Genomic DNA, 56,665 nt, shown 5'->3' on the forward strand with positions numbered 1-56,665 from the left:
GTGGGGGGGTTGTGGGGGGGGGGGGGGGGGGGGGGGTGGGGGGGGGGGGGGGGGGGGGGGGGGGGGTTTGGGGGGGGGGGGGGGGGGGGGGGGGGGGGGGGGGCGCCGCCCCCCCCGCCACCGGGGAGGACGGGGATCAGACGGGCGGGGCGACGAACACACCGCGGTCGGGGTCGTTGAACGACTCCTTGGCGACGATCTCGTTCATCGCGTTGGCGGTGCCCCACTGGTCGGTGACCTCGGGCTGCGAGAAGTCGTAGACGTGCGGGTGCCAGGTGTCCTCGTCGAGGTTCTCCAGTTCCGTCGTGTACTCGACGGTGTTGCCGTGCGGGTCGAGGAAGTAGGTGAAGGTGTTGTCACCCGCCAGGTGCCGGCCCGGGCCCCAGACCTTCCTGAAGCCCGCCCGCATGACCCGGCCGGAGCCGCGCATGTACTCGTCGATGCCGCGCATCTCGAAGGAGACATGGTGCAGAGCCGTGTGCGGTCCCTGCGCGATGGCCATGGAGTGGTGCTGGTTGCTGATCCGCATGAAGTGCATGACCTCGCCCATGTGCGGGGAGGAGAGCGTGTCGGAGAGGGCGAAGCCGAGATGGCGCTCGTACCACTCACGGGTGCGGTTGAGATCCGGCGAGTTGAGGACGACGTGGGAGAGCTTGACCGGGATGGCCTCCTTCTCCTCGATCTTCCTGTGCTGCCGGACTTCGACATCCGCGGAGACCTCGATGGTGCGCCCGTCGACGTCGAAGAAGCGGAAGCCGTACCCGCCGCCCGGGGTGTCCACCTTCCCGGGCCGGCTGATGAGGTCCACGCCGCCGGCCAGCAGCCGCTCGGCGAGCGTGTCCACGTCGGCCGGGTTCGCGGCGCCGTACGAGACGAGGTCGAGCCGCTTCTCCTCGGCGCGGCGCAGCCGTACGACGTACTGCTCGGGAGAACCCTCGGCGGCGAGGAACGAGATTCCGGAGTCCTCGGCGACCTTCGTCAGGCCCCACACCCCGGCGTAGAAGTCGAGCTGCTTGTCGTAGTCGGGTACGGCCAGGTCCACGTGGCGCAGATGAGTGAGCAGGCGCATGAGGTCAGTCCTTCCGGAGGAGGGCGGCGGCATTGCCGCCCCGGACGGCGTGGAGATCGGAATCGGTGAGCCGTGCGGCGCGCAGTGCGCCGAGCGGGTCCTCGCTGCCCATGTCGAACGGGAAGTCCGAGCCGAGCAGCACCCGGTCGGCCCCGGCGACGCGGACCAGCTCCCGCAGTACGTGCGGGTCATGGACGAGCGAATCGAAGTACAGCCGCCTGAGATAGCTGCTCGGCAGGTGGGCGCAGCCGGCTCCCGCGTCGGAGCGTGCGGACCAGGCGTGGTCGGAGCGGCCGATATGGGTGGGCAGATAGCCGCCGCCGTGTGCCGCGATCACCTTCAGCCCGGGGTGCCGGTCGAGCACACCCGAGAAGATGAGGTGGGAGAGCGCGACCGCGTTCTCCGTGGGCTGGCCGACGGTGTTGGACAGGTACCACCGGTCCAGGCGCTCGTCGAGCGTGCAGCCGAAGGGGTGCAGGAACAGCACCGCGCCGGTCTCCTCCGCCCGGGTCCACAGCGGCTCGTATGCCGGATCGGACAGCTCGCGCCCCGGCGCGTGACTGGAGATCTCCACTCCGAGCAGCCCCTGGCCCAGGGCGTCGTCGAGGGCTTCGACGGTCCGGTCCGGATGCTGGAGCGGTACGAGTCCCAGCCCGCGCAGTCGGTCCGGAGCCGCCGCGCAGTGTGCGGCGGTGGCCTCGTTGGCGAGCCGCCAGATTTTCTCCGCGGTCTGCTCGTCCGCCCAGTAGTGGTAGTGCGACGGGGAGGGGCTGACCAACTGCACGTCGACGCCCTGCCGGTCCATCGCCGCCAGTCGCACGGCGACGTCGGTCATCGCGGGGACGCGCTCGCGGACCATGGGCCCGTTCACGGCGAGGGCCTCGGCGCCGTTGCGCCGGGCATCCAGCGCCCTGGCCGCCTCGTGGCCGGGCAGACCGGACACGGCGGCCTCGATCTGCGGCAGCAGCACGTGGGCGTGCACGTCGATGGTGGGCGGGGCCTGGGCGGTCACGGCAGCTCCCGGAGCATCGTCATGGTGCGGCCCATCAGGCCGGGCACGTCCGCGTCCCGTACCCCGTCCAGCTGCCACTGGCCGATCTGCACGGACGCCTCGACCACCGGGCGGACCCGGGCGATCCGTCGCTCGTAGTACGCCTGGAGCAGCTCGTCGTCCCAGGTGTCCGAGCCGGTCAGCAGTTGCGCGAGGACCCATGCGTCCTCCAGCGACAGCGCGGCGCCCTGGGCGAGCGTGGGCGGGCAGCAGTGCGCCGCGTCGCCGATGAGCACGACCCGGCCGCGATGCCAGGACCCCTCCACCAGCATCCGGTCGAACCAGGTGTAGTTGACCTCGGCCGGGTCGGTGATGTGCCGGGTGATCTCCGGCCAGAAGCCGCCGTAGGCGGAGGCCAGCCGGCGCATCTCGTCCGCGTACGACTCCGGCGGGATCGAGGCGCGGTCGCGGTTGGCCTCGACCACATAGGCGTACAGGGTGCTGTCGCCGGTGGGGCAGTAGCCGGCGATGTACGCCGGTCCGCCGTAGGCGAGGTCGGTGCGGGTCACGCCTGCCGGGCGGGGGGCGGCGATCCGCCAGATGGCCATGCCGGTCGGCTCGGGCTTCGCCGTGATGCCGAGCGCGGCGCGGGTGGTGGAGCCCAGCCCGTCCGCGGCGATCACCAGGTCGTACCGGTCCTCCGAACCATCGCTGAAGCGCACGCGGACCCCGTCGGCGTCCTGGGCCAAGGTTTCGGCTGTGACGCCGAGACGGACGGACGCGCCGCTGGTGCGGACGGCGTCGATCAGGACGCGCTGGAGCTGGGACCGCTGCATGCCGACGGTGGCGGGGAGGTCGTCGCCGCCGCTGCGGATGTCGTCCTGGACGTGCAGCACCGTTCCGTCGGGCGCGGTGATGCCGACCGATCCGAAGCCGTAGCCGGATGCCTCGACCTGCTCCCACACGCCCAGCTCGCGCAGCACCCGCAGGGCGTTGCCCTGGAGGGTGATGCCCGATCCGGCGGTGGCGTTCCAGTCTTCCCTGGCCTCGATCAGATGCACCTCGACACCGGCGCGGCGCAGCAGGAGTGTGACGGCGTTTCCGGCCGCGCCGCCTCCGATCACGAGGACCGTGCGGTCCTCGTTGCGGGCTTCAATCATGGGGAACTCCCTTGTTCCTGAGGCTACTTGACGGCGATCGGATTGACGGGCGAGCCGACGGCGCCGGTGATGGGGAGTGGGGCGGCGGTGAGCCAGAACGCGTACACGCCGTCGGCCGCGCAGTCCTCCGCGAGCGCGTCCAGGTCCCACATCTCACCGATCAGCAGGCCGATGTTGGGGATGGCGACCTGGTGCAGCGGCTGGAAGGCGTCCTCGAACTCATTGGGCCGGACCTCGAAGCCCCAGGTGTCGGTGGCGACGGCGGCGATCTCGGTGCCGTGCAGCCAGCTCGCGGTGGTGAACGACAGTCCGGGGGCCGGACCGCCTGCGTAGTCGCCCCAGCCCTCGCGGCGGACCCGGCTGAGCTGCCCGGTGCGGACCAGGACGATGTCACCCCGGCCGACACTCACGCCCTGGGCCTCGGCGGTCGCCGTCAGGTGGTCCGCGGTGATCGCGAAACCGTCGGGCAGCTCGCCTCCGTCCCCGACCACACGTCCCACGTCCAGCAGGACGCCGCGCCCGGCGATGTACGGGGCCATGTGCTCGATGCCGGTGACCAGGTCTCCCTCGGAGGTGACGACCTGGTCCGCCGGCCTGCCGTTCCACGCCTTGCCGTGGTCGAAGATGTGGCCGAGCCCGTCCCACTGCGTGGAGCACTGCAACGGCATCGCGATGACGTCGTCGGCACCCCCGAGGCCGTGCGGGAAGCCCTGGAGCCCGAGGGCCGCGTCGGTTCCGGTGTCGAGCATGGTGTGCACCGGGTTGGTGCGCCGCCGCCAGCCCTTCTGCGGCCCGTCCATGTCGAACCGCTGGGAGAGCGAGAAGCTGACGCCCCGCCGCACGAGTGCCGCGCCCTCGCGGCGCTTGGCCTCGTCCAGGAAGTTGAGGGTGCCCAGTACGTCGTCCTCGCCCCAACGGCCCCAGTTGGAACACGCCTTCGCGGCCCGGGCGATCGACCCCTCGGGGTCGTGGCGGTCGAAGGTCACGAGGCGCCCTCCGCGACACAGCGCGTGCGCTGGGCGCCGAGACCGGTGACGGAACCGTCCATGACGTCGCCGTCGCGCAGCAGCCTGCCCCAGTGCATGCCGTTGCCGGCCGGGGAGCCGGTCAGGACCAGATCGCCGGGCAGCAGCCGGGCGCTCTGCGAGGCGTACGACACCACGCGTGCCACGTCGAAGATCATGTCCTCGGTGGACTCGTCCTGCATGGTCTCGCCGTTCAGCTTCAGTACGAGGCGCAGGTCACCGGGGTCCGCGACCGACGCGGCGGGCACGATCCAGGGGCCGAGCGGGGTGAAGCCGGGCGCGTTCTTGCTGCGCAGCCAGTCCGTACCGATCTGCGGCATGTCGCGGCGGAAGACCGTGGCGCGGTCGGTCAGGTCGTTGGCGATCGTGTACCCGGCAACGTGGTCCAACGCCTCCTCCACGGACACCTGGTGGGCGGCCTTGCCGATGACCGCCGCGACCTCCAGCTCCCAGTCGGGCTTGCTTGCCCATGCGGGGAGCACGACATCGTCGTACGGGCCCGTGATCGCGCTCGGCAGACCGATGAAGACGTACGGGAGGTCCTCGGCCGCCCGGCGGTCCATGATCTCCGCGGCCTCGGCGCGCCGCTCCTGTTCGGACCGGCCGTCGGCCGGGTCGCCGTGTGCGACGTGCAGGTCGATGACATGCTGACGGTAGTTGGCGCCGGACTGGAACACCTGGCGCGGCTCGACCGGGGCGTGCACCCGGAAGCCGGCCAACGGCCTGAACTCCGAGCCGTCGTCGGCCGACGCGGCCAGTGCGGCCAGCCGGGGTGCGGCCGAGTCCCAGATGTCCAGCAGGCCTCGGACGGTCAGACGGGGGTCGCCGAAGGCCGCGCGCAGGTCGAGTACCCGGGCGTCCGCCGTGACGAGCGCGGGGATGTGCGCTCCGTCCGGTTCCGACAGCGTGGCGAGGGCGAACGGTCCGGCGAACAGCGCGGACGCGGATTCAGGTTTCACGAACATGTCCTCCTGATTGCGATGGGACCAATCTGTCCCAGCAGGCCGTGATCAGGGAAATCGATTCTGTGGATGACCGCCATCCGTCCCGTTTATCCTTGCCCGTCGGCGTCCCGCTGTGCGCGACAGCCGCTGCCGGCCGGATGCGGCTTCTCCGGGAGCACAACTTCCCCCGGAACGGGGGTAATTCCGGGCTTCGGGCTGGGGGTGGCGCCGAAGTTTCGTACGCTGCGGAAGTCGGAAAGGCCACGGAGGGGGACTTCCATGTCGTTGCGCAAGGGTGCCAACACGCCGGTGGAGAGTGCCCGTGTGCGGGTGGAGCTCGGGTGGCGCACAGGCCCCGGCGCCCCTGATGTGGACGTGTCGGCTCTCCTGCTGACGGCGGTCGGCAAGGTGCGCTCCGACGACGACTTCGTGTTCTACAACCAGCCCGTTCACCCCAGCGGGGCCGTCCGCCATGAAGGACGGCGCCAGGACGGGGGCGTCGCGGTCGAGACGATCGACGTGGCGCTGGCGGCGGTGGAGCAGGAGATCGGGACGGTCGTGGTCGCGGCGTCCACGGACGGCAGGTTCGGCCAGGTGGCCGGGCTGTTCGTGCGCGTGCTTGATGCGGTGAGCGGTGCCGAGACGGCACGGTTCGAGGCCACGGACGCCACGACGGAGACCGCGTTCGTGCTCGGGGAGCTGTACCGGCGCAACGGTGCCTGGAAGTTCCGGGCGGTGGGCCAGGGGTACGACTCCGGCCTGGCGGGGCTCGCGACTGATTTCGGGATCAGCGTCGACGAGCCCGCACCGCCCGCGCCGGTGTCCCCGCAGCGGCCTCCCGCGCCCGCCCCGGTGTCCCTTCCGCGGCCTGCCGCACCCGCACCACTTGCCCCGCCGCTGGCGCCGTCCGTGCCGGCCCAGCCCGTGCGTCTGTCGAAGATCACCCTGACGAAGACGGCGCCTTCGGTGTCGTTGACCAAGCAGGGGGCGACCTCGGGCGGGATGCGGGTCAATCTCTCGTGGAGCGCCCGCCGGCCACCGCGCGGCTGGATGAGGAAGGGTGAGGACGCCGTCCGGCTGGAGGATGTCGACCTCGACCTCTCCTGCCTGTGGGAGCTCCGGAACGGGGCGACGGGGATCGTCCACCCCATCAACAACCAGTTCGGCTCGTTCGATCAGCCGCCCTACGTCCAACTCGACCAGGACGACCGGACGGGCACGAGCGAGACCGGCGAGAACCTGATGATCAACCTTGATCATGCCGCCGAGATCAAGCGTCTGCTGGTGTTCGTGGTCATCTACGCCGGGGCGTCGAGCTTCGCGGGGCTGCACGGCGTCGCCACGCTGTATCCGCCCGTCGGGCCGCCGATCGAGATGCTCCTCGACGAATGCACCGTTCCGTCCCAGGTGGCGGCGATCGCGCTGATCGAGAACGTGGGCGGGGAACTGATCGTCCGCCGGGAGGCGAAGTACCTGTTGCCGCCGCCCGGCATCTTCAAGCAGCAGGCCGCGGATCTCGAGTACGGCTGGGGGCTGACGTGGCAGGTGGCCAGTAAGGACTGACCGCACCGTCGGACGACTCCTCCGGGCTGTTGCGACAGCCGGGCGTAGACAGTGTCTACCACTCTGGTGGACACTGTCTGCATGGAATCCGAAGGCTCACTGCGGGAACGGCTGATCGACGTCGGCGTGGACATCGTCATGACCGACGGACCTGACTCCCTCGGGCTGCGCGAGATCGCCCGCCGCGCGGGGGTCTCCCACGGGGCGCCGCGCCGCTACTTCCCCACGCACCACGCCCTGCTCTCCGCGATCGCCCGCCGGGGCTTCGCGGACCTCGCCTCCCGGTTCGAGGCGGCAGCGGAAGAGGACGCTTCGCCGCGGGACCGGCTGCGGGCTCTCGCGCGGACATACCTCCGTTACGCGCTCGAGCACCGCGGCATGTTCGAGCTGATGTTCCGCCACGACCTGCTGGACGGCAAGGCGCAACCGTCGGACCTGCCCCCGCTGCGCGAGTCGACCCTCCCGCTGTTCGCGCACATGGTGGAACTGGTGTCGCGTCACACGGCGGAGCGCACCGCCGCCGGGCCCGCCACGCCTGCGGCCGTCATCGCCGCGGCCCTGTGGACCAACCTGCACGGGGTCGCCCAGCTGTGGGCCTGGGGCAGTCTGCCACTCGCCCTGGGCGCCGCCGGCCAGGGAGGCCCCGAAGGCGCCGACCCGCTCGACCGGCTCCTCGGCGCGGTGCTCGACGCCCATCTCGGCCCGGTGAACGGGTGACGGGGGCAGGACGACCACGCACCGCCCTCCTGGCCGCCGTGGCCGGAGCGATGATCGTCGCACTGGACGGCACCGTGCTGCTCGTGGCGCAGCCCGACCTGCAGCGTGATCTCGGCGCGACCGTGACGCAGGTTCAGTGGACCAGCACCGGCTACCTGCTTGCCGTGGCCTCGTTCCTCGTCATTGCCGGGCGCCTGGGGGACAGGTACGGTCACCAGCGCCTCCTGTTCGTCGGTGTGCTCGGCTTCGGGGCGGCGTCGGCGGGCATCGCCCTCGCGCCGGGGGTTGGCTGGGTGATTGCCCTGCGTATCGCCCAGGGCGTGTTCGGCGCGCTCCTGCAACCGGCCACGCTCGCACTGCTGAGGCTCGTGTATCCGCCCGGCCGGCTCGGCGCGGCGATCGCCCTGCGGACCAGCGCGATCGGGGTGGCTGCGGGGGCCGGGCCGCTGCTCGGGGGCTTCCTCGTCACCCATCTGGGCTGGCGTGCCGTGTTCCTGGTCAACGTCCCCGTCGCGCTCGCCATCGCCGGTCTCACCCTGGCGGTGCGGGTGCCGGCGACGCCACGTGTCCGCAGCGGGAGGACCGACCTCGTCACCGCGGCCCTGTTCGCGGCGACGCTCGCCACGCTGGTCCACGCGCTGGCCGGCGTTCCGGAGCACGGATGGGCCGCGCCCCGGACGCTCCTCGGGCTTGTTCTCGTCGTGTGCCTCGCGGTGGGGCTCGTCCTGCGCGAGCGCCGGAGCACGGAGCCCTTCGTGCCACCTGCCGTGGCGCGGTCGGTGCCGGTGGCCGCCTCGATGGCGATCCTGCTGGTCACCTCGGGCGGAATGTTCGGCGCGCTCTTCGTGGCCACGTTCGTTCTGCAGAACGCCCTCGGACTCGATCCGCTCACCAGCGGCCTGCGTGTACTCCCGATGACCGTGCTGATGGTCCTCGGGGCGCCTGTCGCCCACACACTGCTCCGCCGGTACGGCGCCCGCCGCACGGCGATCGCAGGCCAAGTCCTCGTCGTCCTGGCCGTCCTGGGCCTGTCCGGGCTCGGTCCTGCCGAGCCCTGGCCGGTATGGAGCGCGACGTTCGCCGTGCTCGGTGCCGGTTTCGCCGTCGTGATGGTCACCGCCACCGGGACCGTCGTCGGCGACACGCCGCCCGGATACGCGGGAGTCGTCGGTGGGCTCAAGCAGACCGCCATGAACGTGGGCCCGACGCTCGGCATCGCCGTAGCCGCCGGATTGATGCCGCTGGAGCCGTCCGCCGGCCTGCTCCGGGGCGTGTCCGGCCCGGGCACGGGCACCGCCCTGCTGGTCCTGGCCGCGCTCGCCGCGCTCGGCCTGCTGCCGGCATCGCTGCTCCCGTCGCGACGGGACCGCGACACGGGAGGAGAGAGACGACTGATCCCGTCCCCGGCGCATCCCGAGGGTGCGGCGGGGTCTGCCGGGCAGGCAACGAGCCGCCCGCGCGGCCGCGGTTGACGACGGCGTCGGAGCGGTCGGCGGGCGCCGGGGAAACGAGGCCGGGGCCGGTCCGCCCCGCGCCCGGGAAAAACACGTGGACTCGGCGGGTCCGCTGCCGGGACACTGAAACCCCTCGCCCGACCCCTCCTCGTCTCACTCCGGCGCACCGCCACGTGCCGTGTGCCGCAGGACCGCCCCGGCGAGGGCACTCCACACGAAACCGAAACTCCGCGCGGCCGTCGAGGCGAGCGCCTCCTCCCGCAGCAGCACGTGGCGGGCGGCCGCACGACCACACAGGGTTGCCATGGGATCGCCTGAATCGCACGAAGCGCCGGGCAGGGGCTCCGTGCTCCTCGCACTTCGGTACTACGGAAGGGAACTGACCCGCCGAAAACGGCTGACCTTACCCGCGATGCTGATGCCCGCAGTGGGCAACATCGGCATCAGCTACATCGCGCCGCTCGTCGTCGCGAAGCTCGTCGGCCACCTCGCCGGCGGCGGAGACCACGACATCGCCTCGATTCTCCCCTACGTCCTCGCCTTCGCCGGCGTGCTGCTCCTCGCGGAGGTCTGCTGGCGCGTCGGAGTGCACTTCCTCAACCGCCTCGACGCCCTCGGCATCGAGCACCTGTACGTGCAGGGCATGGATGAGCTGTACGCCAAGGACACCGCGTTCTTCCACGACAACTTCGCCGGTTCGCTGACCAAGCGGGTCCTGAGCTTCGCCTCCCGCTTCGAGGAGTTCGTCGACACGCTGACCTTCTCCGTCGTGGGCAGCCTCGTGCCGCTGATCTTCGGATCCGTGGTGCTGTGGCGCTACGAACCGCTCCTCGTCGTCGTCCTGTTGACGATGATCGCCGTCACGGCGCTGTGCGCGGCCCCTCTCATCCGCCGCAGGCAGGCCCTCGTCGGACAGCGCGAGGAGGCCATCGCCCGGGTCTCCGGACATGTGGCCGACAGCCTGATGAACATGGACACCGTCCGGGCGTTCGCCGCGGAGGGGCGGGAGGCCGCCGAGCACCGCTCCCGCGTCGCGGAGTCGCGGCGCCTCACCCTGCGTTCCTGGGACTACGGAAACCTCCGCATCGACACCCTGGTCGCGCCGATGTCCGTGCTCACCAACGCCCTGGGCCTGCTGCTCGCCGTCGTGCTCAGCGGAGGCGGCAACGGCGTGGAGGCGGTGGTCGTCGCCTTCATGTACTACTCCAACGCGACACGGATCATGTTCGAGTTCAACCAGATCTACCGGCGGCTGGAGAGCTCGATGACGGAGGCGTCCCAGTTCACCGAACTGCTGCTGACGCCGCCCGCGCTGCGCGACCCGGAGACGCCCGAGCCGCTGCTGACCCGGGCCGCCGATGTCCGCTTCGAGCAGGTGACGTTCGCCCACGCGGGAGCGCCGCCGCTCTTCGAGTCCCTCGACCTGTCCGTGGACAGCGGTGCGAAGATCGGCCTCGTCGGCCGGTCGGGCGGGGGCAAGACCACGCTCAGCCGGCTGCTGCTGCGGATGACGGACATCGACGGCGGCCGGATTCTGATCGGCGGTCAGGACATCAGCAGAGTGCGCCAGGCGGACCTGCGCAGCATGATCGCGTACGTTCCGCAGGACCCGGCGATGTTCCACCGCACACTGCGGGACAACATCGCGTTCGCCCGGCCCGGCGCCACCGACGCCGAGATCCGCCGCGCGGCCAAGGCCGCACATGTCACGGAGTTCGCCGACGCGCTGCCCGAGGGATTCGGCACGATGGTGGGGGAGCGGGGCGTGAAACTGTCCGGCGGACAGCGCCAGCGCGTCGCCCTCGCCCGGGCGATCCTGCGCGACGCGCCGATCCTGCTGCTCGACGAGGCGACGAGCGCCCTGGACTCGGAGAGCGAGATCCTCGTCCAGGAGGCGCTGTGGCGGCTCATGGACGGGCGGACGGCGCTCGTGGTGGCGCACCGGCTGAGCACGGTCGCCACCATGGACCGGCTCGTGGTCCTGGACCGGGGACGGATCATCGAGCAGGGCACGCACCACGAACTGCTCGCCTCCGAGGGTGCCTACGCCAAGCTGTGGCAGCACCAGTCCGGCGGCTTCCTCGAGGACCCGGCCCAGCCGGAGGCCGGCCTGGTCTGAACGAGGACGCAGGGCCGGGGCCCCACGCGGGCCCCGGCCGTCCCACCGGTACGGCCGCCCCGCTCACAGCCAGCCCGAGCGCTGCGCCTGCAATGCCATCTGGAAGCGGTTCGCGGCACCCAGCCGGGCCATCAGGACCGACAGCCGGCGGAACAGCGTCCGGCGGCTGATGCCCATTTCGCGGGCGATCACGTCGTCGCTCGCGCCGCCGGCGAGGAGCCACAGGAGCCGACGGTCGCTGGGGGCGAGCCCGCCGGGCAGGGTGGCGCGTCCCTGGAGCGGCAGGGCGTTCTGCCAGGACTGCTCGAAGAGCGCCACGAGCGCCGAGAGCAGACCGCAGGGCTGCACGACCAGCGTCGTGTTGTGCACGTCCGCCTCCTTGATCGACAACGACACGAGCGCGTACGCGTCGTCGATGATCAGGAGCTTGACCGGCACCGAGTCCAGAACCCTGGCCTGCTCCCCGGCCTTGACGCACGGCTCGATGGCATCCTGCAGATACCCCGGATACTCCAGCGACGCCCGCGAGTACACGACCCGCTGCGTCACCCCGCGGGCGAGCGTGGCCAGCGCGTCGTCCGTCGCCCCGGGCAGCGGGAAGTACGGGGGCGACTCGAACTGGCGGATCTGGTTCCGGGCACTGGCCCAGGCCTGCCGGATCCTCGGGCCGACGGCGTCCCCGGTCACGACCTCGACGAGATGGTCGTTGTACGCGGCGAGCCGCTGCCGCCGGAACGAATCGAACGCGCCCCCGACCGCGATGCGGGACTCCTCGACCTCGGCCGCGCGATGCCGGGCCAGGACCTCCAGCCCCGCGGTGGGCGGCACCGGGGCCACCACCTCCTCGTCCTTCTCGGCGGCACTGGCCAGGCCGGCGTCCACCAGCGCCGCGTACGCCGAGGCGACCTCCGCACGGTCGAGGCCCGTCGCGGACCCGATCGTGTCCAGCGGGACGGGGGCCAGTTCCAGCAGCGCCTGGTAGACCTCGGCGGCCGCCTGCCCGACGCCCAGAAGCCGAAGAGCCTCCCTGAGTCTCACGTTCGTCATACCCGTCATTATCGTTGGTTTCCGACCCCGCCCTGGCCGATCTGTGCCAGTGGCGGAACTGGGCGCCACTGGCCCGGCCCGCCGGATACCGTCCGGGAGCCGCCGGCGGCAGCGAAGGCGAACGTCCGGAGGTCTTCCTCCGGCCACCGCCGAGGAACCGTCCCGAAGAACCCGAAGAAGGAGCATGACGTGGCGAAAGGCCGGAAGAACGGTCTCTACTCAGGGATCTCCGAGGAACTGTCCGCCCTGATGCGTACCGGATGGGCCGACACCGAGCAGCACGACCTGGAGCCCGACGAGCAGGCCCCGCACGCCGCCCTGCGCCGTGCCGCGCTCTCCGCGCGCTTCCCCGGCGAACGCCTCGTGATCCCTTCGGGCAACCTCAAGGTGCGCTCCAACGACGACACCTACCCCTTCCGCCCGCACTCGGCATACGTGCACATGACGGGAGACCGCGCACGGGACGGCGCGCTCGTCCTCGAACCGCGCCCGGACGGCGGCCACGACGCCTACTGCTTCCAGCTGCCGCGGGACAGCAGGGACAACGACGAGTTCTGGACCGGCCCCACCGCCGAGCTCTGGATGGGCCGCCGCCGCTCCCTCGCCGAGTCGGAGCGCGTGCTCGGCCTGCCCTGCCGCGACGTCCGCGGCGCGGCCGGCGACCTGGCAGCCGCGGCCGGTGTGCCGACCCGGATCGTGCGCGGTGTCGACCCGGCCCTGGAAGCCGCGGTCAGCACCGACGAGGAGCTCGACGAGGCCCTCGAAGAAGCCCTCAGCGACCTCCGCCTCGTCAAGGACGACTGGGAGATCGGCGAGCTCCGCAAGGCGGTGGACTCCACCGTCCGCGGGTTCACCGACGCCGTCGGCGAGCTCTCCGGCGCGGTCGCCTCCTCCGAGCGGTGGATCGAGGGCACCTTCCTGCGCCGCGCACGCCTCGAAGGCAACGCCGTGGGCTACGGCACCATCTGTGCCGCGGGAGACCACGCCACGATCATGCACTGGACGGACAACGACGGCCCCGTCCGCCCGGGCGAGCTGCTCCTGTTCGACGCCGGCGTGGAGACGCACACCCTCTACACCGCCGACGTCACCCGCACCCTGCCGATCAGCGGAACGTTCACGCCCGTGCAGCGCAAGGTCTACGACGCGGTGTACGAGGCCCAGGAAGCCGGCTTCGCCGCCGTCAAGCCGGGCGCCGCGTACCGCGACTTCCACGACGCGGCCCAGCGATACCTCGCGGTCCGGCTGGTCGAGTGGGGCTTCATCGAGGGCCCGGCCGAGCGCGCCTTCGAACTCGGCCTCCAGCGCCGCTTCACCATGGCGGGCACCGGACACATGCTCGGCCTGGACGTGCACGACTGCGCGCAGGCCCGGAACGAGGAGTACGTCGGCGGCGTCCTGGAGCCGGGCATGGTGCTCACCGTCGAGCCCGGTCTGTACTTCCAGCCCGACGACCTCACGGTCCCCGAGGAGTGGCGCGGCATCGGCGTCCGGATCGAGGACGATCTGCTCGTGACCGCCGACGGCTACGAGAACCTGTCGGACGGCCTGCCGCGCTCGGCCGGCGACGTCGAGGCCTGGATGGCCCGGTTCGCGGGCTGAGCACCGGCGAGGGACCCGGCCGCGCCGACGGGCCACGGCCTGTTCACCGGCGCGGCCGGCTCCCTCGTACGCTGTGTCCCGTGTCAGCCTCCCGTCTCCACCGCACCGCCGTCCTCGTCCTGGAGGGCGCGAAACCGCTCGATGTCGGGATCCCGGCGCAGGTCTTCACCACGCGCGCGAGCATGCCGTACGAGGTACGGGTGTGCGGCGCGGCGCCCGGGCTCGTGACCGGCGGTGACGGGCTGTCGTACCACGTCGCCGACGGACTGGACGCGCTGGAGTGGGCCGACATCGTCTTCATCCCCGGCTACCGGTTCCCGGACCGCGACGACCCGCCGCAGCCCGTCGTCGACGCGCTCGTCGCCGCCCACGACCGGGGCGCCCGGCTCGCCGCCATCTCGACGGGTGCCTTCGCGCTCGCCGCCACGGGCCTGCTGGACGGCAGGCGGGCGACGACACACTGGCACTACGCGCGGGCGCTCGCGGCGAAGCACCCTCTCGTCCAGGTCGACGAGAACGTGCTGTTCGTCGACGAGGGCACCGTCCTGACGTCGGCGGGCGCCGCATCCGGCATCGACCTGTGTCTGCACATCCTGCGCGGCGACCTCGGTGTGGCCGCCGCCAACCACGCGGCCCGGCGGCTGGTGGCGGCGCCCTACCGGAGCGGCGGCCAGGCGCAGTACGTGCCGCGCAGCGTGCCCGAGCCGCTCGGCGAACGTTTCGCCGCCACCCGTGAGTGGGCACTGCACCGCCTCGGTGAGCCGCTCACCCTCGACGCGCTCGCCCGGCACGCGGCGGTCTCGCCGCGCACGCTCTCGCGGCGCTTCGTCGAGGACACCGGGTACACCCCGATGCAGTGGGTCATGCGGGCCCGCATCGATGTGGCCCGGGAGCTGCTGGAGCGCTCCGAGCAGAGCATCGAGCAGATCGCCGCCGAGACCGGACTCGGAACCGGGACCAATCTGCGGCTCCACTTCCAGCGCATCCTGGGCACCACCCCGAGCGAGTACCGGCGCACCTTCGCCCGGGCCGAGTAGCCCGGCACCCGGTGGCGCGATCCTTTCGAACCGTGGCGCCCACGCCGCTGCCACGACCGGGGTGCGGCGAGCGAACCTTGGTGGCGAACCGCAGGGACGAAGGGACACCCCATGACTCGCATCGCCATCAACGGATTCGGCCGCATCGGACGCAACGTGCTGCGCGCACTGCTGGAGCGCGACAGCGCCCTCGAGGTCGTCGCCGTCAACGACCTCACCGAGCCCGCCGCGCTCGCCCGGCTGCTCGCCTACGACTCGACGTCCGGCAGGCTGGGGCGTCCGGTGACGCTCGACGGGGACGTCCTCGTCGTCGACGGCCGGCGCATCCAGGTGGTCGCCGAGCGCGATCCGGCGCAGCTCCCGTGGGCGGCGCTCGATGTCGACATCGTGCTGGAGGCCACCGGACGGTTCACGTCGGCCAAGGCCGCCCGCGCCCACATCGACGCCGGCGCGAAGAAGGTCCTCGTCAGCGCGCCCTCCGACGGCGCCGACGTGACGCTCGCGTTCGGGGTCAACACCGACGCGTACGACCCGGACCTGCACACGATCGTCTCGAACGCCTCGTGCACGACCAACGCACTCGCGCCGCTGGCCAAGGTCCTCGACGAACTCGCCGGGATCGAGCACGGTTTCATGACGACGGTGCACGCCTACACGCAGGAGCAGAACCTTCAGGACGGCCCGCACCGCGACCCCCGCCGCGCCCGCGCCGCCGGAGTGAACATCGTGCCGACCACGACCGGCGCCGCCAAGGCGATCGGCCATGTGCTGCCGAACCTCGAAGGCAAGCTGTCGGGCGACTCGATCCGCGTCCCCGTTCCGGTGGGTTCGATCGTCGAGCTCAACACGACGGTGGCCCGCGACGTGTCGCGCGAGGACGTCCTGGCGGCCTACCGCGCCGCGGCGGACGGGCCGCTCGCCGGGGTGCTGGAGTACTCCGAGGACGCCCTCGTCTCGTCCGACATCACGGGGAACCCGGCCTCGTCGATCTTCGACTCGGAACTCACCCGGGTCGAGGGTCGGCACATCAAGGTCGTCGCCTGGTACGACAACGAGTGGGGCTTCTCGAACCGTGTCATCGACACGCTCCAGCTCCTCGCCAACGGCTGACCGGCCACCAGGACCCCCGGGCCGGGCGATGATCGCCCGGCCCGGGGGTCCCGTCGGTCGTGGACGGCGCTCAGGAAGCGATCGCCATGTCGAAGAGATGGACGTTCCCGTTCGCGGGCAGGACCACGAACTCGACCGTCCTGGACGGGTCCAGCGCGATGGAGTGTGCGAACACGCGGTACTTCACCGTGGCGTTGCCGTAACCGTCCGGCCGGTTGCGGCCGTCCGTCGACGCGACCAGGGTCGCTCCGTGGGCGTCGGCCGGGTCGAACGACCAGTTGGGGAAGCCGAACGAGCCCGTGGTGGACGTGCCGTCGGTGTAATAGACGGTGGCCTTGCCGGTCGCACCGCTTCCGACGCCCGAGCCGAGGAACACCAGCCTGGATCCCTGACCGGCCAGTGAGACGGCCTGCCCGGCACTCGCCACGTTGTCCTTCGTGCCGGCCGGCACGTCCGGCCACGTCAGGGTGGCACCCAGCGCGTCGACCTCCGCGCCGGGTGCCAGACCGGCCGCGGCGAGCTTCTGCGCCGAGAAGCTGTTGCCCTCGCCATCGTAGTTCCCGGCCGTCGTCGCGGACTCGTCGGTGATCGCCACACCGTTGTACGCCGCCGCGAGGTTCGCCTGCGGTGAGCCGGACCGGTCGGTCCGGACGCCCGTGGCCGTTCCGAGACCGTCGCCTCCCTGGTACGTGGCGGTCGCCGTGAACGTACGGATCACGAACCCGGACCGCTTCTCCGGCACCTGGATCCGGAACGTCGCGGAGGCCGAGGCACCCGTCGCGAAGGAGCCCGACACGCTCTGCACGGACGGCTGGACCGCCCATCCGACCGGCCCGGCGAAGGAGACCTTGAGCGAACGCAGGCGCTGTGGCGCCGAGTTCCTGACCGTGACCTTCACCGTCGAGATGACCGGTCCGTCGAGGTCGACCGGAGAGACGGTCACCTCGGTCTGCGACTCGGCGGCCGCGGCCGGCGGCGCGGACGCGGCCGAGGCCGCCTGCGCGGGAACGAGCAGCACCGCCGCCGCCACGGCGGCTCTGAGCGGGTTGATCAGTCGGGCCGTTCTCATGGTGTGCTCCTTGGAGAGGGAGGTCATGGGGCGACGGGGGGCATCTCGGTGGTGCGCGAGTCGAGCCCCATGCGGAGGTTGACCCAGGAGCCCCGGGTGAAGTCCGGGATCTCCACCGGACGTCCCTTGGCAGCCAGGGACTTGACGCTCAGCGGAACCGGCGCGCACCACGAGGCGGAGTCGTACACGTCGATGTCGGGGACCAGACCGGCCCGCATCAGCTGGACCGTGCGCCACTGCAGGACGTAGTCCATGCCGCCGTGACCGCCGTTCTCGGCCTCGTCACCGAGCTCCTTCCACAGCCAGTGGTCGAACTCCTTGCGGTACGTGTCGAAGTCGCGCCAGCTGTCACCGCTGTGGTCAGGCTCGAAGTAGACACGTGCGTCGGTCGTCGAGGTGCCCGCGTAGTCCTCGAAGATGCCCCTGCTGCCGACCAGCGAGTTGATCCGGCTGTACGGACGGGGCGCGCTCACGGCGTGCTCGGCGCGGATCGTCCGGCCGTTCGCCGTCCGGATCTGACAGGTGACCAGATCGCCGTTGATGTACGTCTCGTTCCAGGACGGGTGGGACTTCGGCATGAAGCGCTCGCGGTAGTCGGCGAGTCCCTTCGGGGCCGTCGCGGTGGCCGTCATCGTCGTCATCCGGTCGCCGCGGTTGATGTCCATGGCCGCGGCGATGGGCGCCAGTCCGTGCATGGGGTAGAAGGACGCGGTGGAGCGGGTGTGCCACAGCCGGCGCCAGGAGTCGGTGTAGTACGTGTCGGAGAACAGCAGCGCGCGCAGGTCGTGGAGGTAACCGCCATGACCGTTGGTGAGCTCGCCGAACAGGCCCTCGTGGCCCATCTTGAGCATGGCCAGCTCATTGCGGCCGTAGCTGCAGTTCTCGGACAGCATCAGGTTCTTGCGGGTGCGCTCCGAGGTGTCCACGAGGTCCCAGAGCTCGTCGAGCTCGGTCGCGACGGGGAGTTCGACGATCACGTGCTTCCCGGCCAGGAGCGCGGCCTTGCCCTGCTCGTAGTGGAACTCCCACGGCGTGGCGATGTAGACGAGATCGATGTCGTCGCGCTTGAGCATCTCGGCGTAACTGCCGTCGGAGCCGCCGAACTCCCGGGGGCGCGGCTTTCCCGCTGTGACGAGTCGGTCGGCGGTGCGCTTGGCGCGGTCGGCGCGGATGTCGCAGACCGCGGTGACGACGCAGCCGGGGATCACGGACCAGCCCGTGGTCATCCCGGAACCCCGGTTGCCGAGCCCGATCACGCCGACGCGCACGGTCTCGTGGGGCTCGAAGGGAACGTTGACCATGGACTTCTGACCCGCGGCCCGGCGGGGCGCGGCGCTTCCGGCGAGCAGGGAGGCGGCGCCGGACCCGGGAGCGGCGGACGCGGACGCGGCCGATCCGAGTCCGACGGCGAGCGCTCCGGTGGCCAGCGTCCCTCCCAGGACCAAACGGCGTGAGACTTCAGGGATTTCAGGCATGCGACAACGCTCCTCGTTACGAGACCGGCATCACTGGCGGGGACGACTCTCGCGGGAACGACATTGACATGTCAAGAGTTGTTCATCGTTGCCGACTTTCGAGCATGAGCGAGCAAATTTCGTGCGAGAGTGGTTTCGGCGTGGGCACACGCCGGTGGGCCGACGAGAGAGGCTCCCGCCCATCGGCCCACCTTCTCGGCATGCCGTACGAGCCGTGTGCGACCGCTCGGGCCGTAGCCGTAGCCGTAGCCGTAGCCGTAGCCGTAGCCGTCCCCTGGCGTGCCGCCGGCTCTCCGTATGCCCGCCGCCGCCATTCCCGCCAGGGAATTGCCGGTACGTCGCGCCCGCAGCAGGATCTCGTCCGAAGGCACCCACCGCGCAAGGAGTTCGGACGTGACCGAGACCGACCCCCAGGACCTGGCCGACCGCTACATAGCCCAGTGGATGGTGACGGATGCCGCCGAACGCCGCGCGGCCATCGAGCGGCTGTGGGCGAAGGACGGCACCCATGTCCTTCAACCACCGGTAGAGATAAGGGAGACAGCCGCAGGACTGGGCTTCGACCGCTCGGCCTTGCAGGCCCGGGGCGTCGACGCGTTCGAGATCCGGGTGGCGCGCAGTCACGAACAGTTCGTCAAGGAGGCGGGACTCACCTTCCGCGCGGCCGGCGACGCCGTACGCCTGCACGACATGGTCAAGTTCTCCTGGGAGACGGTGTCCGGCACCGGCGAGGTGGTCGGTGGCGGACTGGAGATCCTGATACTCGACGAGCACGACCGGATCAAGGCCGACTACATGTTCCCCGGGGCCTGATCCGCCATCAGTCCCGACCGGTGGGACGCCGCCGACAGAGCCTCTGCCGTCTCCTCGTCAGCCGGCAGGAACGCCTCGAGTCTCAGCTCGGCGAGTGTCACGTCGATGGCGGTGGCGAAGGTCGTCACCGTCGTCATCAGGCGCAGATCGCCGAACGCCGAACACAGGTGGAGCGGGACCGCGAATCCGAGCTGCCCGGCGGAAGGCTCCAGGTCGGGCACGTACCCCGAGAGTTCTTCGCGCAGGTCGCCCAGGTCGCCCAAGTGGCTGAGGGCGGCCAGGATGTGGCGCGCCCATTCCGAAAGGTTACGGATACGGGGAGCCAGCCCGTCGGGGTGAAGAGCGAGCCGGTAGACGTTCCGGCCGGGGCCCACCAGTTCGGGCGCCGCGCCCTCGGTGATCAGACCGAAGGAGGAGTTCGCGGCGATCAGGTCACCGGCCCGGTCCACGACGATGGCGGGGAAGGGCAGATGGCCGCGGAGAATGCGGTCGATCGCGGACCGCACGGGGGCCAGCTCCGGGCCGTCGAGCGAACTCTCCGGGTACGCCGGCGCGTACCCGGCCGCGAGCAGCAGTTCGTTGCGCTCGCGCAGCGGCAGCTCCAGCGACTCGGCCAGCCGCACGACCATGGTCCGTCCGGGAGCCGACCTGCCGGATTCGATGAAGCTGAGGTGGCGCTGAGTGGTGCCCGCCCGCAGTGCCAGGTCGAGCTGACTGAGACGGAGACGGGTGCGGCGGGCGCGTAACGCGCGGGGGAAGTCCACGCGCCCGTTGTACCGGTGCCGGAGGATTCAGGTCCATTCCCCGGAGGGAATGGGCCGCAGCGCCGACGTGCACGCAGGAGCCCCTTCGTACCGGGCGGCTGCCCCAAGAGGCAGTGCCGGATGCCCCTGGCCCGTCGGGGGCGGGCTGGACGGGGCAGGGACGCTGCCGCGAACGTGGAAGACCGGCAGGAGGGCGTGGTGCGCGCCCCACGACGGTGCGGGTCAGGGAGACGACGATGAACGCACAGGATCACGGCGGGGAGCACGAGCAGGACCACCACGGTCCGCCGCGGGAGAGCGAGCACGAGCATCTGCCCGGCGAGACCTCCGCGGCCCAGGACGCCCGCGACGCCGGAGCGGACACTCACCACGTCTTCCGGGCGGCGGCCACCGGCAGGGCGGACGTGCTCGGAACGGCCGCCATGGGCGTGCTCCAGCGGAGCGTCGGCAACGCGGCGCTCGGCCCGATGGTCCAGCGCTCCAGGGCCGGAACGGCGGAGCAGTCCGACGACGAGCCGCGCTCGCCCGTCCACGACGTCATCTCCTCCGGCTCAGGCACCCCCCTGGACGCCGGAACCCGCGCCGATCTCGAGGCCCGCATGGGCGCGGACTTCTCCGACGTGCGCATCCACAACGACTCCTCCGCCCACGAGTCGGCCAAGGGCGTCGGCGCGCACGCCTACACCGTGGGCAACAACGTGGTCTTCCAACGCGACGCGTACGACCCGTCCTCGCCGCAGGGCCGGACGACGCTGGCCCATGAGCTGACCCATGTGATCCAGCAGCGCAGCGGACCGGTGGAGGGCACGGAGGCACCCGGAGGCATCCGGGTCAGCGATCCCTCGGACCGCTTCGAGCGGGAGGCCGTGGCCAACGCCGACCGGGTCCTCTCGGATCCGGCCCCGGCCCCGGTCTCGCCGTCGCCGGCCCCCGCCGGTCCTGCCGTGCAGCGGGCGGCCACGGAGGACGAGGACGAGCAGCCTGCCGATGTGCAGGGCTCGTTCGTCCAGCGGGCGCAGGAGAAGAGCCCCGAGGAGGAGGAAGAGGCGCCACCGGCCTGAGCGCTTTCGCCCACGCCCGGGAAGACGGAGAAGGCCCCCGGGCCGGTCAGCGCGCGGAGTCGACGCGCATCGTGCCCCCCAGGAACAGCGATTCCGAGCACCGCGCCGGTGTGCGGGCGCCCACCGGTTTGCCGACCTTCCGGCAGTCGATGGTCATGGTGACCCGGCCGCCCGCCGGGACGAGGATCGGTGTCACGAAGTGGTAGTCGGAGTCACGGAAGTTCTCCAGTCCGAGACTCAGCACGCTCGTGTTCGTGCCGGCCGAGATGACGACGGTTCCGGCGTCACCCTGCGGGTTCTGCACGACGATGTCGGTCAGCTGGAAGGTGTGGCCGTCCGGAACCCGGAGGGCGGTCGCGGCATTCGTCCCGCCACCCACCGCGTCCCTGACCCGGACCTGCGCACTCGTGGGAGTGGCCGCCCCGTCCTCCGCCCCCGCACCGGCCTCCGGCTCCGCGGACGGGCTCGGCGTGGGCTTCGCCGCGCCGGCGCCCGCGTCCGCCCCGGCGGTGTCACCGGCCCCGCCGTCGGCGCCCGCCCCCGCCGTGCCGCCCCCGTCCGGCGCCTTGCTCTTGTCGGCCGCGGCCGCGGAACGTACCGCCTCGGGCGTGACCGCTTCCCGCGCCGCGGACTTCACGGCCGGACGCAGCAGCGCGTACCAGATCCCGGCCAGGGCGATCAGCAGGACTGCGGCCGTGATGAGCGCCCGGGGCAGCCAGCGCGGCAGCAGTGGCTCCTGCTGGTAGGAACCGTCGACGAGCACCGGCGCCACCGGTTCCTCGCCCTCGCCCACCTGCGTGGCCGCGGAGACCTGGAAGGGATGCGTCACCGGCGTGCCGCGCCACATCCGCTTCGCCGGCCTGACCCGCAGCCGGCCGAACTCCGCCTGGCCGGGCGCCACCTGGAGCTCCGCCACGTCGAAGGCGACGCGGGCGAGCTCGGTCCCCGGCTGGGCGCCCAGCCGGACGGTGACCGGCGTGTTGCCACGGTTGTCGACAGCGAGCTGGTGCCGTCCGCGGCGTGATCCGTGCGAGCTGCGCGGGACCAGCTCGGCCGTCGTGGCCGTGAACGGCAGCACCGTCACCCGGCCTTCCGGCACCACCGTCCCGCCCTGCTCGCCGGTCGGCACCACTCGGATCCCGAACGGGGTCTCGCCCGCCGGAACGGACGCGTCCCGGGGCGGGCGCAGCATGAGGGAGACGGTCCGGGTGTCGCCCGGATACAGCGACAGCACCGCCGGCTCCACCGCCGACCAGGCGGCGCACGCACCGACCACCTCGAAGCGGTACTCCTCGACCGTGGCGCCGGAGTTCCGGACCTGTAGGGGGACAGCCGTCTCCTCGCCCGGTGCGGCGCTGACGGACGATGCGTCGAGACTTGCCGTGAGACTCATATGCCGGACCGTAGAGTTGTGCGCGGCGTCGGACATTGGCCTCGAAGGAACACTTTCGGGCAGATGCAATGCCCCTGACACCCTTTTAGTTTTCTTTTCAGTAAACAAGGGCATCTTCTGTCCGCCTCATAACCAATGAGACGGACGAGAACGGCTGCGGGCCGTGTGTTTGTTGTGGCCTTCCAGCTGTTGCCCAAGGGGGAGCCATCGGCATGGAACGCATGGAACGCACCACGGTCGCATTACGGGCCCAGGACCCGATCTCGCAGGCCGGAGTGGCCAGCCAGTTGAGGGCCCGTCCCGAGGTCAACGTGGTGGAGTGGGGCGAGGACGACTCCGCCCCCCAGGTCGTCGTCATGGTCGTGGACACGGTGGACGAGGACGTGCTCAGGACACTGCGCCATGTGCAGCGCACCAGCGACTCGCGCACGGTGCTGGTCACCACGGAGATCGACGAACAGAAGCTGGTGAGCGCGGCGGAGTGCGGGGTGGTCGGGGTGGTCAGGCGGGCGCAGTCGACGCCCGAACACCTCGTGCAGGTCATCGAGACGGTGGCGCGGGGCGAAGGCCATCTGCCTTCCGATCTGCTCGGCAGGCTCCTCGCGGAGGTGGGCCGGCTCCAGGGGCAGGTGCTCGGGCCGCGCGGACTGCACTTCACCGGGCTCGCGGCACGCGAGGTGGACGTGCTGCGGCTGGTGGCGGAGGGGTACGACACGGCGGACATCGCCACGAAGCTCGCCTACTCCGAACGCACCATCAAGAACGTGCTGCATTCGGTGATGACCCGTCTCCAGTTGCGGAACCGGTCCCACGCGGTGGCGTACGCCTTGCGGCAGGGACTGATCTGAGGACTCGTCCGGCCCCCGCACCGTGCTCGGCCGCCCCTTCCCGGCCCGGACCCCGCCGGGGCGCGGGCGCGCTGTTGTCCGGGCCTGCCCCAAAGGGCAGCGCCGGCTTCCCGGGGAAGTGACTCGCCTCCCGCTGCGTGTTCCGCGTACCTGCGGGATGGTGTCGGCGCTGTTCTTCGGTGGGAGGTCCGGGTGCGGGGGAGTGATTCGGTGCGGTCGACCGAGCAGGCGGGACGGGCAGGCGGACGCGCCGGCGTGCGGCGCTCCGTGGCGCTCGTGCTGATGCTGCTGGCCGCCGGTCTCGCGCCCGCCTCGGCCGGTACGGCCGTACCGGTGCCGCCCGAACCCTGGGTCACCCCGGCGAGCCTGCACGAGGCGCTCGACCCGGGCGGGTCGACGGGGGTCGACAAGGCGGTGCGTACACCGGCCATTCCGCCGAAGCCGGACGTGGTGCTGCTCGTGGACGGTACCGGCAGCATGGGCGTCCCCATCGGCGATGTGAAGACCGGCCTGACCTCCATCACCAACGCGGTACGAGCCGAGCAGCCGGACGCCTGGTTCGCGGTAGCCACCTACGGCGACGAGAAGGACGACCCGACAGCCGAGTTCAAGGTGCTCCAAGGGCTGACGGATGACCTGAAGGCGGTTCAGGAACGGGGCGTCAACGAGCTCAGCACCGACCGTGGCTTCAAGAGCAGCGGGCCCTCGGAGGACTGGATCTACGCCATGCGGCAGGTGGCCGACGGCGCGCAGGGCGGGACCGTCTTCCGGGAGGGCTCCAGCCCGGTCGTCGTCCTCGTCGGTGACGCGTCGAGCCACAACCCCAGCAACGGGGTCACCTACGAGGAAGCGGTCTTCGCGCTCCAGGACAAGGGCGTGCGCGTCATCGCCGTCGACGTGACGACCGAGAACGGTGACGGCCTCAACGGATTCGGGTACAAGAGCCCCACGTACCAGGACCCCTATCACGAGCCGGACCAGGCGAAGCGGATGGTCGCCGCGACCAACGGCCGCATGCTGAACGGCATACCCGGGGACGGGGTCTCCGAGGCCATCATCGAGGGCTTCAAGAACCTTCCCACCTCCGTCGGCTACCGGCTCGACGACTGCGACCCCCACCTCACCGTCACCCTCGACCCGCCCACCCGCAGTCTGACCAGTGGCGAGACCGCTCACTTCGCGGAGAACATCGACGTGTCGGACGACGCGCCCCAGGGCACCACCCTCACCTGCACCGTGCAGTTCCTGCTCGGCACCCAGGCACCGGGGACGGACACGATCGGGCCCGCCGCGGCGGCCGACCCCGACTTCCGGCAGCGGATCAGCATCGACGTGAACGACATCGCCGCCCCCGTCGTCACCGTGGACGACCGCATCGCCTGGCCCGACAACGACGACGGAGCACGGATCAGCTACCGGGTGAGCGCGACCGACGCCCAGGACGGCCCGCTGCCCGTGACCTGCACCCCCGCGTCCGGCTCCTTCTTCCCCGTCGGAACGACCACGGTCACCTGCTCGGCGACGGACGCGGCGGGCAACACCGGCACGGACACCGCACGGTTCGAGGTGCTGCCGCCTCCGCCGCCGACGGAGCCCCCGTCGCCTCCCGGGCCGTTCCCGCCCTCGTCGGCGGTCGCCGTCAAGGTCGACGTCAGCCCGGACCGTACGTACGTCACCCGCCCCGCCCGCGCCCGCTTCACCGTCACCAACGCCGGCCCGGACACAGCCAGGGGCGTCGTCATCGGTGCGACCTGGCCGGCCACGTCCTCGTCCGACGACCGCAGCCTGCAGGCCCTCACCCGCTGCACGGCAGCCGAGCCGTGCACCGTCCCGGCGGGCGGCCGGATCGAGGTGACGCAGACGGCGACGTACCGCGCGGCCGTCACCGGGGACGTACGCGCCACGGTGCGCGGCACCGTCCCGGACCGCAGCACGGCCGACAACCAGGACAGGGACCGGCTGCGCGTGCTGAAACCCTCCCTCACCGTCAGCCCGCAGGTCGCCAAGCCGGGGCAGCCCGTGCTGGCCCGCGGCAGGGACTACCCGCCCGGCGAGACCGTGAACCTCACCTGGAACCTGGGCATCACGGCCGACCGGTCGGGGGTGAGGGTGGGCCGCGACGGCACGTTCGAGGTGCAGATGCTGGTGCTCCGCAAGGACACCCTGGGCCCGCGCGTCCTGCGGGCCGCGGTCCGCCGCCTTCCCCGGCTGGAGAAACCGGTCCTCGTGGTCCAGCGCAACCTGCAGCCACCCGACTTCAAGGGCCGGACGTGAGAAGGGCGATCCGCGGATGATCCATGAGGTGGACGACGTACTGCGTTCCCTGATCCGGGCGGAGGTGCTCGAAGGCGGCCAGATCGCCGTGGTGTTCGACGCGCCGACCCGGGAATGGGCGGCCAAGGTGAACGCCCCGATGGTCAACCTCTACCTCTACGACATCCGCGAGGACATGCGCCGACGGGAGCGCGGACTCCACAACGAGTACGACGAACGCGGCACCGTCGTCGCGCGCCGCCGCCCGCCCCGCTACTTCAAACTGTCCTACCTGATCACGGCCTGGACCAAGCGCCCCGAGGACGAACACCGGCTGCTGTCCTCCCTGCTCGCCTGCCTGCTGGCGTACGAGGCACTGCCCCCGGAACGGCTGGCCGGGACCCTCGCCGGGATCGGGGCCGCCGTCCCGATGTCGATCGCGCTCCCGCCGCCGGAGGACCGCTCGTTCGCGGACGTGTGGAGCGCCCTGGGCGGTGAGCTGAAACCCTCGCTGGACCTGGTGGTCAGCGTCCCCGTGACGGCCTCGCCGACGTACACGGCGGGCCCGCCGGTGGGGGAGGAAGGGCTCCGGGCACACTTCGGGGACGTACCCCCGGCCCCGGAACCCGCACGCGATCCGATGCCCGGACGCGGAGGCCTTCCGGTGTACGGAAGCCGTCCCGGACGTCCGGAACCCGGGGCCGCGCCCGGCCCCACCGCCTCGCGCCGTGGCCTCGCCCTCCGCATCACCGAGAACCGGCGCACCAGGGACGGCCGGACCGAGGACAGCACCGCATGACGGCCCCGGACCACCCCGCCCAGGACCGCGACCTGCGCCACCTGCTCGCCCGCGCAGTGGGCGTGGAGCAGCGCATCCGCCACGCCGTCGAGGCCCGGCGGCGCACGGATCCCGATCCGGAGGACGCGTTCCGCGGGCTGTACCTCACGGACGGGAACATCGCGAGGCTGCTGGACGAGGACGGGGCACGGGGCTTCCCGGAACCGCTGCCGGGCACCGGCGACCCGGCCGGGTTCCCCGGCTCCCGGCTCACCGCACTGGAAGCCGGCTTCGGGCTCACCGCGCTCGACATCGAGATCCTGCTCATCGCACTCGTACCGGATCTGGACGAACGCTTCGAGGCGTTCTACGGCTATCTCAACGACGACGTGACCCGCCGCCGCCCGTCCATCGGCCTGGCGCTCGGCCTGTGCGGCCGGGCACCGGCCGACGCGGCCGCGCGGGGCCGGCTGGCCGCCCGCGCACCGCTCCGCCATGCCGGGCTGCTGCTGGCCGAGGACCTGGACCGCCCGTTCCTGAGCCGCGCGCTGCGCGTCCCGGACCGCGTCACCGCCCACCTGCTGGGCGACGACACCCGGGACCCGCGCCTCGCCGATCTCCTGGCGCCCTGGCACGCGGTGGAGGGAGCCGGCGACCCCGCTCCGCTGGCCCGGGTCCTCGCCGACGGACTCCCCCTGGCCTATCTGAGCGAGGACCAGGGCGGCGCGGGCACGGCCCTCGCCGCGTCGGCGCTCACCCGCGCGGGCCGTGGCGTCCTGGGCCTGGACCTGGCCCGCCTGGCGCAGGACCCCGCACCGGCCGAAGCGGTACGTTCCCTGGTCCGCGAGGCCCGGCTGACCGACGCGGGCCTGGTCTGCGCCCCGCTGGACGCACTGTCCCGCGAACACCCGCACCTGCTCAGGCTCCTCACGGCCACGCCCGTCCCCACGGTCATCGTGGGCAGGGCGCCGTGGGACGCCTCGTGGTCGACGACCCCGCCCCTGCTCCTGCACGCGCCCAGGGTAGAGCCGTCGGCGCGCGGCGCCCTGTGGAGCGACGCCTACCGGCGTACGGCATCGGCCCCCCTCCCCGCGACCGTCGACCCGGACCACCTCCTCGCCCCCTTCCTCCTCACCCCGGAACAGGTCACGGGTGCGGCCGTCAGCGCGGCCCGGACGGCTCAGCTCGACGGCGGAACGCTCACCCCCGGCCACGTACGCCAGGGAGCCCGCGCCCAGAACGCGGCCGGCCTGGACCGCCTGGCCCGCCGCATCGAACCCACGGTGACCTGGCACGACCTGGTCCTCCCGCCCGACGCCCACGCCCAGCTCCGCGAGCTCACCGCCCGCGCCCGCCACCGCGACCGGGTCCTGGGGGAGTGGGGCATGCGCCCGGGAGGAGGCCGGGGCCGAGGCGTATCGGCCCTCTTCGCGGGCGACTCCGGCACGGGCAAGACCATGTCGGCGGAGGTGATCGCGGCCGACCTCGGCCTGGACCTCTACACCGTCGACCTGGCCACGGTCATCGACAAGTACGTCGGCGAGACCGAGAAGAACCTGGAGCGCATCTTCACCGAGGCGGCGGGGGTGAACGGCGTTCTGCTCTTCGACGAGGCGGACGCGATCTTCGGTAAACGCTCGGACGTCAAGGACGCGCACGACCGCTACGCGAACGTCGAGAGCGCCTACCTCCTCCAACGCATGGAGTCCTTCGACGGCCTGGCGATCCTCGCCACCAACCTCCGCGCCAACCTCGACGACGCGTTCACCCGCCGCCTCGACCTGGTGATCGACTTCCCGGTCCCCGACCCGGAACAACGCCTGCTGCTCTGGGAACGGTGCCTGGGCCCGATGCTCCCGCGCGGCACGGACCTCGATCTCGCGTTCTGCGCCGAGAGCTTCGAGCTGGCGGGCGGCAACATCCGCTCGATCGCGGTGACGGCGGCGTACCTGGCGGCGGACACGGGGGGCGCGGTGACGATGACGACGCTCATCCACGCGATCCTGCGGGAATACCAGAAGCTGGGACGGCTGACGCTGGCCTCGGAGTTCGGCCCGTATCTGGGGCTGGTCCAGGGGTGAGCCCCGATGACGGACACCTTCTCACCCGATGTCCGGGAAATGCCCGCGTGTTCCCTTGCGCGGGCCGTCGGATACCGCCACGGTGGGCGGGCGGACGGGCTGTTGACCGACAGAGCACCGCCGCACTGCGACGGGAGCCGGTGTGACCGCACTGTCTGTTCTGCCTCATACCCTGCACGGCGACGGCCCGCACAAGGTGATCGCGGTGCACGGCTGGCTCGCCGACCGCTCCGCGTACGACCCGGTACTGCCGGACCTCGACACCGGTTCCTTCCAGTACGCGGTGGTGGACCTGCGGGGGTACGGCGAGGCGAGCGGCGCGGACGGCTCGTACACGACGGCCGAGGGCGCCGCGGACGTGCTCGCGCTGGCCGACCGGCTCGGCTGGGACCGGTTCTCGCTGATCGGCCACTCGATGGGCGGCTCCGTCATCCAGCGGACGGTGGCCGCCGCGCCGCAGCGGGTGCGCAGGATCGTCGGGGTGTCACCGGTTCCCGCGTCCGGCCTGCCGCTGCCGCCCGAGCAGTGGGAGCTGTTCGCCGGAGCGGCGCGGAACCCTGACAACCGCCGGGCCATCCTCGACGTCACCACCGGAGGCCGGCGCCCGTCGGCCTGGCTGGACCGCATGGTGCGTCGCTCGGTCGAGTGCAGCGACGCGAACGCGTTCCGGGCCTGGCTGGACTCCTGGGCGGCCGAGGACTTCCACGACCGGATCGACGGATCGCCCGTACCGGCGCTGGCCGTGGTGGGGGCGCTGGACCCGGCTCTCTCCGCGGATCTGCAGCGCGCCACCTGGATGCGCTGGTTCCCGCGATCCGAGCTCACGGAGCTGCCCTCGTGCGGCCATTACGCGATGGACGAGGCGCCGCTCGACGTGATCCGGGCGATGGAGGACTTCCTGCGGGCGGACGGTGAGGACGGGGCGAAGGCGTGAGCGGCCCCGCCTCCCCGGTTCCTGTCCCGGACGTCTTCGACCCGAGGCAGTACGGCCGGGGCGTCCCCCACGACCGCTACCGCCACCTGCGCGACCACCGGCCCGTCGCGTGGCAGGAGGAGCCGGAGGTGCTGGGCTGGCCGGCGGGCCCCGGCTTCTGGGCGGTCACCCGGCACAGCGACGCCGTCCGCGTGCTGAAGGACTCGTCCGCGTACTCCTCGTATCTCGGCGCCACCCAGATCCGCGACCCCGACCCTGCCGACCTGCCGTTCATCCGCCGCATGATGCTCAACCAGGACCCGCCGCACCACCGACGCCTGCGCACGCTCGTCAGCCGCGCCTTCACCCCGAAACGCACGGACCGCTTCGCGTCGGTCGTACGGGAGCGAGCCCGCGCCCTGATGACCGGTGCCGTCGACGCGGCGCGGGCGGGCGACGGCACCTGCGACCTGGTCACCCAGGTCACCGACGACTACGCCCTGCTCAACCTCACCGACCTGCTGGGCGTACCGGAAACCGATCGCGCGCTCCTCCTCCACTGGACCCAGCGCGTCATCGGCTACCAGGACCCGGACGAGGCCGGGACGCCGGCACTCGGCCCGGACGGGAAGCCGGTCAACCCGCGCTCCCCGGCATCGCTGCGCGACATGTTCGCGTACGCGCACGCCTTGGCGGCCCACAAGCGCGCGAACCCCGCGGACGACGTGATGACGGCCCTCGCCACCGACCCCGAACTGACCGCGCCCGAGCTGGAGATGTTCTTCTTCCTGCTGGTGGTGGCGGGCAACGACACGGTACGCAGCGCGGCCCCCGGCGGCCTGAACCTCCTCGCCGAACACCCCGATGCGTACCATCGTCTGCGCACCGGCGAGGCCGAGTTCACCACGGCCGTGGACGAACTGCTCCGCCGCCACCCACCGGTCCTGACGTTCCGCCGCACGGCGGCCCGGGACACGGACCTTGCGGGCACGCGCATCCGCGCCGGCGACAAGGTGGTCGTCTTCCACGCCTCGGCCAACCACGACGAACGCGTCTTCCCGGACCCGTTCGCCCTGGACCTCACCCGCTCCCCGAACCCGCACATCTCGTTCGGCGACGGCCCCCATGTCTGCCTCGGCGCGCATTTCGCGCGCCTGCAGCTGCGTGTGCTGTACGAGGAGGCGTGCCGCGCACTGCCCGCAGGGCCTCTTGAGCTCGCGGCCCCGCCGCGCCGCCTGGTGTCGAACTTCATCAACGGGGTCAAGTCGCTGCCGGTGAGGGTGTCTGATGGGTGACGGCCTCGTCTCGTGACACCGACCGGCAGGGAGGCCGGACTGCGTTACCCCTCGCGCTGATCCGTGGCCGTATCTGCTGACCCGAGCTGTGACGCCTGCCATCCGTGGATGAGGAGATCGAACACGGTCTCCACGGACGCGAGCGGATCGCTCCGGGTCGTGGCCAGGGCCGGTACCTCAAGGACGAACCGAGCCAGTGCCGAGCAGGCGAGATCGTCGGGTTCCCGGCCGAGCTCCGCCGCGATCGCGGCGCCGAGAGCGCCCGCGTGCCGCATCCACATCCGCTCCCAGTACTCGCGCAGCGCGGGCGTCTCCTGCACCAGCGCCGCGAACCGCTCCCGACGAGGATCAGACTCCAACTGGACCCAGGAACGCAGCGCGTGCGCGCGAAGCGCCTCGACCACGCCCTGACCCTCGGGCCGTTCGCGGACGGCGGCGGTCAACGAGGCCTCGACTTCCGCTTCGCGGTCGAAGACCAGCGCCTCCTTGCCCGGGAAGTGCGCGAAAAGTGTCGTCGTCGACACATCGGCTCGCTCGGCGACGTCCCGGACGCTCACTCGGTCGAATCCGTGCTCCAGAAAGAGCTCCAGGGCGGCATCGGCGATGGCCTGCCGGGTCGCGGCCTTCTTGCGCTCGCGGCGGCCGACGGCCGGGTTCTCGGACATGACGCCCACTGTACTCCATCACCGGAACGAGGCAGAAACTTGAACGATTGCAGGTTCTGACTCATTCTGCTTTTCTGATCCCGGCAGGGGCTGCCGCCCACCGGAGAGCGGCACGGGGCATCGTCGCGGTGCGGTGTCACCGGATCCCCGACCCGCGAAAGGAACCCGACATGGAATCTCCGACACCCTCAAGCGCACGCATCAGCGTCATCGGCGCCGGCCCGGGAGGCCTGACCTGCGCCCGCATCCTGCAACGGCACGGCATCGCGGTGACCGTGTACGACCGCGACCCGGATGCGGATTCCCGGAACCAGGGAGGATCGCTCGACCTGCACGACGACGACGGCCAACTCGCCCTCCGCGAAGCGGGCCTGCTGGAGGAGTTCTTCGCGCTCGCCAGGTTCGACGGCCAGGAGATGCGCCACCTTGACCCGGCCGGAAATCTTCTCTCCCACCACGTGCCGGACGTGGGCGAAACGACCAAGCCCGAGATCGACCGCGGACAGTTGCGTGACCTGCTGCTGGGCTCACTGGCTCCGGGGACGGTCCGGTGGGGCTGCGCGCTCTATTCGGTGAGCGAACCGACGGACGGCGGCCCCCGCGTGTTGACGTTCACCGACGGGACAACCATCGAGACCGACCTCGTGATCGGCGCGGACGGCGCCTTCTCGCGCGTACGCGGTGCGGTGTCGCCCGCAATGCCGCGCTACACGGGGGTCAGCTTCCTCGAAGCGCATTTCGACGACATGGAAAACGCCCACCCCGAGCTCTCCGCATTGGTCGGTAAGGGCAGCGCGCACGCCGCCGACGGGGAGCGTGGTCTCTTCGCGCAGCGGAACAGCGGCGGTCACATGCGCGTCTACCTCATGCAGCGCGTCCCCATGGACTGGATCGGGGCGAAGGGGCTCAGCTCCGATGACACGGACGGCATCCGCGCGCAGCTCCTCGACGCGTACGCGGGATGGTCGCCCCGTACCCTCCGCATGATCACCGACAACGACGGCCCCTACGTCGACCGTCCGATCCTCGCTCTGCCGGTTCCACATACGTGGGAGCACTCTGCGGGCGTAACACTCCTCGGAGACGCCGCGCACCTCATGCCTCCGCTGGGTGTCGGCGTCAACCTCGCCATGCTGGATGCCGGCGAACTCGCGCTCGCGCTCGTTGGCTCCGCGACCGTCGACGACGCGTTGCGTGCGTACGAGAAGACGATGCTCCCGCGCTCGGCGGAGATGGCCCGGATGCTGGAAAGCGGTGCTGAGCACCTGCTTGCCGCGCCTGACGGCGACGACGAGCGGTTCGGGCCGGACCGGCCCTGACGCGGGTTCCGGGCTCCGTTGGTATCCGTCAAGACGCAGGTCCTTTCGCCGGACACAACAGATGGGAGCCCGCACCTCCCCACCTTCCGGCAGGTGTCATCTGCCCCCGCAGAGCGTGCCACTGCTCGGGGTCCGTCGGTGTCGTCCGTGCTTCTCGCGCGGAGGACGACGACACAGCGGATCGCGAGTGCCGCGAGCACATGGCGAACGCGGTCCCAAGGAACCCAGGCATATCCGTAGGTCCAGCCGGCGGCAGTGTTGGAAGCCGTGAGGGCTCTGCCGCTGTGCCACGCGACAGGGCTTGCGGGGCCTGCGGGCCAGCAGACAGACGCCGCAAGGGCGTCCCGGTGTCCCGCCACCGTACCTGCGGCCGAGCACTCAGGTACCGCAAGGTGCGGCTGGATAGGGGCAAGCTGCCACACCGTCAGGTCCGTACGCCAGTGCGCCGCGACTAGCCGGTCCCGGTCCTCCAACGGACGTCTTCACGGTCGGCCCTTGCGCACCGGGTAGGCGCGCTCCTGCCGCAGCGCTGTCACGAGCTTCCTGAACTGTCGCGGGCTCAGCCAGGTAGACGGACCTATCCAGACACCCCGCGGCGCCAAGCCGCCAAGTCGGGACAGCGGGCACGAGCTCGCGGTTCGATTTGGAGGGTCCTGCCAGTGGTACTCAGAGAGTGTCTTTTGCATGACCTCGGGCGAAGTCCCATGGGGCGGGTGCGTTGGCCGCCGCGCACTCGTCTGCGATGCCGAAGACGCTCCCGTATCTTGGGCATTCCGCCTTGCCGAACAGGTGCGTCAGACTTACCCGCGGCCACACCTCTCGTTTCCACAACTCCACCGCGTCGTCGTCACGCTCGATCGCACGCCGGGTCGGCTGCTGCCAGGACCAGCCATAGCGCCGCAGCAGGCGCCACGTGCCCTCCACGGTGTATGAGACGTGGAACAGCCTGCCGATGACCGTCTTCACGCGGGCCAGCGTCCACCGCTGGTCGGCCCCCCCCGTGTGCCAGCGGGCCGCGCTCCAACTCCTGCTCCAGCTTGGCCATCTGTGCGTCAGATAGTCGGGGTCGACCAGGTGACCCCTTGGAGGCCACGCCGGCGTAGCCGTCCTCGCGCCACTGGCGTCGCCAACGTTCCACCGACCGTTCTGCGACCCGCAGCATGGCAGCGATCCCCCGGTTCTTCCCGCCAGTCTCGAAGCGCGTCACGGCCTGGCGCCGGACCCGCTCCCGCGCGTCTCTCTCGACGTCGGTCACGCCGCCGCCCTGCGGATATCTCACCGAACGAGGACTACCGAGGTCACCTTCACACTGTCTGGCGAACAGCCCGACATCACCCGATCAAGTTCAGTACTCTCCCTGACTAATTACGGGACAGATCTTAATGAAGGCACCGTCGCACGGGTGTCGATGCCGCCCGCCGGGGCGGCCCTTAACTCGCATCGCTGTTCGGTATTAAAGCGCTTAAGTGAACCAACGGGTGTCTAGGAAGCAGGTTTCCTGATAATGGGTGGCCATCCCGATTTCTCTACAGATCAACAAGGCTGATTTTACGATCGATTCATCCTCGGGAAAATCTAAAATTCCGAGATTGATGCGTCCTTGAACGATGGGAACGGCATCGGCGTATTCGAGAACGGTCAGCTCCTTGCCTGGAAATGCCGCTCGGGCATCCTCTATATCGCCGCTACGGCCATCAGCGATGAGGATGCAATTTTCCCCTCTCATTTCCCATGATGACTCATCGGATTGATCCCATGTGTCGTCGATTGTGTCAATTGTGATAGGTGACCTTCCGAAGTAGTCAAAAGCTTCTTCGATCGGATTCAGCTTAATTTCCATGCGCCATGCAATTGATAGACGATCTTCCCATGTCGGGGCATCCGGGCTCATTGCATAATATGGAGTGTAGAAGCGGCTTGCGGTCCACCCCGTCACGTCCGAATCAGGTAGGCCGAGTGCAGCAATCATTGACCCGATGAACTCACGATCGCCAGACTTCACTTGGTGAATGCCGGTCGATGTGATATCAAATCGGCAAGTTGTTGCAGTGGTGGAGGTGAAGCACTTTGCATGCCAAATAAGGAACTGTGAAGAGTCATCGATCGTGAACTCTTGGTTCATGGCGGCGAGTCCCCTTCGTTTGGTCCGCGAAATTTCTCTGTCACGTTTGGAATTACAGATGGGCCGTTTTTCGTCGAGTTGCATGACTGGCACATGGGGTCGAGATTGGATGTATCGCTGTAGAACTCGACCCGGGTGTTCTGATCTTTCTTGCGTCCTATGTCATTCCAGTGCTCTGCGACTTCTTGTCGGTGGTCGAGTGAGAAGATTCCGGGGCCTTTGACGTTGCGTTTCAGCTGACCGCATGCTGGGCAGGGGTATGCTTTAGGGTCGGAGTACAGGGGATCGCTTCCCCATTTTCCATGGTTGTCCTTCTTCTCCTTGACCAGTCGATTGAAGTGGCGAGCCCCGTACCTTTTCGCTTCGGCGTTAAATCCACCATAGAAGGTGGGGCGAAATTTCTTTCCGCGATATATCGCCATGATCATTCCGTTCTCCACGTATTCGGAGAATCTTCCGAGCTTTGCGTAATCATCCAAGCTTTCCAGGTTGTATGTAATTCCTATTCGCGAAAGCTTTGCTATGATGCCTGAAATTCTCCCTAACGCCACATCCTGCTTGCGTTTACTGTTTGTTTCCCGAATGGATTGTTGTGCATCTTCCGCCTCGCTCAACAGTTCTTTGAGGTCCTCTATCAGTCGTTTTTGCCACTCCTCTGGCGATCTACTCCTGAGTTTCCTTATTTCGGCTATTACTTGAGGTATTTTTACCACGGGGGAGAATGGATTGGAGGCTATGAGGAGGGGGGTTGCCTTGTTCGTCGAATCGGCAATCAAGGTGTGCTTGGATCCCGCCATGCTGAAGGGGACGCGACGTCGGAATGGTTCTTCTGTGGGCTTGGCATTCTTATTTCCTTCGCCCCGGTCCTCTTCTGGCTTGCTCCTTCCCTTGAGCTTCGTCCAGAGTCTTTTTCCCTTCTTGGCGATGAAGTCCACGATCTTGTCGATCGCCCGGTTCACCGGCCGTGCCACCGCATGGAAGACCTGTTTGACCTTGTTGGCCAGGCTCCCGATGCCCAGCAACGACGCCAGGAAGCCGATCAGCAGCGGCACGCTCGCCGCCAATGCGGCCTCGACCATCTTCGGGACGCCCGCCTGGCCGCCGTTGGCTATCGCCACCACCGCGTCCAGCACCGAGTTGACGAACTCCGCTATCTGCGCGCCCTGGGTCACGACGAACGTGACGATGTCGATGATTCCCTTGACCGCGCGGATGAACGCCGAGGCCGGGTTGAGCAGGGAGAGGATCCACGTGATGCCGGCGATGATGACCGTCGGGATCAGGTAGCTCGTCAGCTTCTCCAGGATCGTGGCCTTGAGGTCCCCGGCCTCTGCCTGGATTTCCTTGACCGCGCCTGCCGGGCCCTCGCTCGCGATGCTCTTCGCGACCGGGACCGATGTCTCGACCGCCGCCATCGCCTCGTCCGGGACGCCCTTGCGGGTGACGCGGGCCTTGATGTTGTCCCAGGTCAGGCCCAGCAGCGAGCCGATGAGCTGGATGATGCCCTTCATGTCGAACTTCTGGGGGAGCTCGAGGCCCGCCTTGACCGCGGTGCCGAGCAGCCAGGAGACGACGCCGGTCTTGAGGTGCTCGGCGATGTTGGTGATGAAGAGGTTCAGGCCCGCGCCTACCGCGCGTACCAGGTTTCCCAGGAAGCCGATGGGGTCCTTGATGATTTTCATGATGGCGCCGGCGGCCTTGGCGAGGATGCCGAGCAGGAGGTTCTTGAGCTCGTTGATCGTCTTGATGACACCGACGATCGCGTCCTTCGCCTTGTCGATCAGGCCCTTGTTGGCTTCCTGGAGCTTCTTGATCTCCTCGTCGATCTTGTTCAGGGCTGCCGTGTATTTGGAGGCGAGGTCCTGGACCAGCTGCTCCGACTTCTCGTTGACCGTGGCTTCCAGGTCGTCGAACTTGCCCCCGAAGTCCTTCGCCGCCTCCTCGCCGAACTGGCGCAGGTCCACCGGGAGTTTGTCGACCTCGGCCTTGAGCTCGGTGCGGCCCTTGGCGATGCGGGCCTTCGCCCTGCCCAGTTCCGTGCCGATGAGGTCGGCGACCGAGGAGATCACCGTCTGCATCTGGGCGACGTAGAGCTTGCGGGCCTCCTGGTAGAGGTCGTTGGCCGCCTCGGGAAGGCCGGCGAACTTGTCCTTCACCCAGCGGGCCTTGCCGGTCCAGCCCGAGTAGCGCTTGTCCTTGTACTTCTTCATCCGGCGCTTGTGGTCTGCCGTGAACGCGTCCCGGGCCGACTTCTCACCTGCCGTGAACGCCGTGTCGACCTTCTTGTCCAGGTCGGAGAGCGTGGTCTCGACGTCCTTCTTCGTGCCGTCGTAGACCTTCTGGAGCTTTGCCGTTACCTCGGCGCGCTTCTTCTCGTCCTTCGACTTCGTTTCACCCTTGCCGCCGTCCACCTTCTGACCCGCCTGCGTGCGGGTTGCCGTGAGGGCCGTCATGGCGGCGGCGCCGGAGGCCGCCGCGCCTGCCTTGGCTGTCGTGAGTTGCTGGTTCTCGGCCGCCTGGCCCTTCGCGGGCGCCTTCGCCGAGTCCGCCTCGGCCGTCTTCTTCGCCGACAGCGCCTCGTTGAAGTCCGGTTCGTTGCTCTTGGCCAGTTGGTCCTCGGTGACCTCGGCGTCTGCCATGTGCTTGTCGTTCTCCGCCGGGCCCTCGGAGAAGTCCGTGACGGCGGCCGGTTGCTTTGCCGGGATCGCGTCCGCTGCGGAGGGGGCGCCGGGGTTGCCGGGGGGCTGGTCCGGGGTGAGGGGGGTGACCGGCTTGTCCTGGGCGGCCGAGGTGTCCGGCGGGGCCTTCGTCGCCGTGTCGATGTCCTTGGCCGAGGACTCCTTGCCGTCCGTGACCTTGCCGTCGACCTCCGCCTTGACCTTCTCCGCCTTGCCGGACTTGGAGAACTTGTCGGCCTCGTCGAGGTTCTTCGGCGCCTGCGCGTCGATCGCCTTGTTCACCGCGTCGACGAACGCCTTCTTGTCGAACTCACCGGGCTTGGCGGCATTCATCTTCTCGGCGTTCGCCGCTTTGCCCTGCGCCTCCTTGTCGTCGGGTGGCGCGACCGCCGCGTCCTGGGAGGCCTTGGACTCCGCGGCCGCAGGCGGGTGGACGGCCATCCGCGTCTTCTTCGCTGCCACGGCCGCCTTCAGGCTGCGGAAGCCGGGGGCCTGGGCGGGGGACGGCGTGACCGGGGCCGTGTAGCGCTGGGCGACGAGGCGGGAGACCGCCGTGTTGCCGGCGGCCCGTTGCAGGTGCTGGAGGGCTCGGCGGTCCGGTGCCGGTGAGGACGGGGAAGGGGCCGGCTGCGTGCGGGGCGCGGCGTCGGGGTGGGCCGGTGCGGTGGGGGCCTTCTCCGGAACCGACTTCATCCGACCCTCCCGCCAGCCACAGATCCGCCCGGACGTGGTCTGTCACGCTGCCGCGCGCGTATCGGGTGGGCGGAGGATGCGAGGGCCGCGACCGGGGCACGTCCGCGTAGCGCGTGAGGTGCCGGGGGCCTGCCTCTTCGGGCAGGCGTCCGTGCACGGCGGGGCGGCCGAGTATCCGTTCCGGGTGATCGCGCCAGTGATGAGAATGACTCGCGGTCCCGACCATGGAACGGGGCGCGGAGCACATCGAGGAGCGCGTCAAGGAGAGGCTCATATGCCGTCGTACCTGTCCCCGGGCGTCTACGTCGAAGAGGTCGAGTCCGGGTCCCGGCCGATCGAAGGGGTGGGCACCTCGGTCGCCGCCTTCGTCGGCTTCGCCCAGCGGGGGCCGTTCGACGAGCCGACGCTCATCACCAACTGGAGCCAGTTCGCCGGCACTTTCGGCGACTTCGTCGACGGCATGTACCTCGCCTCCGCCGTCTACGGCTTCTTCGCCAACGGGGGCGGGATCTGCTACGTCGTACGCATCGCCGAGGGCGCGGACACCGGCGCCGGGGAACTGGCCGCCGGGGCCGAGGTCCAGATCGGGCCGTACGCCGTCAAGCCCCGGGCAGGTGTCGCCGGCGAGATCAGCGTGGAGGTCGCGGAGGCCGAGGGCGACGACCCGCCCTCCGACGTCTTCCAGCTCATCGTGAAGCGGGACGGACAGGTCGCGGAGACGTACCCGTCCGTGACGACCAAGCGGAGCAAGGAGAACGTCGCGACCCGCGTCAACGCGAAGTCCGAACTGATCGAGATACGGGAGACGGGGCGCGGCGCCGCCCCGGCCAGGCCCGACGTCCAGTCGGTCGCGCTCGCACCCGCCGCCCCCGCCGCGGGCGGCGCCGGCGCGCTCGCCCCCGAGGCGTACGTCGGCGACGCCGACCGCCGCACGGGGCTCGGCGGGCTCGAAGCCGTGGACGAGGTCACGATGATCGCCGTGCCCGACCTGATGGGCGCGTACCAGCGCGGGCTGCTCGACCTGGAGTCCGTCATCGCGGTCCAGCAAGGCCTCATCAGCCACTGCGAGCTGATGGGCGACCGGGTCGCCATCCTCGACCCTCCGCCCGGCCTCTCACCGCAGCAGGTGAGGAGCTGGCGCATGGACCGGGCCAACTTCGACTCCAAGTACGCCACGCTCTACTACCCGTGGATCAGCGTCGCCGACCCGGCCTCCGGACGCGCCGCCCTCGTACCGCCGAGCGGCCACATCGCGGGCATCTGGGCGCGCAACGACGACACGCGCGGAGTGCACAAGGCGCCGGCCAACGAGGTGGTGCGCGGGGCCGTGGCGCTGCAGACGCAGCTCACCAAGAGCGAGCACGATCTGCTGAACCCGATCGGGCTCAACTGCATCCGTTCCTTCCCCGGGCGCGGCATCCGGGTCTGGGGCGCACGGACCCTGGCCTCCGACCCGGCGTGGCGCTACCTCAACGTCCGGAGGCTCTTCAACTACCTGGAGGAGTCCATTCTCGCGGGCACGCAATGGGTCGTCTTCGAGCCGAACGACGACGCGCTGTGGGCACGTATCCGGCGTACGGTCTCGGCGTTCCTGGTCAACGAGTGGCGCAAGGGCTCCCTTTTCGGGCTCACGCCCGACGAGGCGTTCTACGTGAAGTGCGACCGCGAGACCAACCCGCCCGAGAGCGTCGACGCGGGACAGGTCATCTGCGAGATCGGCGTCGCACCGGTCAAGCCGGCCGAGTTCGTGGTGTTCCGGCTCTCCCAGCTGACCGGCGGCACCGGGGGAGTCGACGAATGACCGGGCCATCGGCCTCTCCTCGATCAGCAGTGACCGGCCCGTTCCCGAACCTGGCATAAGGAGCCTGTTGTGCCGCTTCCCGATCTTGACAGTTCCGTCGGGCATTCCTTCGGTCTGGAGTTCGACAGCGTCATCATCAAGCAGATCACCGAGGTCAGCGGTCTGAAGATGGAGCAGGACGTCATCGAGCTGAAGCAGAACACCGCCGACGGCAAGTACGCCATCAAGAAGCTGCCCGGCCGGCCCAAGGCCGGCGAGGTCACCGTCACGCGCGGCCTCACGGAGGACAACAGCTTCGAACGCTGGATCAAGGACTCCCGGTTCGGCCGCATGATGAGCGCCCGGCGCAACGGAGCGGTCATCGTCTACGACTACGAGGGCCTGCCCATCAAGCGGTACAAGCTGATCAACGCGTGGCCGAAATCCCTGGAGATCGGCACGCTCAAGGCCGGTGACACCTCGGTCCTCACGGAGAAGCTGTCGATCACGTACGAGAGCATGGAGCTCGACTGATGCGGCGCACGGTCCAGTTCCAGGCTCAGCAGGGGGAGTCGGCGGAGCGGGAGAGCGCTGGGCGGACCGAGCCGTTGCGTACGGAGTTCGCCTTCGACCTGCCGCGCGGCTACGTCGACGAGTCGGGCACCGTGCACCGCTCCGGCGTGATGCGGCTCGCGACCGCCCGCGACGAACTCGTGCCGTTGCGCGACGACCGGGTGCGGGAGAACTCCGCCTATCTGTCGGTCGTCCTGATCTCCCGCGTGGTGACCCGGATCGGAACGGTCGAGGACATCCACCCGGGCGTCATCGAGGACCTGTTCGCATCCGACCTGGCCTTCCTCCAGGATTTCTACCGCCGGATCAACGCGGAGGGGCACACCCGCGCCGCCGTCGCGTGTCCGTCCTGCAAGGAGGAGTTCGCGGTGGATCTCGCCGGCGGTCGCCTGGGGGAATCGTGACGTACGCGGCCGACCTGCTCTACGAGGAAGTCGCGTACCTCGCCTACCACTTCCACTGGCCCCTGAACGACCTGCTGGACCTGGAACATCCGGAACGACTGAAGTTCGTCGCACAGATCGCTCGCCTCAACGGGCAGTAGCGGGGAGCGCGGGGAGGGCGGGAGGATCATGGGGCTGATGTCCTGGCTGCGCGGCGGCCGTTCCAGCGGCGGTGACCCGTCTCCGCGTGGTGCGCACGCTTCGCGGCAGGACCGGGTGGACCGTGTCGATGTCAGCCGGCTGGCGCCTGTGCAGCGGTCCGTGACCGGACAGGACCTCGTGATCGACCCCGGTGGATTCCAGGCGGCGCTGACCACCAGGCAGGACACCGCACTCGGCACGCCGCTGGGCCATCTCGTCAGCCCCGACGCACCGGCCGGGCTGGTGCACGGAGTCGCCTTCGTGGCGCCGGGGGGTCCTGCTCCCGCGGTCCAGCGGACCGTCGACATGCCGCTGCGTCCAGGGACCAAGCCCGCTCCGGTGGCGGTCCAGCGCGCGTACGGGGAGAGCGTTCCGGCTCTGACGACCGCTGCGGGTTCATCGGCCGAATCCGGGCTGCCTGTAAGGCAACTGGTGGGCGAGGAGCCGCTCGTACAGCGATCGGACGCGGCCGGCCGGACGGATACCGGGCCGGACACGAGCGAGGCTTCGCCGGGTGCGTCGGCGGTTCAGCGCGCTGCCGCATCAGCCTCGGCGCAGCCGCCTCGACGCACGCCCGGACTCGGGGCGCCGCTGCCCGGCCTGCCGCCCACCGCTCAACGACAGGCCCATCGGCCGTCGGACGCCCAACCGTCGGCGTCGCGGCCGCAGACGGTTCAGAGAGAGTCCGCCTCGGCGGCGTCGGCCGATGATTCCTTGGCTTCGGTGGGTGGGGCAACGCCGCCTGCCCCGGAGACGAGTCTGCCGTCCGACGGGTTCGAAGCGGCAGAGCCCGTCGCGCCCCTGCTCGGGGACGTCCCGCTGGCCGGTGCCGTGTCCGGTGGAGAGACGGTCGGCGCGGTCTCCGGCGGAGAGACGGGCGGGGAAGGCGTGGCCGCTGCGACGCCGGCATCCACCGTTCCCGTCCAGCGGTCCGAGGTCGCCCTCCACGGCGGGCCACCGCCCGCATCCCCTTCCGCCGCCGGTCCGACCGCTCCTCTGCTCGGGGACCGGCCGCTGTCTCTTCAGTCCGCCACCGATCCCGGTCCTTCGGCCGGAGCGGCCGTTCAACGCGCGTCCGAGGGCGGTGGCGGGGAGCAACGGAAGCCGACGCCACCTGCCGGTCTGCCGCTCGGCGAGCCCTCCGCCGTGCCCGTACGGTGGACCGTTCCGGATCCGGGAGCGCCTTCCGGGCCGCCGGCGGCCCTGCTCCAGCGTGAGGCGGCGCCCGTTCAACGGCACGCGGTCGGTGCGCCGCCCGTACCAAGGCGGGCCGCAGGGGCATCGCCCGTACAGCGGCAGACAGCCGAAGCGCCGCCCGTACCCGCTTCGGCGGCCGGGCGTTCCGGTGGCCGGCCCGCCGCATCCCCGACCGCCGGTTCCGTCGCCGTCGCGGCAGGGGTCGCCCAGCGGATGGCCGACGGGAGCGTCGTTTTCGCGGCCGCGCCCCGGCACGGCACCTCGCGACCGGTCATCCAGCGGGACGCCGAGATCGCCGAGGAACCGCCACCGCTGCCGGAACCCGAGCCGCCCCCCGTAACGGAACCGGAACCGCCCGGGGACGCAGGCGGCCCCGGGGGCCTGCCGCCAGCCGCGGGCGCGGATGCCCGCGCGGGAGCGGCGGCGGGGCCGGGGACCCCGCCCGTGACGGACGAGCTGGTCCGGGCGCTCTACGGGCCGCTCAGCCGGCTCCTGAAGGCCGATCTCCGGCTCGACCGCGAACGCGCCGGATTCCACATCAACACCCGCCACTGACGATCAGCGCCCGCCACTGATGTCCCACACCCGCCACTGACGATCAGCGCCCTTCACCGAGGCCCAGAGTCACCGATCGAGAGGCACGTGCCATGGCCACCTCCCCGGACGACGACCCCGCCGTCAGCGTCTGCTTCGTCGTGACGATCGACGACATCGAGCTCGGGTCGTTCAACACCTGCGACGGGCTGGGCTGTGAAGTGGTCCTGGAGACCCGGGAGGAGGGCGGCAACAACGGGCATCTGTGGCAGCTGCCGACCCGGCTGAAGTACTCCAACGTCAAGCTGTCCCGCCCGCTCACCCGGGAGACGGAGAAGGTGGCCCGCTGGTTCGCCACGATGACGACCGGCTTCAGCCGCAAGACGGCGCACATCGAGGCGCGCACCGGCGACGGGCGGAAGGTGGCCCAGTGGGGGCTGCTGGAGGTCGTGCCCGTCCGGTGGACGGGTCCCTCCTTCACGCCCGAGTCGCCCAAGGTCGCGATGGAGACGATCGAGATCGCCCACCACGGCTACGTGATGGAGGGCTGAGCGGCATGAGCGGCGCGGGACCCATCGCCTTCAGCGCCGCCGGTACGTCCGGGGTGGCGTCAGCGGCGAAGGGCGGCTCGGCCAGGCCCAAGCTGGAGCACGCCTACCTGGAGCTGCGGACGCCGCCGACCGGGGGCGGGCTCACGCCCGGCGGACCGTGCGGACGGATCGACTTCCAGTTCAATCCCAAGGAGCTGAGCCTGACCAAGGCCGCCTCCTGGAAACGCACCCCGGCCAAGGGCGCGAAGAGCTCAGGGCCGCCGGAGTACCAGGGATCGCAGCCCAGCAAGCTCACCGTCGAGATGTTCTTCGACGCCAGCGACACCCAGGACACCCGGGTCGTGACCTCGGTGGAACAGCTCTTCGCCTGCTGTGTGCCGACGAGCGAGACCCGGCAGCAGCAGCGTTCGTCACCCCCGTGGGTGGTCTTCCACTGGGGCGGGCTCACCGGGTTCCCCGGATACGTCAGCCAAGTCGCCGCGAAATACACCTTGTTCACGACCTCCGGGGTGCCGATCCGGGCCGTCTGCCAGGTCACGATGGAGGAGATCAGCGGGGAGACCCCCGGCCAGAACCCGACCTCCGGCGCGCTGGTGGCCCGGCGCGTGCACCGGGTGGCGGCCGGGGACTCGCTGCCGTCGCTGGCGCACCGGGAGTACGGCGACGCCGGCGCGTGGCGGGCCATCGCGGAGGCGAACCGTATCGACGACCCGTTGCGGCTCGCGCCGGGGACACAGCTGCTGCTGCCCGCTCTCGACGAGCTGGGCAGACTCGGCAGCGAAGCGGACCGGGGGCGGGGCCGATGACCGGGCAGGGCGTCGCCAGTGCGCTGGTGGTGGAGTTCGACGGCACCCCGCTCGCCGCGAGGTTCGTGAACACGCTCGTCGAGGGGTACGTGGACGACAGCCGTACGCTCCCCGACCTGTTCCTGCTGCGGTTCCGGGACCCCGGACGGGTCCTGCTGGAGCAGACCGGACTGAAGATCGGCAGCGAGGCGCGGCTGCTGGCCCGGGCCGGCGGTGACACGGCACCGAAGCCACTGCTCGAAGGCGTGGTCACGGCACTTGAGGTCGAACTCGACGAGACCGGCACGTTCACCGTCGTACGGGGCCTCGACGAGTCGCACCGGCTGCTGCGGGGGCGGCGGGTCGCCAGCTACCAGAACATGACGCTCGCCGACATCTGCGGACAGGTCGCCCAGCGCGCCGGACTGAAGCCGGGAACGGTGGACATCGCCGGACCCGTGATCGAGCACCTGGCCCAGCCCAACGTCACCGACTGGGAGTTCGTGCGAGGGCTCGCCGAGGAGGCCGGGGCGCAGGCGTACGTACGCGACGGGCAGCTGCACCTCACCCGTCCCGCCGAGGCGAGCGGGGCGCCGGACGGGTCGGCCCGCGCCGACCGCAACCCGCTCGTCCTCGAACTGGGCGACAACCTGCTGCGCTGCCGCGCCGGGGTCTCGGCCGCCGAGCAGGTGTCCGAGGTGGAAGTGCGGGGCTGGGACGTCGCGGCCAAGCAGCCGGTGGTGGGCAGGGCCCCGGCCGGCACGTCCTCGACGCTGGAACTCGGCGTGACGGCCGCCGAGGTCTCCGCGCCCTTCGGCGAGGCACGGTTCGTCGTCACCGACGCGGCGTACGGGGCGCAGGCACAGGTGGACCGGGCGGCGAAGGCCCTGGCGGAGCGGATCGCCGGGTCGTTCGCGGAGCTGGAGGCGGCGATCCGGGGCAACCCGGAGGTCAGGGCGGGCAGCGCGGTGGCGCTGAACGCGGTGGGCGCGCCCTTCGAGGGCCGGTACACCGTCACGTCCTCGCGCCATGTCTTCGACGCCGTACGCGGGTACGAGACCTGGATCACCGTGTCGGGGCAGCAGGAACGCTCGCTGTTCGGGCTCGTGGGAGGCGGCGGGCAGGGTCCGGCGGGCCCGCCCGGCCGATGCTCGGGACTGGTCAGCGGGACGGTGACGGACACCCAGGATCCGGAGGGATCGGGCCGGGTGAAGGTGCGCTTCCCCTGGCTTTCGGACGAGTACGCCAGTGACTGGGCGCGCACGGCACAGTCCGGCGGAACGGGCGGCGGCGAGGCCTTCATCCCGGAGGTCGGGGACGAAGTGCTGGTCGGCTTCGAACACGGGCACCTGGACCGGCCGTACGTGCTGGCCGGGCTGTACAACGGGAAGGACCGGCCCGGGGGAGGAGCCCCGGCCCCCGGGGGAACCCCCGCCGAAGGCGGCGACCTCGTCGATCCCACCACCGGCGCGGTGAACCGTCGCGCCTTCGCGTCCAAGAGCGGAAACCAGCTCGAACTGCTGGACGCGGCCGACGGACCGCAGGGGGTCAGGCTCCGCACCGGCGACGGAAAGCTCACCATCGACCTGGACCGGCGGGGCACGGCCGTCGTCATCAACAGCGACGGCAGCGTGACGATCGAGGCCAAGGAGCAGGTCTCCGTCAAGGCGGCCAAGGGCGTCGCGCTGGACGCCGGACGCGGGGCGCTCGAACTGACCGGCGACAGCGTCACGGTGACGTCCCGCAGCGGGATCGCGCTCGACGGCGGGAACGGCAGGGTCGCGCTCTCCACCGGCGGCGCGGTGGAGGTCCGTGGCGGCCAGGTCACGGTCGAGGGCACACAGCGCACGGACGTGAGGAGCGGTGGGTCGGTGGCCGTCGACGCACCGATGATCACGCTCAACTGATCCACCGCACTCAGGGAAGAGGAGCACACCGCATGCCGTCAGCCGCAGCCGCACGGGTCGGAGACCCCACCGGCCACCCCGGCACGGTCGGGCCGCCCGGAGTGGTGTCGGTGCTGATCGGCGGGAAGCCCGCCGCCACGGTCGGCACCGCCCACCAGTGCGCGTCCCCGCTCGCCCACCCGCCGTCCGCGATCGCACCGCCCGGCAGTACCACCGTGCGGATCGGCGGCAGTCCGGCCGCCCGGGCCGGAGATCTGAGCGGCTGTGGTTCGCCGGTCGTGTCGGGCTGCGCCACCGTACGGATCGGAGGCTGAGCCGTCATGGGACAGCAGTTCATCGGAGCCGGCTGGGCGTTCCCGCCCCGTACGGACGCCACCGGCTCCATCGCCCTGGTGCGCGGCGAGCGGGAGCTGGAGGAGTCGATCCGGCTGATCCTCGCGACCTCCCCGGGCGAGCGGCCGATGCGGCCCGAGTTCGGCTGCGCCGTCAACGACTACGTGTTCGCGCCCGCGGACGCGGGAACGGCGGGGCAGCTCGCGTACGAGGTACGGCTGGCGCTGGAGCGCTGGGAGCCCCGGATCGACGTCGCCGACGTCACCGTGCGGTTCGACGAGGCGGACAACGGGGTCCTCTACATCGACATCGGCTACGCGGTGCGCGGCTCCAACGACCCCCGCAACCTCGTCTTCCCGTTCTACGTGATTCCGCAGCACGCCCAGGAGACGAGCCACGACGACGAGGAGGCCGGCGCGTGACGCTGCCCAGTCCCCATCTGGACGACCGCCGCTTCCAGGGCCTGGTGGACGAGGCAAAGCGCCTGGTCCAGCAGCGCTGCCCGGAGTGGACCGACCACAACGTGTCCGACCCGGGCGTCACCCTCATCGAGGCGTTCGCCACCATGGTCGACCAGCTCGTCTACCGCGTGAACAGGGTGCCGGAGAAGAGCTATCTCACCTTTCTCGACCTGATCGGGGTCCGGCTGCACCCGCCCACGGCCGCGCACACCGACGTGACGTTCCGGCTCTCCGCGCCCCGGCCCGACCCGGTCGTCGTGCGGGCCGGGACGGAGGTCGCCACCGTGCGTACGGAGACGGAGGAAGCCGTCGTCTTCACGACCGCCGAGCAGCTGACGATCACTCCCTGCGCCTTCGCCCACCTCGCCACCTGGCCGGTGTCCCAGGAGCCGGCGGACCGCACGGAGGAGCTGGCGATCGGCCGGGACGTGACGTGCTTCGGGGCGGTCCCGGCGCCCGGCGACTGTCTCTATGTCGGTCTGTCGGCCGCGGTGCCCGCGGGAGTCGTCGTGCTGCGGCTCGACTGCAAGGTCGAGGGCGTCGGCGTCGATCCGCTGCGGCCGCCGCTGGTCTGGGAGGCCTGGGACGGTGCCGCCTGGACGGTCTGCGACATCGAGAAGGACGCCACCGGAGGCTTCAACCGCTCCGGCGAACTGATCCTCCACCTGCCGAGGACGCACACCCCGGCGGCCGTCGTGCGGCGCACCGGGGGCTGGCTGCGCTGCCGCCTGATCGACGCACAGGACGGCAGGCCGACGTACCTGGCACCGCCCGTCCTCCGCCGGATCACGGCCTTCACCATCGGTGCGACCGTGGCCGCCGAACATGCCGAGACGGTCGCCGACGAGGTGCTGGGCGTGGCGGAAGGGGTGCCGGGCCAGGCGTTCGAGCTGGCCCGCGCGCCGGTGGTTCCGGGTGACTTCGTGGTCGAAGTGGCCGAACCCGGGAGCGGACCCGAGCCGGAGTACACCCGGTGGACCCGGGTCGACGACTTCGCGCACTCCGGACCCGACGACCACCACATCACCCTCGACCCCAACTCCGGCCGCGTCGAGTTTGGCCCGGCCGTACGGGAACGGGACGGATCCGTCCGCCACTACGGCGCGGTCCCGGCGAAGGGCGCCGCTGTCCGGGTCCGGTCCTACCGCACGGGCGGCGGGCTGCGCGGAAATGTCGCCAGGTCGACACTGAAGATCCTGCGCAGCGCGATCCCCTACGTGGCCCGGGTGGAGAACCGCCGCCCGGCCCTCGGAGGTGTCGACGGAGAGAGCGTCGACAGCGCCCGGGTGCGCGGGCCCATGACACTGCGGACCCTGCACCGCGCCGTCGTCCCGCACGACTACGAACTCCTCGCCCGCGACATCGCGCCGGACGCGGCACGTGTGCACTGCATCCGGGCGGGCGAACCCGGGGAAGACGACGGTTCCGCCCACGGCGTCCGGCTGCTCGTCGTCCCGGCCGGCCGCAGCGACGAGCAGGGCAGGATCGAGTTCGACGAGCTCATCCCACCCGCCCATACGCTCAGCCTCATCGCCGGGCATCTGGAGGCCCGCCGTCCGATCGGGGCCCGCCTCGTCGTCGAGCCGCCGTTCTACCAGGGCGTCACCGTCGTCGCCTCGGTGCAGGCCGAGCGCGGAGCGAGCGCGGAGCGCGTACGGGAAGCGGCGCTGGCCGCGCTGTACGGGTACTTCAACGCGCTGTCCGGAGGGCCGAACGGACAGGGCTGGCCCTTCGGGCGGCCGGTCCAGTCGGGGGAGGCCTTCGCCGTGCTCCAGCGGGTGCCCGGGATCGACCTCGTGGAGGACGTACGGCTCTACCGCGCCGATCCGGTCACCGGAGAGCGCACCGACGCCACGTCCAAGATCCCGCTCGACCGGCACGCGCTGGTCTTCAGCTACGAGCACCAGCTCCGGGTGAGAGGGGCCTAGAGCGTGTCGCGCACCGGCGTCACCGGACTTCCGACCCCGCACCCACTGATCGACCAGCTGCCCGCCGTCTACCTGGAACAGGACTTCCTCCGGCGCTTCCTCGCCGCGCTCGACGAGGTGCTCGCGCCGGTCCTGCTCACCATCGACAATCTGCCCGCCCATCTCGACCCCCGCAGCGCCCCGGAGGACTTCCTGGCCTGGCTGGCCCAATGGGTGGCCGTGGAGCCGTACGAGGACAGTCCCGTCGAACGGCGCCGCGATGCGGTGCGGGGCGCGGTCGCCCGGCATGCCCGGCGCGGTACGGCCGACGGGCTGGCCGACGCGGTGCGGCTGGCGACGGGCGCGGAGACGGAGATCACCGAGAGCGGCGGAACGGCCTGGTCGACCGTGTCGCAGACCGCGCTGCCCGGCCGGGCGCGCGCCTGGGTGACGCTCCGGGTCCGGGAACGGGCGGGGCGGCCCGTCGACCGGGTGCGGCTGGAGGAGCTCATCGGGACCGAGATCCCGGCCCATGTGGGGTACACGCTGGAGATCCTGCCTCCGGCCGGGGACACGGGAGGCGGTGCGCGGTGATCTGCGAGGCGTGTGGTCACCGGAATCCGCCGGGGCGGGAGTTCTGCGCGTCCTGCGAGGCGTTCCTGGCGTGGGAGCCGGAGAGGGCGGGCGAGCCGGAAGCGGGACCGCGGGCGGCCGGACGGCCGGAGCCCGTGGCGCCTGCCCCGGCCCCGGAGTACCGTCCGCCCGTCGTTCCGCCCACGACTCCGGCGTCCGGCCCCGTACGCCTGCCCACCGCACCGCCCACCGCACCGGCCTTGCCTCCGCAGCCGGCGACGGCGGCGGCTCCCCGGCGTCCCGGAGACGCTCCGGACGGTCCGGCCCCCGGCCCCGATGCCTGGGCACCCGGACCGGAGCCCCGCGCTGCCGAACCGCCCAGGCCGGTGGTGGGCACTTCGGTGGTGTGTCCCAACTGCCGTGCGGAGAACGCGCCGGAACGCACACTCTGCGTCCGGTGTGCGCTGCTCCTCGACCCGGGGCCGCCCCCGGCCGTCCGCCCGCCGTGGTGGCGCCGGATCCTCAGGCGGACGTCCGGGAAGACCCGCGTGGCGGGTACGCGGCCACGGCGCGGGCGGCGCAGACCGAGGTTCGCGCTGCCGCTCGCGCTGCTGGTGCTGGCGGTCGGGGTCTGGTTCGCGCTGCCGCATCTCTCCGGTCTGCTCGGCCTCGCCAAGGAGGAGACCGGGGCACCGGAGGCGGTGGTCCCGTCCGCGTTCCGGAGCTCCACTTCCGCGCCGGGACATCCCGCGACGGCGGCCTTCGACGGATTCAACAACCGGTACTGGGCGCCGCGGGAGAGCGGTGACGGAGCCGGCGAGTATCTGGACTGCTCGTTCGCGCAGCCGGTCCGGCTGCTGAAGATGGTGGTCTTCTCCGGGACTTCGGCGCGGAAGGACGAATTCCTCACGCAGGCCAGGCCTGCCCACATCACCGTGGTCCTGACCTCGAAGGACGGCAAGGAGAGCAGCCGGACGATCCGGCTGGCCGACGCAGCGGGACAGCAGACGTTCGACGTACGGGGGACGGACACGGTCGCGGTGCGGCTCACCGTCGACTCCGCGTACGGGACGGGCAAGGGGCGCCGGGTGGCCGTCGCGGAGGTCGAGTTCTTCGGACACCGCTCCTGACACACCCCCGGATCCGGCCCAACGGTCCGCGGCCCCGCCGCGGTCGCCGTCGGGCCGGGACCGCCTCTCAGCGCCGGGCGCTGTGAGTCTGCCGGACCAGACGGCAGAGCCGCAGAAGCATCTCGTCGTCGCCGAAGCCGCCCGCCTTGATCAGGACGGGGAGGGACGACGAGCCGAGCGGGGTTCCGCGGGCGACGCCGGGCTCGGGCTCGTCGAGCAGGTCGATCCCGTCGATGCCGAGGGCCTGGAACACGGTCGCGGCCGTCTCCCCGCCGGTGACGACGAGCGCGTCGACCAGACGCTCCCCGGCGAGCGTCCGTACGACAGCCGCGAGGGACCGGGCGAGCACGCGCGCGGTGTGCGGGGCATGGCGTTCATCGGGTGTCTGTACCGTGAGGACGGGTGCGGTCAGGGCCCGCAGGGCCCGAACCGCCGGGGCGGGATCGCCGCCGACGACGACGCCCCGGACGTCGGCCCGGTCGCGGAGCGCGGCCAGCTGCCGCCGGGTCGCCGGATGGGCGCTGCCGACGACGACGAGCGGTCGGCGGACCGGCGCGGGTGCGGGCGGCACCGGCCCGTCATCGCGGGCGCAGCGCCGGGCCAGCGCGGCCGCCAGCCCGGGCGAGCCGACCCACAGGACGTCGTCGAGGCCGGGGACCGCCGCGACCAGGCGGTCGAGGTCGCCGTCCGTCGCGGCGGAGCAGACGATCAGAGCGCCCCGGCCGATGAGGCCGGGCAGTTCGGCCGCCCGGTCCGGTCCGACGACGACGGCGTCCGGGAACACCGTCGTGAGGTCCGAACACCGCACCGGATGAACGGGGTCGCGGGCGAAGTCGCTCTCGTGGACCGGCACGCCCCGGACGTACTGGACCGCCTCGACCGTCACCCGTCCTTCCGCGGGAAAGGCGGGAGCGAGGACGACGGCCCGCCGCCCCGACCCCGCCCACGCGGCCCGGACCTCCGCCGCGACGTGGCCGCGCAGCGTCGAATCCACCGTCTTGAACAGGAGCGCGGAGCCGGCGAACCGGCGGGCGGCCCGGCCCGTACGCGCGGCGGCGGCCTCCTCGTCCAGCAGCCGGGTCCCGAGATCGACCGCGGTCACCCCCGTACGGGGCAGGGGTTCCGCCGCCGGGGCGGACAGGAGGATCCGCGCCTCGTGGCCGGCCCGGCGGAACGGGGCTGCTCCGTCCCCGGCACTGGTGAGGTCGTCCGCGAGTATGCCGAGGCCCTGCCGGGCCTCCTTGCCGGATGTCATGCCGCGCCTCTCCGCCGGACCGGTCGTCGGTGAACGGACCCATGATCGATGACATCGGGGAAGCACACCAGACGATCCGCCCATGGCCCGGGCCGGCCGGTCCGGCGGGGCTCGGACCGCACATCACCACCGGCCGGTGTCGCGGCGCGAGCCGTACCCTGCTTGCGGCCGCGCGGCGAGCACGGCAGGGTGCGGAGGTGTGGCCACTCTCCTGATCGTGCATCACACGCCCTCGCCCAACTGCCAGGCACTGCTCGAAGCCGTCGTCTCCGGTGCGACGACCGACGGGATCGAAGGGGTCCGGGTGGAGCGCCGGGCGGCGCTTGCCGCGACGGCCTCCGACGTTCTTGCCGCCGACGGCATCCTGCTCGGCACCCCCGCGAACCTCGGCTATGTGTCCGGCGCCCTCAAGCACTTCTTCGACCAGATCTACTACCCCTGTCTGGACGCGACGCGCGGCCGCCCCTTCGGGTACTACGTGCACGGCGGCAACGACGTCACGGGCGCCGTCCGGGCCATCGAGTCGATCACGACCGGCCTCGGATGGCGCCGTGCGACCGACGCCGTGACGGTCACGGGAGAACCCGCCAAGGCCGACACCGAGGCGTGCTGGGAGCTGGGAGCGACCCTCGCCGCCGGCCTGACGGACTGACCCGCCGCGGGCCGTCTGCCCGTTCCTCGGACACCGCTGCCGCCGCCGCGACCGGCGCCGTCCCGGCCGCGGTGCGCAAGGAACGTCACACGCCACGGCAGCCTTGGGCAGCACGGGAGACGAACGAACCGTGCGGCGGCGGAATGCCCGGCGCCGCAGTGGTGTTGTGGCTCACGGCAGAGCGAGTACGGCCATGATCCACCGGGCATTGCGCGGCGGGCCCGTCGCGCGTAGCGTTCCGGGCAGGTCATGAGTGTCAGCGTCGAGCCCCGGCTTGCTGACCGGCAACCCTCCCGCGCGGTGGGGTGCTCCGGGTGACGACCAGGCGGGACCCGTCCGGGTTCCGCAAGCGCGAGGCCTCCGGGCCCGCCGAGCCGGAAGAGCGGAGGCGACGGTCATGCCACCGGTGACCTGCCCGCTCGTCAAGGTGCTCGCCCCCCGGCGCCGCGTCCACCTCTACTCCCGGCCGCACATCGACCTCCAGCGCGTGGCCGGCGCGCTCTGTTGTCCCTGATCCGTACCCGCGACGCCGAACCTCCCGACGAGGCCCGGCGATCACCCACGGTCGATCAGGAAGGCACCCTGTCGTGTCCGCACCGTCATCCCCGCACCCTCCCCTGTCCGCCCCCCTGCACCTCGCCGTCGCACTCAACGGCGCGGGCTGGCACCCGGCCGCGTGGCGCGAGCCGGAGGCCCGGCCCAGGGACCTGCTCACCGCCGCATACTGGACCGACACCGTCCAGGAGGCCGAACGCGGCCTGCTCGACCTCGTGACGATCGAGGACGCACTCGGGCTCCAGTCCTCGCAGTTCACCGGGCCCGACGGCCGTACCGACCAGGAGCGCGGGCGCCTGGACGCGGTACTCATCGCCGCCCGCGTCGCCCCGCTGACCCGGCACATCGGACTCGTCCCCACCGTGGTCGCCACGCACACGGAGCCGTTCCACATCTCCAAGGCCATCGCCACGCTCGACTACGTGAGCACCGGCCGGGCCGGTCTGCGCATCCAGGTCTCGGCCCGGCAGCACGAAGCCGCACACTTCGGCCGCCGCACGTTCCCGCACTTCGGGATCGACGACCTGGACACCCCGGCCGTCCGCGATCTGACCGCCGAACTCTTCGAGGAGGCAGCCGACTACGTCGAGGCGGTGCGCCGCCTCTGGGACAGCTGGGAGGACGGGGCGGAGATACGCGACGTCGCCACCGGCCGCTTCATCGACCGCGAGCAGTTGCACTACATCGACTTCGAGGGACGGCACTTCAGCGTCAAGGGCCCCTCGATCACGCCCCGGCCGCCGCAAGGACAACCGGTCGTCAGTGCCCTGGCGCACCGGAGCGTGCCGTTCCAACTCGTGGCCCGCTCCACGGACATCGGCTACGTCACCCCGCACGACACCGTCGGCGCCCGCTCCATCACCGAAGAGATCCGTGCCGAACAGGCAGCCGCGGGGCGCGCGGCGGAGCTCCTCCACCTCTTCGGGGATCTCGTCGTCTTCCTCGACGAGGAGCCCGGAGCCGCGGCGGCCCGGCGGGACCGTCTCGACGGCCTCGCCGGACAGCCGTACGCGAGCGACGCGAAGGTCTTCACCGGCACCCCCGCGCAACTGGCGGACCTGCTCCTGGAATGGCAGCGGGCCGGGCTCACCGGATTCCGGCTGCGGCCCGCGGTGATCGGCCACGACCTCCCGGCGATCACCCGCGGACTGGTGCCCGAACTGCAGCGACGAGGTGCCTTCCGGACCGCCTACGAGGCCGACACCCTGCGCGGGCTGCTCGGACTCGCCCGCCCCGCCAACCGTTACGCCACCGCCTGAGCCGGAGGGACCACCGACATGAGCACCAGCGACGGCGCCGGCAACGGCAGGCCGCTCAAGCAGATCCATCTCGCCGCCCACTTCCCGGGCGTCAACAACACCACCGTGTGGAGCGATCCCGCGGCGGGAAGCCACGTCGAGTTCAGCTCGTTCGCGCACTTCGCGCGTACCGCCGAACGCGCCAAGTTCGACTTCCTGTTCCTCGCCGAAGGGCTCCGGCTCCGCGAACAGGGCGGGCAGATATACGACTTGGACGTTGTCGGGCGCCCCGACACCTTCACCGTACTGTCCGCCCTGGCCGCCGTCACCGAACACCTGGGCCTCACCGGCACGATCAACTCCACGTTCAACGAGCCCTACGAGGTGGCCCGCCAGTTCGCCAGCCTCGATCACCTCTCGGGCGGGCGCGCGGCGTGGAACGTCGTGACCTCGTGGGACGCCTTCACGGGCGAGAACTTCCGCCGCGGCGGATTCCTGCCGCAGGAGGAGCGGTACTCCCGAGCCAAGGAGTTCCTCGCCACGGCCAACGAACTGTTCGACTCCTGGCGCGGCGACGAAATCGTCGCCGACCAGGGGGCCGGTACCTTCCTCCGGGACGCGCGGGCCGGATCCTTCGCGCACCGGGGACAGCACTTCGACATCGAGGGGCAGTTCAACGTCCCGCGCAGCCCGCAGGGCCGCCCGGTGATCTTCCAGGCCGGTGACTCGGACGACGGACGCGAGTTCGCGGCCGAGGGCGCCGACGCGATCTTCAGCCGGTACAGCACCCTCAAGGAGGGGCAGGCGTTCTACACGGACGTCAAGGGCCGGCTCGCCCGCCACGGCCGCACCCACGACCAGCTGCTCATCCTGCCCGCCGCGACCTTCGTCCTCGGCGACACGGACGCCGAGGCGCAGGAACTGGCCCGCGAGGTACGCAGGCAGCAGGTCAGCGGCGCCACCGCGATCAAGCACCTCGAGTTCGTGTGGAACCGCGACCTGTCCTCGTACGACCCCGAAGGGCCGCTTCCCGACATCGATCCGGACCTCGGCGAACACACCATCGCCCGAGGCCGCGCGCAGGTACGCATGTACCGCGATCCGCTGGCCATCGCCAGGGAATGGCGGGAGCTGGCGGCCGCGAAGAACTGGTCGATCCGTGACCTCGTCATCGAGACCGGCAACCGGCAGGCCTTCGTCGGCTCACCGGCCACCGTGGCGACGACCATCAACGACTTCGTCCAGGCCGACGCCGCCGACGGCTTCATCCTCGTCCCGCATCTCACACCCGGCGGGCTGGACGTCTTCGCCGACACCGTGGTCCCGATCCTTCAGGAGCGGGGTGTGTTCCGCACGGAGTACGAGGGAACGACGCTGCGCGACCACCTCGGCCTGAGCCGCCCCGGCGACGTCGCGGCAGCCGAGCGCGCGGCCTCCTGACCACCCCTGCACCCCTCGCGGCCGGTGCGTCGTCGGATCCGGTCACCGGCGACGACACCGGCGCAGCGTTGCGTGTCCCGGCCGAGTGACGCCAGCCGGGTGTGTCTGCGCGTCGAGGAAGCGCGGAGAGGAAGGCGGAGAGGAAGCGCGGAGAGGAAGCATGACGAAGTGGCGTGGCGAGGAAGCACGGCGAAGTGGCGTGGCGAAAATCTGTGGCGGCCCGCCGACACCTGCCGCTACGCTGCCCGCGATGACGACACACACTGCTCTCGGATTGGGGGACCCGTCCGCGCAAGGTGAGTGCTGATGCTCACCGAGAACGCGAACAGGGATCCCTACCTCACCTTCTGGCTGCGCGTACGCGAGTTCGCCGTACCGCCCTCCATGATCGAGACCGCGACCGCCCGCCGCCACGCCGGCGACTGGTCCGGCGCATGCGCCGCTGCGGGCATCGACATCGATCTCCGACTCCCTGCCCTGGCACGCACGCACGGCCGGGAACTCACCACCCGGGTCCGGGCCGACCTGCGCCATCTGGTGCCGGACCTGCTGCGCTGGCATCTGCCGAGAATCGCTCCGCACGGACTGCTGCGCCCGGGCCTGACGATGACTCTGGCCCGGTACGAAACCGGGCAGCCGGGCCGGGACCCCCTGCATCTCGTGGTCCGTACCCCGCCCGCCCGGGCCGACGCCGGCCAGCGGATCAGCCTCGCGCTGTGGGACGGCTCCCGCTCCGGCGCGGACGCCCGCCGCCATCCGCATCCCCGCCCCAGCCCCCGCTTCCGCCTCGACCTGCACCGCCACCTGTGGGACGCCCGCACGACGGGCGAACTGCGCATCCGGTCCGGGGCCGACCGCCCACCGGCCGACGCCGATGACGGTGCCGGCGTGGACCCGGGCGTGCGCGCCCTGATCCCGCCGGGCCGGCGCTGCGCCACCGGACGGTGGGCGGCCGAGGCGGCCCTGCTGCTGCGCGCCGAGACCCGGCCCACCGCTACGTTCGCCGTACGGCTCGGGGGCCGGCACCGGCTGCTCCTCGCCCTGGACGCGCACGGCGACGGAGCCGGGCAGCCCGCACTGCGGATCGCGGAGACGTCCCCGTACACCGCCGGACGCGTGCTGCCGGTCCTGCCCGACGCGGCGGTCTGGACA

The 56,665-nt window shown here is 71.1% G+C and carries 52 protein-coding genes, 1 pseudogene and 1 riboswitch (1 of these 54 running past the window's edge); of the genes and pseudogenes, 34 read left to right on the forward strand and 19 right to left on the reverse strand.

Going from position 1 to position 56,665, the window contains the following annotated elements; translation table 11 throughout:
- Positions 1-136: 136 nt before the first annotated feature.
- The 5 genes from ACIQMX_RS28390 to ACIQMX_RS28410 are packed head-to-tail and all read right to left on the reverse strand — an operon-like array spanning position 137 to position 5,210.
- The gene (locus ACIQMX_RS28390) at positions 137-1,069 is read right to left on the reverse strand and encodes a VOC family protein (RefSeq protein WP_363073822.1); all 933 of its coding nucleotides are present in this window, start codon (positions 1,067-1,069) and stop codon (positions 137-139) included.
- Positions 1,070-1,073: 4 nt separating this feature from the next.
- A complete protein-coding gene (locus ACIQMX_RS28395; RefSeq protein WP_402482241.1) occupies positions 1,074-2,081 on the reverse strand; it encodes an amidohydrolase family protein in 1,008 nt (335 codons plus the stop codon).
- Positions 2,078-3,220, reverse strand: a complete 1,143-nt coding sequence (locus ACIQMX_RS28400; RefSeq protein ID WP_402482244.1) for an FAD-dependent oxidoreductase — start codon at positions 3,218-3,220, stop codon at positions 2,078-2,080. The genes ACIQMX_RS28395 and ACIQMX_RS28400 overlap by 4 nt, the downstream gene beginning before the upstream one ends.
- A gap of 23 nt (positions 3,221-3,243) precedes the next feature.
- A complete protein-coding gene (locus tag ACIQMX_RS28405) occupies positions 3,244-4,206 on the reverse strand; it encodes a cyclase family protein (protein ID WP_363073828.1) in 963 nt (320 codons plus the stop codon).
- Entirely contained in the window at positions 4,203-5,210 is a 1,008-nt protein-coding gene (locus ACIQMX_RS28410; RefSeq protein WP_402482247.1) for a fumarylacetoacetate hydrolase family protein, read from the reverse strand. The genes ACIQMX_RS28405 and ACIQMX_RS28410 overlap by 4 nt, the downstream gene beginning before the upstream one ends.
- A gap of 258 nt (positions 5,211-5,468) precedes the next feature.
- Here ACIQMX_RS28410 and ACIQMX_RS28415 point away from each other — a divergent pair, with 258 nt between their 5' ends.
- The 3 genes from ACIQMX_RS28415 (at position 5,469) to ACIQMX_RS28425 (ending at position 8,941) form a co-directional block, all read left to right on the forward strand.
- Positions 5,469-6,752, forward strand: coding sequence for a TerD family protein (locus ACIQMX_RS28415; protein WP_402482250.1), 1,284 nt, complete (start codon positions 5,469-5,471; stop codon positions 6,750-6,752).
- Between the two features lie 81 nt (positions 6,753-6,833).
- Positions 6,834-7,469 (forward strand): TetR/AcrR family transcriptional regulator, encoded by a 636-nt coding sequence (locus tag ACIQMX_RS28420; protein WP_402482253.1) that lies wholly within the window; start codon positions 6,834-6,836, stop codon positions 7,467-7,469.
- Between the two features lie 50 nt (positions 7,470-7,519).
- Complete coding sequence (locus ACIQMX_RS28425; protein WP_402482408.1) at positions 7,520-8,941, forward strand: MFS transporter; 1,422 nt, start codon at positions 7,520-7,522, stop codon at positions 8,939-8,941.
- A gap of 135 nt (positions 8,942-9,076) precedes the next feature.
- Here ACIQMX_RS28425 and ACIQMX_RS28430 read toward each other — a convergent pair whose 3' ends face one another.
- Positions 9,077-9,229, reverse strand: a complete 153-nt coding sequence (locus tag ACIQMX_RS28430; RefSeq protein ID WP_363073838.1) for a hypothetical protein — start codon at positions 9,227-9,229, stop codon at positions 9,077-9,079.
- Between ACIQMX_RS28430 and ACIQMX_RS28435 the strand changes: the two genes are divergently transcribed.
- Positions 9,228-11,042: an ABC transporter ATP-binding protein gene (locus ACIQMX_RS28435; RefSeq protein WP_402482256.1), complete on the forward strand. Its 1,815-nt coding sequence runs from the start codon at positions 9,228-9,230 to the stop codon at positions 11,040-11,042. The genes ACIQMX_RS28430 and ACIQMX_RS28435 overlap by 2 nt on opposite strands.
- 63 nt (positions 11,043-11,105) lie before the next feature.
- On the opposite strand, the gene ACIQMX_RS28440 is transcribed toward ACIQMX_RS28435, so the two are convergent.
- Entirely contained in the window at positions 11,106-12,089 is a 984-nt protein-coding gene (locus tag ACIQMX_RS28440) for a helix-turn-helix domain-containing protein (RefSeq protein ID WP_402482259.1), read from the reverse strand.
- A gap of 189 nt (positions 12,090-12,278) precedes the next feature.
- Here ACIQMX_RS28440 and ACIQMX_RS28445 point away from each other — a divergent pair, with 189 nt between their 5' ends.
- The 3 genes from ACIQMX_RS28445 (at position 12,279) to gap (ending at position 15,838) form a co-directional block, all read left to right on the forward strand.
- Complete coding sequence (locus ACIQMX_RS28445) at positions 12,279-13,691, forward strand: aminopeptidase P family protein (RefSeq protein WP_402482262.1); 1,413 nt, start codon at positions 12,279-12,281, stop codon at positions 13,689-13,691.
- 80 nt (positions 13,692-13,771) lie between these two features.
- Complete coding sequence (locus tag ACIQMX_RS28450; RefSeq protein WP_219569389.1) at positions 13,772-14,728, forward strand: GlxA family transcriptional regulator; 957 nt, start codon at positions 13,772-13,774, stop codon at positions 14,726-14,728.
- A gap of 111 nt (positions 14,729-14,839) precedes the next feature.
- A complete protein-coding gene (gene gap, locus ACIQMX_RS28455; protein ID WP_363073846.1) occupies positions 14,840-15,838 on the forward strand; it encodes a type I glyceraldehyde-3-phosphate dehydrogenase in 999 nt (332 codons plus the stop codon).
- A 70-nt stretch (positions 15,839-15,908) separates the two neighbouring features.
- Here gap and ACIQMX_RS28460 read toward each other — a convergent pair whose 3' ends face one another.
- Complete coding sequence (locus ACIQMX_RS28460) at positions 15,909-16,907, reverse strand: NEW3 domain-containing protein (RefSeq protein ID WP_402482265.1); 999 nt, start codon at positions 16,905-16,907, stop codon at positions 15,909-15,911.
- Between the two features lie 23 nt (positions 16,908-16,930).
- Complete coding sequence (locus ACIQMX_RS28465; RefSeq protein WP_363076566.1) at positions 16,931-18,382, reverse strand: Gfo/Idh/MocA family oxidoreductase; 1,452 nt, start codon at positions 18,380-18,382, stop codon at positions 16,931-16,933.
- A 393-nt stretch (positions 18,383-18,775) separates the two neighbouring features.
- Here ACIQMX_RS28465 and ACIQMX_RS28470 point away from each other — a divergent pair, with 393 nt between their 5' ends.
- Complete coding sequence (locus tag ACIQMX_RS28470) at positions 18,776-19,195, forward strand: hypothetical protein (RefSeq protein WP_402482268.1); 420 nt, start codon at positions 18,776-18,778, stop codon at positions 19,193-19,195.
- Here ACIQMX_RS28470 and ACIQMX_RS28475 read toward each other — a convergent pair.
- Positions 19,174-19,959 (reverse strand): helix-turn-helix domain-containing protein, encoded by a 786-nt coding sequence (locus ACIQMX_RS28475; protein ID WP_402482271.1) that lies wholly within the window; start codon positions 19,957-19,959, stop codon positions 19,174-19,176. The two genes, ACIQMX_RS28470 and ACIQMX_RS28475, sit on opposite strands and share 22 nt — an antisense overlap.
- Positions 19,960-20,195: 236 nt before the next feature.
- Between ACIQMX_RS28475 and ACIQMX_RS28480 the strand changes: the two genes are divergently transcribed.
- The gene (locus ACIQMX_RS28480) at positions 20,196-21,020 is read left to right on the forward strand and encodes a DUF4157 domain-containing protein (RefSeq protein ID WP_402482274.1); all 825 of its coding nucleotides are present in this window, start codon (positions 20,196-20,198) and stop codon (positions 21,018-21,020) included.
- Between the two features lie 46 nt (positions 21,021-21,066).
- Here ACIQMX_RS28480 and ACIQMX_RS28485 read toward each other — a convergent pair whose 3' ends face one another.
- Positions 21,067-22,413 carry a hypothetical protein gene (locus ACIQMX_RS28485; RefSeq protein WP_402482276.1) on the reverse strand — a complete coding sequence of 449 codons (1,347 nt, stop codon included), beginning with the start codon at positions 22,411-22,413 and terminating at the stop codon, positions 21,067-21,069.
- A 221-nt stretch (positions 22,414-22,634) separates the two neighbouring features.
- Here ACIQMX_RS28485 and ACIQMX_RS28490 point away from each other — a divergent pair, with 221 nt between their 5' ends.
- The 6 genes from ACIQMX_RS28490 (at position 22,635) to ACIQMX_RS28515 (ending at position 30,581) form a co-directional block, all read left to right on the forward strand.
- Complete coding sequence (locus ACIQMX_RS28490) at positions 22,635-23,261, forward strand: response regulator transcription factor (protein WP_363076572.1); 627 nt, start codon at positions 22,635-22,637, stop codon at positions 23,259-23,261.
- A 210-nt stretch (positions 23,262-23,471) separates the two neighbouring features.
- Positions 23,472-25,535 carry a VWA domain-containing protein gene (locus ACIQMX_RS28495; RefSeq protein WP_402482279.1) on the forward strand — a complete coding sequence of 688 codons (2,064 nt, stop codon included), beginning with the start codon at positions 23,472-23,474 and terminating at the stop codon, positions 25,533-25,535.
- Positions 25,536-25,551: 16 nt separating this feature from the next.
- Positions 25,552-26,313, forward strand: a complete 762-nt coding sequence (locus ACIQMX_RS28500) for a DUF4255 domain-containing protein (RefSeq protein ID WP_402482280.1) — start codon at positions 25,552-25,554, stop codon at positions 26,311-26,313.
- On the forward strand, positions 26,310-28,373 hold the full coding sequence (locus tag ACIQMX_RS28505; RefSeq protein WP_402482283.1) for an ATP-binding protein: 2,064 nt from the start codon (positions 26,310-26,312) through the stop codon (positions 28,371-28,373). Before ACIQMX_RS28500 ends, ACIQMX_RS28505 begins: the two co-directional genes overlap by 4 nt.
- Before the next feature lie 142 nt (positions 28,374-28,515).
- Positions 28,516-29,307 (forward strand): alpha/beta fold hydrolase, encoded by a 792-nt coding sequence (locus tag ACIQMX_RS28510; protein WP_402482286.1) that lies wholly within the window; start codon positions 28,516-28,518, stop codon positions 29,305-29,307.
- On the forward strand, positions 29,304-30,581 hold the full coding sequence (locus tag ACIQMX_RS28515) for a cytochrome P450 (protein WP_402482289.1): 1,278 nt from the start codon (positions 29,304-29,306) through the stop codon (positions 30,579-30,581). Before ACIQMX_RS28510 ends, ACIQMX_RS28515 begins: the two co-directional genes overlap by 4 nt.
- 44 nt (positions 30,582-30,625) lie before the next feature.
- Here the strand turns inward: ACIQMX_RS28515 and ACIQMX_RS28520 are convergent, their stop codons facing one another.
- Positions 30,626-31,246 (reverse strand): TetR/AcrR family transcriptional regulator, encoded by a 621-nt coding sequence (locus ACIQMX_RS28520; protein WP_402482292.1) that lies wholly within the window; start codon positions 31,244-31,246, stop codon positions 30,626-30,628.
- Positions 31,247-31,416: 170 nt separating this feature from the next.
- On the opposite strand from ACIQMX_RS28520, the gene ACIQMX_RS28525 reads away from it, so the two are divergent.
- Complete coding sequence (locus ACIQMX_RS28525) at positions 31,417-32,565, forward strand: FAD-dependent oxidoreductase (protein WP_402482295.1); 1,149 nt, start codon at positions 31,417-31,419, stop codon at positions 32,563-32,565.
- A 401-nt stretch (positions 32,566-32,966) separates the two neighbouring features.
- Here ACIQMX_RS28525 and ACIQMX_RS28530 read toward each other — a convergent pair.
- The 5 genes and pseudogenes from ACIQMX_RS28530 to ACIQMX_RS28550 form a co-directional block, all read right to left on the reverse strand.
- Positions 32,967-33,167: pseudogene (locus ACIQMX_RS28530) on the reverse strand (IS5/IS1182 family transposase); the annotation flags it as partial.
- Positions 33,168-33,231: 64 nt separating this feature from the next.
- Entirely contained in the window at positions 33,232-33,531 is a 300-nt protein-coding gene (locus ACIQMX_RS28535; protein WP_402482296.1) for a winged helix-turn-helix domain-containing protein, read from the reverse strand.
- Positions 33,413-33,844 carry a helix-turn-helix domain-containing protein gene (locus ACIQMX_RS28540; RefSeq protein WP_402482298.1) on the reverse strand — a complete coding sequence of 144 codons (432 nt, stop codon included), beginning with the start codon at positions 33,842-33,844 and terminating at the stop codon, positions 33,413-33,415. Before ACIQMX_RS28540 ends, ACIQMX_RS28535 begins: the two co-directional genes overlap by 119 nt.
- Before the next feature lie 183 nt (positions 33,845-34,027).
- Positions 34,028-34,687: a hypothetical protein gene (locus tag ACIQMX_RS28545; RefSeq protein WP_402482299.1), complete on the reverse strand. Its 660-nt coding sequence runs from the start codon at positions 34,685-34,687 to the stop codon at positions 34,028-34,030.
- A complete protein-coding gene (locus tag ACIQMX_RS28550) occupies positions 34,684-38,058 on the reverse strand; it encodes a hypothetical protein (protein WP_402482302.1) in 3,375 nt (1,124 codons plus the stop codon). The genes ACIQMX_RS28545 and ACIQMX_RS28550 overlap by 4 nt, the downstream gene beginning before the upstream one ends.
- Positions 38,059-38,332: 274 nt before the next feature.
- Here ACIQMX_RS28550 and ACIQMX_RS28555 point away from each other — a divergent pair, with 274 nt between their 5' ends.
- The 12 genes from ACIQMX_RS28555 (at position 38,333) to ACIQMX_RS28610 (ending at position 49,264) form a co-directional block, all read left to right on the forward strand.
- Positions 38,333-39,859 carry a phage tail sheath subtilisin-like domain-containing protein gene (locus tag ACIQMX_RS28555; protein ID WP_363076539.1) on the forward strand — a complete coding sequence of 509 codons (1,527 nt, stop codon included), beginning with the start codon at positions 38,333-38,335 and terminating at the stop codon, positions 39,857-39,859.
- Between the two features lie 69 nt (positions 39,860-39,928).
- Entirely contained in the window at positions 39,929-40,372 is a 444-nt protein-coding gene (locus ACIQMX_RS28560; RefSeq protein WP_148016754.1) for a phage tail protein, read from the forward strand.
- A complete protein-coding gene (locus tag ACIQMX_RS28565; RefSeq protein WP_363076537.1) occupies positions 40,372-40,815 on the forward strand; it encodes a hypothetical protein in 444 nt (147 codons plus the stop codon). Before ACIQMX_RS28560 ends, ACIQMX_RS28565 begins: the two co-directional genes overlap by 1 nt.
- Positions 40,812-40,955: a DUF6760 family protein gene (locus tag ACIQMX_RS28570; RefSeq protein WP_402482307.1), complete on the forward strand. Its 144-nt coding sequence runs from the start codon at positions 40,812-40,814 to the stop codon at positions 40,953-40,955. Before ACIQMX_RS28565 ends, ACIQMX_RS28570 begins: the two co-directional genes overlap by 4 nt.
- 28 nt (positions 40,956-40,983) lie before the next feature.
- A complete protein-coding gene (locus tag ACIQMX_RS28575) occupies positions 40,984-42,747 on the forward strand; it encodes a hypothetical protein (RefSeq protein ID WP_402482309.1) in 1,764 nt (587 codons plus the stop codon).
- A gap of 92 nt (positions 42,748-42,839) precedes the next feature.
- The gene (locus tag ACIQMX_RS28580; RefSeq protein WP_148016756.1) at positions 42,840-43,277 is read left to right on the forward strand and encodes a phage tail protein; all 438 of its coding nucleotides are present in this window, start codon (positions 42,840-42,842) and stop codon (positions 43,275-43,277) included.
- 5 nt (positions 43,278-43,282) lie between these two features.
- Positions 43,283-44,083, forward strand: coding sequence for a peptidase M23 (locus ACIQMX_RS28585; RefSeq protein WP_363076533.1), 801 nt, complete (start codon positions 43,283-43,285; stop codon positions 44,081-44,083).
- Positions 44,080-45,969, forward strand: a complete 1,890-nt coding sequence (locus ACIQMX_RS28590) for a VgrG-related protein (protein ID WP_402482312.1) — start codon at positions 44,080-44,082, stop codon at positions 45,967-45,969. The genes ACIQMX_RS28585 and ACIQMX_RS28590 overlap by 4 nt, the downstream gene beginning before the upstream one ends.
- A 32-nt stretch (positions 45,970-46,001) precedes the next feature.
- Positions 46,002-46,283, forward strand: a complete 282-nt coding sequence (locus ACIQMX_RS28595) for a PAAR domain-containing protein (protein ID WP_363076529.1) — start codon at positions 46,002-46,004, stop codon at positions 46,281-46,283.
- A gap of 6 nt (positions 46,284-46,289) precedes the next feature.
- Positions 46,290-46,724 (forward strand): GPW/gp25 family protein, encoded by a 435-nt coding sequence (locus ACIQMX_RS28600; protein ID WP_402482316.1) that lies wholly within the window; start codon positions 46,290-46,292, stop codon positions 46,722-46,724.
- Positions 46,721-48,691, forward strand: coding sequence for a putative baseplate assembly protein (locus tag ACIQMX_RS28605; RefSeq protein ID WP_402482319.1), 1,971 nt, complete (start codon positions 46,721-46,723; stop codon positions 48,689-48,691). Before ACIQMX_RS28600 ends, ACIQMX_RS28605 begins: the two co-directional genes overlap by 4 nt.
- Before the next feature lie 3 nt (positions 48,692-48,694).
- Entirely contained in the window at positions 48,695-49,264 is a 570-nt protein-coding gene (locus tag ACIQMX_RS28610; RefSeq protein ID WP_363076523.1) for a phage tail protein, read from the forward strand.
- Between the two features lie 16 nt (positions 49,265-49,280).
- Here the strand turns inward: ACIQMX_RS28610 and ACIQMX_RS28615 are convergent, their stop codons facing one another.
- Positions 49,281-49,640 (reverse strand): hypothetical protein, encoded by a 360-nt coding sequence (locus tag ACIQMX_RS28615; protein WP_402482322.1) that lies wholly within the window; start codon positions 49,638-49,640, stop codon positions 49,281-49,283.
- Between the two features lie 151 nt (positions 49,641-49,791).
- On the opposite strand from ACIQMX_RS28615, the gene ACIQMX_RS28620 reads away from it, so the two are divergent.
- Positions 49,792-50,373 carry an NADase-type glycan-binding domain-containing protein gene (locus ACIQMX_RS28620; protein ID WP_402482325.1) on the forward strand — a complete coding sequence of 194 codons (582 nt, stop codon included), beginning with the start codon at positions 49,792-49,794 and terminating at the stop codon, positions 50,371-50,373.
- Positions 50,374-50,440: 67 nt separating this feature from the next.
- Here ACIQMX_RS28620 and ACIQMX_RS28625 read toward each other — a convergent pair whose 3' ends face one another.
- Positions 50,441-51,628 (reverse strand): four-carbon acid sugar kinase family protein, encoded by a 1,188-nt coding sequence (locus tag ACIQMX_RS28625; protein WP_402482327.1) that lies wholly within the window; start codon positions 51,626-51,628, stop codon positions 50,441-50,443.
- Between the two features lie 199 nt (positions 51,629-51,827).
- Between ACIQMX_RS28625 and ACIQMX_RS28630 the strand changes: the two genes are divergently transcribed.
- From ACIQMX_RS28630 to ACIQMX_RS28650, 5 genes are all read left to right on the forward strand, one after another.
- Positions 51,828-52,280 carry an NAD(P)H-dependent oxidoreductase gene (locus ACIQMX_RS28630; RefSeq protein ID WP_363076517.1) on the forward strand — a complete coding sequence of 151 codons (453 nt, stop codon included), beginning with the start codon at positions 51,828-51,830 and terminating at the stop codon, positions 52,278-52,280.
- Between the two features lie 245 nt (positions 52,281-52,525).
- Positions 52,526-52,638, forward strand: a riboswitch (SAM riboswitch).
- Positions 52,639-52,677: 39 nt separating this feature from the next.
- Positions 52,678-52,794 (forward strand): putative leader peptide, encoded by a 117-nt coding sequence (locus tag ACIQMX_RS28635; protein WP_363076515.1) that lies wholly within the window; start codon positions 52,678-52,680, stop codon positions 52,792-52,794.
- Between the two features lie 73 nt (positions 52,795-52,867).
- On the forward strand, positions 52,868-54,094 hold the full coding sequence (locus ACIQMX_RS28640; RefSeq protein ID WP_402482331.1) for an LLM class flavin-dependent oxidoreductase: 1,227 nt from the start codon (positions 52,868-52,870) through the stop codon (positions 54,092-54,094).
- A gap of 18 nt (positions 54,095-54,112) precedes the next feature.
- Positions 54,113-55,513 (forward strand): NtaA/DmoA family FMN-dependent monooxygenase, encoded by a 1,401-nt coding sequence (locus tag ACIQMX_RS28645; RefSeq protein ID WP_363076511.1) that lies wholly within the window; start codon positions 54,113-54,115, stop codon positions 55,511-55,513.
- A 306-nt stretch (positions 55,514-55,819) separates the two neighbouring features.
- Positions 55,820-56,665 carry the 5' portion of a hypothetical protein gene (locus ACIQMX_RS28650; protein WP_402482335.1) on the forward strand. It continues 567 nt past the right edge of the window, so only the first 846 of its 1,413 coding nucleotides appear in the window; it begins with the start codon at positions 55,820-55,822; its stop codon lies beyond the right edge, outside the window.

Origin of the sequence: Streptomyces sp. NPDC091416 (assembly GCF_044756845.1) — a bacterium.
GTDB lineage: Bacteria > Actinomycetota > Actinomycetes > Streptomycetales > Streptomycetaceae > Streptomyces.

Bases quoted from the DNA above. Each gene is read 5' to 3' on its own strand.
- ACIQMX_RS28390 (WP_363073822.1), bottom strand. From the start codon at position 1,069: ATGCGCCTGCTCACTCATCTGCGCCACGTGGACCTGGCCGTACCCGAC.
- ACIQMX_RS28400 (WP_402482244.1), bottom strand. From the start codon at position 3,220: ATGATTGAAGCCCGCAACGAGGACCGCACGGTCCTCGTGATCGGAGGC.
- ACIQMX_RS28410 (WP_402482247.1), bottom strand. From the start codon at position 5,210: ATGTTCGTGAAACCTGAATCCGCGTCCGCGCTGTTCGCCGGACCGTTC.
- ACIQMX_RS28415 (WP_402482250.1), top strand. From the start codon at position 5,469: ATGTCGTTGCGCAAGGGTGCCAACACGCCGGTGGAGAGTGCCCGTGTG.
- ACIQMX_RS28420 (WP_402482253.1), top strand. From the start codon at position 6,834: ATGGAATCCGAAGGCTCACTGCGGGAACGGCTGATCGACGTCGGCGTG.
- ACIQMX_RS28425 (WP_402482408.1), top strand. From the start codon at position 7,520: ATGATCGTCGCACTGGACGGCACCGTGCTGCTCGTGGCGCAGCCCGAC.
- ACIQMX_RS28435 (WP_402482256.1), top strand. From the start codon at position 9,228: ATGGGATCGCCTGAATCGCACGAAGCGCCGGGCAGGGGCTCCGTGCTC.
- ACIQMX_RS28430 (WP_363073838.1), bottom strand. From the start codon at position 9,229: ATGGCAACCCTGTGTGGTCGTGCGGCCGCCCGCCACGTGCTGCTGCGG.
- ACIQMX_RS28440 (WP_402482259.1), bottom strand. From the start codon at position 12,089: ATGACGAACGTGAGACTCAGGGAGGCTCTTCGGCTTCTGGGCGTCGGG.
- gap (WP_363073846.1), top strand. From the start codon at position 14,840: ATGACTCGCATCGCCATCAACGGATTCGGCCGCATCGGACGCAACGTG.
- ACIQMX_RS28460 (WP_402482265.1), bottom strand. From the start codon at position 16,907: ATGAGAACGGCCCGACTGATCAACCCGCTCAGAGCCGCCGTGGCGGCG.
- ACIQMX_RS28465 (WP_363076566.1), bottom strand. From the start codon at position 18,382: ATGCCTGAAATCCCTGAAGTCTCACGCCGTTTGGTCCTGGGAGGGACG.
- ACIQMX_RS28480 (WP_402482274.1), top strand. From the start codon at position 20,196: ATGAACGCACAGGATCACGGCGGGGAGCACGAGCAGGACCACCACGGT.
- ACIQMX_RS28485 (WP_402482276.1), bottom strand. From the start codon at position 22,413: ATGAGTCTCACGGCAAGTCTCGACGCATCGTCCGTCAGCGCCGCACCG.
- ACIQMX_RS28490 (WP_363076572.1), top strand. From the start codon at position 22,635: ATGGAACGCACCACGGTCGCATTACGGGCCCAGGACCCGATCTCGCAG.
- ACIQMX_RS28500 (WP_402482280.1), top strand. From the start codon at position 25,552: ATGATCCATGAGGTGGACGACGTACTGCGTTCCCTGATCCGGGCGGAG.
- ACIQMX_RS28505 (WP_402482283.1), top strand. From the start codon at position 26,310: ATGACGGCCCCGGACCACCCCGCCCAGGACCGCGACCTGCGCCACCTG.
- ACIQMX_RS28520 (WP_402482292.1), bottom strand. From the start codon at position 31,246: ATGTCCGAGAACCCGGCCGTCGGCCGCCGCGAGCGCAAGAAGGCCGCG.
- ACIQMX_RS28525 (WP_402482295.1), top strand. From the start codon at position 31,417: ATGGAATCTCCGACACCCTCAAGCGCACGCATCAGCGTCATCGGCGCC.
- ACIQMX_RS28545 (WP_402482299.1), bottom strand. From the start codon at position 34,687: ATGAACCAAGAGTTCACGATCGATGACTCTTCACAGTTCCTTATTTGG.
- ACIQMX_RS28550 (WP_402482302.1), bottom strand. From the start codon at position 38,058: ATGAAGTCGGTTCCGGAGAAGGCCCCCACCGCACCGGCCCACCCCGAC.
- ACIQMX_RS28555 (WP_363076539.1), top strand. From the start codon at position 38,333: ATGCCGTCGTACCTGTCCCCGGGCGTCTACGTCGAAGAGGTCGAGTCC.
- ACIQMX_RS28565 (WP_363076537.1), top strand. From the start codon at position 40,372: ATGCGGCGCACGGTCCAGTTCCAGGCTCAGCAGGGGGAGTCGGCGGAG.
- ACIQMX_RS28575 (WP_402482309.1), top strand. From the start codon at position 40,984: ATGGGGCTGATGTCCTGGCTGCGCGGCGGCCGTTCCAGCGGCGGTGAC.
- ACIQMX_RS28580 (WP_148016756.1), top strand. From the start codon at position 42,840: ATGGCCACCTCCCCGGACGACGACCCCGCCGTCAGCGTCTGCTTCGTC.
- ACIQMX_RS28585 (WP_363076533.1), top strand. From the start codon at position 43,283: ATGAGCGGCGCGGGACCCATCGCCTTCAGCGCCGCCGGTACGTCCGGG.
- ACIQMX_RS28590 (WP_402482312.1), top strand. From the start codon at position 44,080: ATGACCGGGCAGGGCGTCGCCAGTGCGCTGGTGGTGGAGTTCGACGGC.
- ACIQMX_RS28595 (WP_363076529.1), top strand. From the start codon at position 46,002: ATGCCGTCAGCCGCAGCCGCACGGGTCGGAGACCCCACCGGCCACCCC.
- ACIQMX_RS28600 (WP_402482316.1), top strand. From the start codon at position 46,290: ATGGGACAGCAGTTCATCGGAGCCGGCTGGGCGTTCCCGCCCCGTACG.
- ACIQMX_RS28625 (WP_402482327.1), bottom strand. From the start codon at position 51,628: ATGACATCCGGCAAGGAGGCCCGGCAGGGCCTCGGCATACTCGCGGAC.
- ACIQMX_RS28635 (WP_363076515.1), top strand. From the start codon at position 52,678: ATGCCACCGGTGACCTGCCCGCTCGTCAAGGTGCTCGCCCCCCGGCGC.
- ACIQMX_RS28645 (WP_363076511.1), top strand. From the start codon at position 54,113: ATGAGCACCAGCGACGGCGCCGGCAACGGCAGGCCGCTCAAGCAGATC.